Raw genomic sequence first — 57,671 nt, 5'->3', positions numbered from 1 at the left:
ATGCTTCCGCTACTTTACGTTCGGTTTCGGCGTCATCATCAGAGCAACCAATCAGGATTTGATAGCCCACTTTACGTGAGTTCTGCTCTATCAATTTTGCCAAGCGTGCGTAACTGCTGTTTTCCAGATCAGGAATAATCAAACCAAATGAACGGCTATTACCAGCACGCAGCGACGAAGCAGCATGGTCTGGACGGTAATTATACTCTTCTACTACTGCCATGACTTTCTGCTGAGTCTTTTCACTGATTCTGTATTTCTGCGCCTTGCCATTAATCACATAACTGGCTGTCGTTTTCGACACACCGGCTAGTTTGGCAATCTCATCTAGTGTCATATGGGTGACCTGTATTTTGTGCGTAGGATCATATAACCAATCTTCTGATCCTTGGATTAGTTGAATTATATGCTGAATCGATTCAGTATAAAAGCTGAAAGGATTCAGCAAAATCTGAAAAGTGACTTCAATCATCCTTTTGAATGGATTGAGCGTCATTTGTCGTTAATTGGCTTTTCGTTACTTACGAATCGCAGACAAACCAAACTAACGACACGCAGCAAAACTATTTTGATTATCAAAATCGGCTTTGCTGAATTTTTTTACACTGAATGCTGAACCGATTCAGCACAAGTAGCACAAAGAGCAAAGCAACGAGTAAAGTTCACTATCACTTGCTCTAAGCTGAATCGTAGCGATACACAAATTCTCAAGCGATACGCTAAAGAGGCACCATGCTTAAATTATCAAAATCTGACATCACTCTTGGTCAAACGGCCGATGACAAATTCAAAGCTATCCAGAACATTGCTGGCGACCTAACCGCGAAAGGCTTAGTTGACTCTGGCTACGTTGAAGGAATGCTGAACCGTGAAAACCAGAACTCTACGTTCCTAGGTAACGGCATCGCGATTCCTCACGGAACGACTGACACTCGCAACCTAGTAAAAAAGACAGGCGTAGCGGTACACCACTTCCCTGAAGGTATTGATTGGGCAGATGGCAACCGTGTTTACGTTGCAATTGGTATTGCAGCGAAATCTGACGAGCACTTGGGCATCCTTAAGCAGCTAACGAAAGTGCTAGCGGCAGACGGTGTTGAAGAGAAATTAAAGCAAGCAAAATCAGAAGACGAAATCATCGCCCTACTTAACGGCGAAGTTCAGCTTGAAGCTGACTTAGATGCTTCTTTGGTTCAACTGCTATTCCCTGCAAGCGACATGGTTCAAATGTCGGCAGTTGCGGGTGGCCTTCTTAAGAATACAGGTTGCACTGACAACGCGTTCGTTGCTGACCTAGTAACAAAAACACCGACTCACCTAGGCCAAGGCCTGTGGTTATTGGGCAGCGATAAAGGCGTAACTCGCACTGGCGTATCGTTTGTTTCAACAGCAAACCATTGTGAGTATGAAGGCACACCAGTGAAAGCATTGGTAGCATTCGCCGCTTGTAACAGCGCACACCAATCAATTCTGGCTAACCTAAGCAAGATGGTTTTCGAAGGTAAACAGCAACAACTGTTAACTGCTGACGTTGCACAAGTGATTGGTCTTCTGAAAGGTGAAGCCGTTTCTACAGCGTCTCAAGACGATGACAACTGCGCAGTATTCAAAATCAAAAACGCACACGGCCTACACGCTCGTCCAGGTGCAATGTTGGTTGCTGAAGCGAAGAAATTCGAATCAACAATCCGCGTTTCAAACCTAGATGGCGACGGAAAAGAAGTGAATGCGAAGAGCTTGATGAAAGTGATCGCTCTTGGCGTTAAACATGGCCACCAGCTTCAGTTTGTTGCTGAGGGTGATGATGCAGCACAAGCACTTGAATCGATTGGTAAAGCTATCGCTTCAGGCCTTGGCGAAGGTTAAGGAGTCGATATGTCTGATAAACAAATCAAAGCCGTTACCGTTACGCTAAACCCAGCCCTAGACCTAACAGGTGCCATCGACGCACTGAATGTCGGTTCAGTTAGCCTAGTAAACAAAGGCTCTCTGCATGCAGCAGGCAAAGGCGTAAACGTAGCAAAAGTGCTTTCAGAGCTTGGCGCTAAAGTGACCGTGACAGGTTTCCTTGGTCGCAATAACGAAGAAGCCTTCTGCCAACTGTTCGAACAAATGGGTGCAACTGACCGCTTCATCCGTGTTGATGGCGCTACTCGCATTAACGTGAAATTGGTAGAGAAGTCAGGCCAAGTTAGCGACATCAACTTCCCAGGAGTTCCTGTTGACGCTGACGCGATTAAAGCGTTTGAAGAAACCTTGTTAGAACTTGCAGAAACGCACGATTACTTCGTGATTGCAGGCAGCCTGCCACAAGGCGTATCACCAGAGCTTTGCGCTTCTTGGGTACAACGTCTGCGAGACCTAGGTAAAAAGGTCTTGTTCGACAGCAGCCGTGACGCTCTTAAAGCCGGTATCAATGCACAGCCTTGGTTGATCAAACCAAACGATGAAGAGTTGTCTCAGCTGTTCAACGCTGAACTAACCACACGTGACCAATGCCAACACGCAGGCCAAGCCCTAAGTGAAAAAGGCATCGATAACATCGTGGTATCACTTGGCGCTGGAGGCGTGATGTGGCTTAACCAAGGTGAATGGCTACATGCTCAGCCACCGCGTATGCAAGTAGTAAGCACTGTAGGCGCAGGTGACACCTTGGTTGCTGGCCTATGTTGGGGCCACATGCAACAGATGCCAAAACCAGAACTAATTAAATTCGCAACCGCCCTATCTGCTCTAGCAGTTTCACAGGTAGGCGTGGGCATCACCAGCCAACAAGAGCTGGATTCAGTACTACAAAATATCCAATTACAGTCGCTTAGTGCTCCAACTATCCAGTTAGACACAAGCAAATAGGACAAAGGGTTTATTATGAATATTACCATTATCACAGCTTGCCCTAGTGGCGTAGCAAACAGCATCATCGCAGCAGGCTTGTTAGAGCAAGCAACAAAAGCACTGGGTTGGAACGCCGCTATTGAATGCCAATCAAGCGTGTTACCTGAATCTCCAGTATCACAAGACGCTATCGACAGCAGCGACGTTGTGGTTATTTCCGCTAACACAAACGTTGATAAAACACGTTTCGCAGGCAAAAAGGTTTACCAAGCAGCTATCTCTGAGTGCACTGCAGATGCAAAAGCATTTCTAGAGAAAGCGGCAGCAGAAGCAACGGTATTAGAAGCTTCTCAAGTTGAAAGCACTGTTGAAGTGACGGGTACTTCGGCAAATGCTTCAACAGAAACAACAGGCAGCAAAAAGATCGTTGCGATTACTGCTTGTCCAACGGGTGTTGCACATACCTTTATGGCAGCTGAAGCGCTTGAAGCAGAAGGCAAACGCCTAGGTCACCAAATTAAAGTGGAAACTCGCGGATCTGTAGGTGCGAAAAACCAACTGACAGACCAAGAAATCGCAGACGCTGACCTTGTTATCATCGCAGCTGACATCGACGTACCTCTGGATCGTTTCAACGGCAAGGCGCTATACAAAACAACGACAAGTCCTGCTTTGAAGAAAACAAAGCAAGAGATGGAAAAAGCATTCGCTGAAGCGAAACCATACCAGCACACTGCTTCTTCTAATTCAGCACCCGCTGATGAGAAGAAAGGCGTGTACAAGCACCTGATGACAGGTGTATCTCACATGCTTCCTGTGGTTGTTGCGGGTGGTTTGATCATCGCTCTTTCTTTCGTATTCGGTATCGAAGCGTTTAAAGAAGAAGGCACACTAGCAGCGGCACTGATGACTATCGGTGGCGGGTCTGCATTCGCATTGATGATTCCTGTTCTTGCTGGTTTCATTGCATTCTCGATTGCCGACCGTCCGGGTCTGGCTCCAGGTCTAATCGGCGGTATGCTGGCTAGCTCAACGGGCGCTGGCTTCCTAGGTGGTATCGCGGCTGGTTTCATTGCGGGTTACTCTGCAAAACTCATTGCCGACAAGGTTCAGCTTCCACAGTCAATGGAAGCCCTCAAGCCTATCCTAATCATTCCGTTTATCGCGAGTTTATTCACTGGCCTTGTGATGGTTTACATTGTGGGTGGTCCTGTATCTGGCGTGATGAGCGCAATGACAGACTTCCTAAACAACATGGGGACATCTAACGCGATTCTTCTGGGTGTGATTCTAGGCGCAATGATGTGTTTCGACCTTGGTGGTCCTGTAAACAAAGCGGCATACACATTTGGTGTTGGTCTACTGGCTTCGCAAACTTACGCACCAATGGCGGCTATCATGGCAGCAGGTATGGTTCCAGCTCTAGGTATGGGCCTTGCGACTTTCCTAGTGAAAGACAAGTTTGAAGCAAGCGAGCGTGAAGCGGGTAAAGCATCATTCGTTCTTGGCCTATGTTTCATCTCTGAAGGTGCTATCCCATTCGCAGCGAAAGATCCAATGCGTGTTATCCCAGCATGTATGGCAGGTGGTGCACTAACGGGTGCTCTATCAATGATGTTTGGTGCACAGCTAATGGCTCCACACGGCGGCTTGTTCGTACTACTGATTCCTGGCGCTATCTCTCCAGTGCTTATGTACCTAGTGGCGATTGCAGCAGGTACAGCAGTAACAGGCTTTGGCTACGCAGCACTTAAAAAGATGAGCGGCTCTAAAGTAACGGCAGAGGCTTAATCCCCCTACTCTGTTAAGCTCCTTCTATAAAGCTGCTTATTAATAAGCAAAGGCTCCTCATTTGAGGAGCCTTTTTATTATTCGCTATCTTGCGTGGTTAAAACCGGCAACTGAAAGGAGAATGTTACTCCTTCTACATCGTCATCATCTATGTGGCGAATCATCTCCACCAAATAGCCGTTCACGTCTAACTGTAAGCCTTGTTGCTTAACCGCATTAAACAACGCTTCTAAAGCCGTGCTGTAGGCGACATCCGACACCAGATAAACATCGCTACACAAGTAGTATCCTTCTGGAATGGTCATATCGTAACGCTTTTTGGCGACTTGCCAGTTGCCGATTTCAGCGTCTATGTCGTCCCACTTGTTTCTCATTTGCTTAATCGGTGTTGTGCCCATGAGTTGTGTAGACTTCTGACCGTACATCTCAAACGCGGTATCCCAGTCAGGATCGTCTAATTTGAGCTTCTGCATTCCGCGTTCTGGATACCAAACCAATTCTGTCGGCATCGACTTAACCAATTCTTTTTCCATCGAAGACTGCACACCCGGATGCGCCAATCTCTGGATGAAATCCGCCGTCTCCTTGGGTGTCGCGTTATAACCCATTTCTCGAATGTGCTTTGCGGTCACCCCTAACTCACGCTTGAGCGCCTTGCCTAACGATTGTGACGACGAGAATCCACAATACTGAGCAATTTCAATGACGCTCCATGGCTCGTCATTGATCAACAGGCTAACAGCAATCTGTAGACGTATTCGACTTAGGTACTGACCCGGCGTTTCATTAAACAGCTCAGTAAACTGACGATGAAAATGGTATGGAGAGATCGCACTCTCGGTCGCTATCTCTTCCCAAGTACGACGCTCACCCCACTCTTCATGCATTAAGTTAAGCGCATGGCTAAAGCGTTTTTGAAGGTGCTCTGGTAAAGATTCCACCAACGCAATCTCAGGCACCAGTTTAAAGCCAGGCACTGAGTGATAGTCAGGTTTGCTCTGTTGCGTCATACGGTCTTTGTTCTCAGGCATAGAAGCTCTTGTATCTGTCGACTTGATTGAATTCGATCGCTTGGCTTCACTATCGTCTTTGTCCTTTATAAAATCAATCATGAGCGCTCCAAAGTGAGCTGTGTCTGTACCTGTGGTTCTTGTTCGACCGGTTCTTTTTCAATTAGATCTTCAACTTGAGGCGGTTTGCGGCAAAACAAACCAAGCAACACAGGTATCAAAATCAGCGTTACCGCAGTGGCGAACAGTTCACCAAACACCAACGACACCGCCGCAGGCTTTAAGTATTGTGCTTGTTCCGCAGTTTCGCTTAGTAACGGCAACAACCCACACACAGTGGTTATCGTGGTTAAGAAGATCGCTCTCAATCGGCTGGTGCCCGCAATCACCAACGCTTTCTGTAATGGGACGCCTTGGCGATATTCAGCATTAAAACGCGTGATCAACACCAACGAGTCGTTAATCACGATCCCCGTCATGGCCATCATTCCGAACATCGAAAGAATGCTGATCGGCAGGTCCATCAAATAATGACCAAAAATCGCGCCTGCGAATCCAAACGGGATGACCGCCATGATGATCATTGGCTGCCAGTAGGATTTCAAAGGCACTGCCAACAAGATGTAGATCATCAGCAGCGTCAGGATCATCGCGGATTTAAAGCCATCCGACACTTCCCCTATCTCTTCAAACTCGCCACCCGCTTTGATCGTCACACTTGGGTATTGTAGCCGCAGAGATTCAATCGTCTCTTCAAGCTGTTCTCGAGTCTTCTCTGGTGATTGCAGATCTCGGTTTTGCTTCCAATAGAGGTTGATCACTTGTTCTCGGTCACGGCGGTAAACCACTTGCGGCTCTTGCTCGTGACGGAACTCAGCGATATCGCCAATCATTACGCTGCCACCGTTCGGCAACATAATGATGGCTTGTTGTAGCTGAACTAAGGTTCTGCGCTCATCTCTTGGGTATTGCAGCAGCACCTTGGTCTCTTGTCCGTTTTCTAATAGGCGATGAACTTCCCTTTCGCCAAACGCTTCTCCGGCAAGCTGTGCCAGCTTCGCTTGAGTTAATCCAAGCTGCTGACCATATTGATTCAGCACTAAGCGAACTTGTGGTAAACCATCCTGACCATCATCGTAAACATCCGAAACACCTTTTATGGACGCTAAAGTATCTGCTAGCTGTTCACTGACGCGGGACGCCAACTCACGATCGTTGGAAGAGATCGTTAAGAATGTGCCACCAGCTGGTTCTTCTGCTGCGCTGAATTTGGCCGAGTAAGCCCCTTCAATTTGCCCAGTGCTTTCTCGCCATCGCTTCAGCAGTAAGTTACCCGGCAATAAGCTTAAAGATTCATTGGTGAGCTCGGCAGTGACTTCAATCTCCCCATAGCCATCCGACCATGCGAGTAGGTTTACCACGGGCTTTTCTTGTAATGGATAATCTTCCATTAAGCCTTTCTCAACCTGAGTCATCGCTTGCTCTACTTGCAACAAAGCTTGGCGCTGCAGTGGTAACGGCGCACCATCTTCTAGCTCAATAACAGCCGTAATGTAACGCCCAGGAATTTCAGGGAACAGCGCACTTCGAATCGCCCCATTTGACCACATGCCATAAGCCAATGAGATGACCGCCACAAACCCAAGCAAAGACGCCACTTTGTAGCCAAGTGCAAACTCCAATACTGGCTTATAGATGTTGAGATTGAACCACTGCAAACCGCCTTGAGCGGCGTTCTGAACCTTGGCAAAAATACTGGTAGAGGGCTTTTTCACAGAAAGCTGAGCCAAGTGTGACGGTAGAATAAATTTGCTTTCAATCAGTGAGAAGATCAAAGCGAAGATCACCACGGCCGAAAACCCAGCAAGTACTTTAGCTAACTCATTGTTAATCCATAGCATTGGAGAGAACGCAGCAATGGTCGTTAGCACACCAAACACGGTTGCCACCGACACAGAATGCACGCCCTGCCAAGCAGCTGTCTTTCCGTTTATATTAGAAAGGCCACTTATACTTGAGGAGCCATTTAGCTTTGAGGCACCGGAATGACTAGGATTTCCCGTCCGTTTTTCGTGTATCGCTTCCCCGACGACAACCGCATCATCGACCAACACACCAAGTACCAAGATAAAACCAAACAAAGTGATGTCGTTGATGCTGTAATTAAACCACTGCATTGCGGCGAGTGTTCCAGTGAGCGCAATCGGGATCCCCATCGCGACCCAAAAAGCGAGCCTAATCTCAAGAAATATCCCTAGCAAAATCAGCACAATTAACAAGCCTTGCCAGGCGTTTTCACTCAAACGAAACAGCTGATCTTCAATGTAAGGCGCCATATCAGCCATGGTATTCAGCTGAATATCCGAAGGCAGAATCGCTCGTTGTGCATCCAGTGTTTCGCTGATCGCCTCACTGATTTTAAGCAGGTTATCGGTTTGGCTAGTACTGACTAGTAAAGCGATGGCATTAGAGCCGTTGTTACGCACGATAGAGCCGCTGTATTGGTAGCCACGGGTTAGCTTGGCAATGTCTCCCAAGCGTATTTTTCCGTTACTACCCGAAATTACGACAAGCTGATTCAGCTTCTGTAAATCATCGGCATAACCGTCACCACGAATAACCATTCGGCCTTTGTCACTAATCAGCTCACCGCTACGAGACTCTAGTGAACGCTGCTCAACTAAACCTGCAAGATCTTCCAAGCTCAGCCCTAGCGCCTTGAGTTGGTCAGGGTCTGGCTCGATCACCAACTGAGGCGTTCGTGTTCCCCAGTTTGAAACCTTTGAAATTTGAGGGTTCTTCTTCAGCGCTTGCCCAAGTTGCTTGGCAATAGGTTGTAATTCGTCATCGGTTCTTGGCCCAGACACCACCACAAACGCAGCTAAGTTGGTAAATTCATTTCGCACCACTTGCGGTCTTTCTGCTTGCACGGGAAAGCCGTTGATGGCGTTAACTTGGTTACGAATGTCATCCAACAGCTTGTCTAAATCTGTGCTGCTGGTTTTACGTACCACGACTCTAGACACGCCAGCACTCGATTGGCTGGTGAGCTGTTTGATGCCTGCAATACCGCTAATCGACTCTTCGATTCGTTGCGTCACGCTCTCATCGATCTGTTGTGCGGTACCGCCAGGATAAGCCACGGTAATACTGATTGATGATGGTGCAATTTGTGGAAACGACTCGACACGTAACTGCCCAAATGCCAGCACACCACTGATAACGATCGCCATCATCAACAAATTGGCAGCGACTGGGTTATTAATGAACCATTTTGTAATCCAACTCATTGGTTTGATTCCTTAATCTGTACTGAATCAGATTTGCCAGCGAGCATGGCTTCAGAATGGGCTTCATTGAATTTAGGCGTGACTTGTTTACCGATTAACATTGAAGAAAGTGGATACTGCACCACGCGACGAGCCTTATCACTTCGATCATTGAAGCGAATATCAAGCTCTTTACTGTCTTGCCCTATAAGCGTTACCGACTCTTTTCGTAAGCGATCTTCTATATCTAATGTCCACACATACCCGTCTCGCGTCATTGCGCTCAGAGGCACGCTTACTACGTCATCTTGTAGACCGAGGTTAACCACAGCTTGAACTTGCTGATTAGGGAAAAGCCTAGGCTTGTGTTGGTAAGGATTTTCAACCGATAGCACTACTTGTCTTTGACGAGTCACCGAATCGACTTCCGGAGACACATAACGCACTTTCGCGGGCCATTGGTTCCCAGAACGACTCACGACACGAATACTCGGCTTAACCAAGGCAGCTTGCACTTGTTGCCAGTGCATTTCAGAGATTGGAAGCTCGATATCAATCGAATCACTGGCGGCTAACTCAAAGGTCACTTGCCCTGCCTCTACCCACTCTCTTGGGCTAATGTGGCGCTTCATGACGACCGCATCAAAGGGCGCGGTAATCACCGACTCTTCCATTAGCTTCTTCGCACTGACATAAGCTTGTTGGGCTTGTTGCAGGTTGGCTTTCGCAGCAAGCACTTGGGGTTCTCTGCGCGCAAAGGACGAACTTGTTTTTGGGTTAAGCATTTTAAGAGCAACAGTTTGTTCATGTTTAGCCTGTTTCAATTCCAACTCGGCTTGCTTTAACGAACTTAACGCTTGCGCCAAGTTCGCATCAACGGCGCTGGTATCTAACTTCGCCAACACATCGCCCTTAGTCACTAGCTGTCCCGGTTCAATGTTTTCATTCAGCCACTTAAGTTGCGCACTACTCGACGCTTTAAGTTGAATTGGCCAACGAGCAGCGGTTAAGCCAAGTACCGTTAACGTCGATTCGTGCTGCGAAGGTGTCACCTCCAATACAGAAACCGGTGCCAGTACTGCTTGCTTCTTCACAGGTTCCGCTGCCTCAGGTTCCAATTCATCGACAACAATCAAGGCAGCAAAGATAGCCGCACAACCGACTAATACAGGCAGTGACTTTTTAAACTTCATAAGGCATCTCCTTGGTAGCCTGTTGGACAGAGGTATGATTGAGTCGCTGACTGATTTCAGTAAGACGAGAAAGGGTTTGCAGCGTAATTGGTAGCATCACTGCGGTTTCAACAAACTCCAGCGAATAGGTAACGATTGAGAACACTTGTCCTGCAGTCGGCTGAATAAGCTGGCTCACCATCCACAAATTGCCTACGACTGCGCCAAACAGCACGGTAAAGATCAGTCCGTAAACAATCGCCTCGGTGTCTGAAAGCTTGATTTCACACTGTTTAAGTCGCTCAAAGTGCCAACGAAGCGCAGATAAGCGAACGCCGCTCAACAGTTGAACTTGCTGTTCAACTTGGTCGTTAAATTGGCCATTAAGCCGCGTGAAGGTTCTATGAAACAAACCATAAATGGCTAGCATCGACAGCCCTGCAAACAACATACAAAGCGCCAATGAGAAATGGAATGTAGAGAGAATCACCACAGTCGCAACAAGCTGCACCACTGCTGTCATCAGAGCAGGCAAATCGTCTTCTAAGAAATCAACCAGCTCACGTGACATGGTGAGTCGAGCGTCTTTGGATGATACAGATAAGCCACGCAGGTTTCGCTCCACGATATTCGCCAGTTTTACACGAATCGCCCCATAAACACGGGTATCGTAGAAACGACGAACAACGCTGAGAATGACCAGTACAAAGAGAAGCACTGCCAGCATCACTAAGGGCTGGAAGCTTTGGTTTAAGACACCGTCGATGGCGTAACCAATAAACAGCGGCAACAGAATAAGCATCACGTTTTCAGCCAAAACCATTAACCAAGTCGCAGCGACCTTTAATGGGTTAAGCCGAATAATCGTTAGCAGAGAGATGGGATGTTTGAATAGCATTATTGAGCCCATAAATGAATATGGCGTCAGTATTACCAATTCGGCATGGGAAAAAGTGTCCCAGATTGCTGTATTAGAATATTAGGCGCTAGACTCGCCCAATAACCAACTCGGTTACCTTTTGTTTACCTTGTCTCCTTTACTGTCCTTGATATCAAAAATGAAAAACAAGGAAAGAGCATGAAATTATTCGCTTCATTACTCACGACAGTCGGTATTACTGGCGTTGTCTGGGGGCTATTACATATTCAACCTGCGATTGCGGATGCATCAACTGAGCAACCAATAGCTCAATCATCAGTAAGCAAGTCGTCAACAAATAAGTCGTCAATAAGTACGCCATCCATAGATAAGTCAGCAGAGGTAAAACAACAGGCGACTGCAAATACAACTTACCTGCAAGGTTTGAGCAAAACTCTCCCTTTAGAGGATGTGCCTGAGCTGTGGGTCGACTTCTACCAAAACCTAGAAGCAAAGGATGAGGAGATCGCACTACAACAAAAAGTGGTCGTGATCTATCAGGACATCAGTTCCGACTTCAGCAAGGCTACTGTCACCATTGGCTTCCCGACTAAGCAATCAACATCAAATAAAAACAATCACTTAATCCAAATTCCAAACAAAGCCAAAGGTACGCTTCTACTCAGTAAAGGTGAACATACTGAACAAGAATTAGCACAAGCTTGGGAAGGGATCGCGATTTTAAAAGAGGTGGATAGAGTTATCGAGCACCACCAATTGAATCAGCATGGGTTGCCAGATTCTAGCGAGTTATACGTCTATTATAAGAATGATCAGTAAAGGATTGGGTTATGGATTTCACTATGAATAGCATTGGGAGTTTTCTCTCTCAAACCTTCTCAGAAACAAGCATCATCCTTACCGAAACTTGGGTAGATGACAATTTTGTATTGCTTGCTCTCGCTCTATTTATCTTTGAGCTTATCCGCTATGCCTTTAAGAAAAAGCTAAGTTGGAACATGTTAGGAGACAGCGCGACTAACTTTGTTACTCTGTTCTTCTTGTTGGTGACCGTTTTCTTGGTCGGTCTAGCTTATGTCGGCGCGTTCGTTTACGCCTACGAGAATTTTAGCCTGACTCAGCTGCCAATATCTGGCTGGACGATTCTGAGCTGCTTGATCTTGGCGGATCTCGCGTATTACTGGGAGCATCGATTCCTGCACAGCAACGGCCTAGCGTGGGGGACGCACTCTGTTCATCATAGCTCGCCTTACTTCAATATATCGGTCGCCTATCGCTTTGGGCCTTTGGATTGGTTCTTCCCGTTCTTTTTCCATTTGCCGTTAATTCTTCTCGGCTTTAACCCGTTCGTCGTGTTGATGTGTGAAACCTTTGTTCAGCTATACCAAACGTTATTGCACACCGAAACGGTTAAGCGATTACCTCGTCCTGTTGAAGCCGTGTTCAATACGCCCTCGCACCACAGAGTGCACCACGCGACCAACAAGCAATACCTGGATAAGAACTACGCTGGGATTTTTATCATTTGGGATCGTATGTTCGGTACGTTCGCCAAAGAAGAGGAAGAAGTCAGATATGGCGTGTTCCCTAGAATCAACTCTGTGAACCCATTTAAGGTATATTTCCACGGCTACGTTAAACTGTGCCAACAGCTATGGCACGCACCAAATTGGAACTACCGACTGCAACTTCTGATTCAGCCGCCTATCTGGGCTTGGAAACGAGAACGAGAGACAAAGTAAGGACACTTATGAGCATTAACGCCCTGTTGATTGAAGACGACAGTGACTTGGCAGAAGCCATTGCAGACTACATGGAACTCGACGGTTTCGAATTCGATTTTGCCTACAATGGTGCAGCAGGGCTTAACCTCGCCTTAAAAGGACATTATGACATCATCTTAACGGACATCAACATGCCAAAAATGGATGGGCTCGATGTGTGTCAATCACTTCGACAGCAAGGCGTTACCACTCCTATTCTCATGCTAACAGCAAGAGACACATTGCAAGATAAGGTCGCCGGTTTCGAAGTAGGTTCGGATGATTACCTAGTGAAGCCTTTTGCGATGGAAGAGCTCAAAATGAGACTAATGGCGCTGGTTCGTCGTGCTCAGGGTACGGTGACGACTTTGTCTGTAGCCGATCTTAAATTGGACTTGGATAAGCACCAAGCTATTAGAGACGGCAAGCTATTGAAGCTCTCTCCGGTATGTTGGCGAATGCTAGTGATGTTAGTTCGAAACAGCCCTAACGTGGTGAGCAAGGCCAAGCTTGAAGAGGCTTGGGATGATGAAATGCCAAGCTCTGACAGCATGAAAGCGCACCTGTTTAAGCTTCGCCAAATCGTTGATGCTCCCTTTGACAGCAAGCTGATCCATACCGTTCATGGCATTGGCGTGGTCTTACATGAGGAGCCGTCATGAAACACGCAAGCATGAATCGAGTCAGCATCAAGCGCGACATCTACCTCTACCTGTTTGGTATTGTTGTGTTACTAACAGCCATATACAGCTTGATGGTTTCACAGAGCTATCATATTGGTCTGAACGAATCAGCAAAGTATGGGTTCTTGTATGAACTGGAAGTTGCAGAGCAGCGTTACATTGAAACCGGAGCATTACCCGACTACCAAAACCCAACCTTTCAAGCCTTTCTAAGCTACTCAGAAGTGCCGACTCAATTTCAACAAGCCTTTGACTGGAACACATTTGATAACGACGCAATTTATGAACATTACGACTCTCCAGCCAGTAATGAGTCTGGGCAATACCTCTATGCCGCCAAGCATTCAATTTCCGGTACAGACAAATCGCTGTACATCATTTCTGAGTACGATGAGGCGATTTATCTGAAGCTATTCGAGCTCAACCCACCTGAATCCGTCAGTCAGATAAACAGTGCCTTTATCGCCATTGGTGTGCTTTTACTCTTAGTGTTCTTGATCATTCGCCTGCTGATACACCGAGTCACCAAACCGATTATTACCCTATCAAAATGGTCAGAATCGCTTGATGTGAATAACACACAAGGGCTGGCTCAGTTTCGATATAAAGAGATCGACCAATTAGCATCGCAGCTTGTTAAGAGTGTACAGGGTGAACGCCAAGCCAATGAACGTGAGAGCTTTTTCTTGAGAGCGGCAAGCCACGAGTTAAGAACGCCGATTGCAACCATTTCCGCGAGTGGCGATATGCTGGTTCGATTGTCTGATAACATTCCAAACAGTGGCCAGAGAGCTATCGCACGAATCCAACGTTCAGCCACCAATATGAAAACATTAGTGACGACGCTGCTTTGGATGAGCCGTAATAATGAGATAGAAACCAACTATGAACAGATTGAGCTAAGTCCCCTGCTCAATAACATCATCGAAAGCCAACGTTATCTTTTAAAAGACAAAGAAGTAGATATCCAAATCAACGTTGATCCAGAAGAACATACCCTTCCCCGCGAACTGACTGAAGTCGTGCTGACTAATTTAGTTCGAAATGCATTCCAACACGGCGGAAGTGGAGAGATTCGTATCACCCTGTCACTAGCTAAGTTTGAGGTCACCAACCGTTTAGAGGATGAAAACATAACCCACGACTCTGAACAGCAAACCTCATTTGGCATTGGCCTAGAGCTCATTGATCGCGTTTGTCAGAACCAAGGGTGGCGATTTACTCATGGCATTCACAGCAACGAGTTCAGCGTAAGAGTAATGCTAAAGTGAATTTAGATATCGATACTTGATGGTGACCAAATGTTTACCTTGGCTTGGTTATGCTAGTCGCACAATCAAGTTAGGAGTTATGTTATGGGCACTTGGATATTAGAAACACTGTTGTGGTCTGTGGTAACCGTGGCGGTTTGTGTCGCAATTTGGGGGCTTTATTTACCCAATATCTTAATCGCATTAGGTGTGTCGGTGGCGGTATCGCTGTTACTGGGAAATAGCTGGAGAAGCTAAGTATGTAAGGAAAAACATCGTTTAAAAAGTTAGTGAGTTTTGGCACACCCGACAGCAGTTACCTTAACCCAGTGCATTGATTAGGTACGCACTGTCGGGCGAAAAATTGAATTAGCTACTTAGCGTGTCTTCGAATACACCTAGCTCACGGCCAAGCCAGATCGCACGCACTGTATGATCCAGCGTTTCTTCACCACCGGTTACTGGGTGAATCAGCACCGACATATCACCACGCTCTTGCTCAAGCCATTCGACAATGCCTGACTCTTTATTCGCAAAGTGAATCTCAAACATCGGCATCTTATGCGGGCCAACCAAGCGCTGTATTAATGGGAAAGTCTCTAATACATCTTTACGCTCAGATAGAATCTTTTGACGTAGTATTTCTGCCTGCTCTGCAAATCGCAGAGGGAAATAGATATGACCGTGGTACATGGCACCATCCTTTAGAATTATGATGACGCGATTTTATACCTAAATAGCCTCCAATAGCTAAATCTAAATATAATATGCCAGTACCACCTGTTCTATAGAAATGAATGGTTTCATGCCCACGGTCTTTCGCTCTACCTTCGGTATGCTTACAAACTATATACCTTGAGTTATCAAGCTCAACGTTATCAGTTATCAGTTATCAGTTATCAGAAGAATAGCCTAGTCAGTTCGACATATATGTTCAGTTCGGTTAGTTCGCAGATGTCGAAGGAATAATGACACCGTATTAAATATTACCCCTGCAAGGAACAACGTAATGACAATGCTTGCGCCGCTCGGTAAATCATAATGAGCGGACATGGCCAACCCCGACAGAATACCAACTGTACCAATACTGACACTTGCGATAACAAAACGAAGCCCTTTTAACGCGGCAGCGCACAAGGCAGGGATAACCAATAGAGCGAACTCCAAATAGATCCCGGTTAGCTTGACAGTGATCGGCATTAAGATAGCGAATATTAGATAGAAGCCACTTCCTTGCATAAACTCAGGCTTAACGCCAATCCATGCCAGCATTAATGCAGTGACGAGCGCTAATGGCCAAACATCTTGCCAAGTAGCCCACAGTAGCTGTCCATTGAGAACACCCTGAATAAAATCAGCGCCGTGTGGATCTTGACTCACCAATAAGATAGCCAATGAAGCAGAAACGACAAATAAGCTACCAATCATAGGTTCCAGGTGTTGTTTGTAACGCTTTTCCATCAATGCAATCAGGCCACATAGTAGAAGTGACATCGTCCACGGGCCAGCCATTTCACCCAACCATGAATCGCTGAACAACTCATATCGACTCAACCAATATTGGCTCAAAGCAGCACCCAACGCAGCAACTTGTGCAACAGCGAGATCAATAAAGATGATTTGCCGTTTGAGCACTTGCTCCCCCAGTACAATGTTACCGACTAATGCAATTAATCCACACAATACGGCAGGTGCCAGCCAGCTATATTCCATCCACATCACGAGCTCTTAGGTGTTTCTGAATCGACCAATGTATCCAACAGCTCATCAATCACTTGATCGTACATCTCGTCTAAGCTCTGTCCTTCTGAAACTGAAAGTGGTAACTGAACCATAGGTTTACCGGTTTGTTGATTGAGCCAATTGGCAGGACGTTTATCTTGATGTGATGAATATACGATGGCATCAAATAAAGCAGGAGCAAGTTTCGTCAACGTCTGCAAATGCGCTGTTGTCGGCGAAATACCAGGCTTGGGTTCTAAGTCGGCAATTTGTGCCATGTCTAGCCAATCAAAAAGGTAACGATACGTGGCATGGTAACCGACCACCTTTTTACCTTGTAAAGGCTCAGCTCTCGTTTCCCACTCTGCCAATTTTTTACGCCAGTTAGCACGAAACTTCATGCCATTCCGCATATAAACAGGTGCATTATCAGGATCTATTAGCTGTAAACGTTTGGTGACTTCTCTTGAGATATAAATCATGTACTCAGCAGCAAACTGAACATGTGGATTTCCATGAGCGTGAATATCCCCCATGCTTCGATCGACATGGTCATGGGTATCAAGCATACCAACCATATCGCTCGCGTATAACATGGTTGGCGCGCTATCTTGAACCGCAGGATTACCACTGCGTACTTGCAACATTGGCAACCAGCCTACTTCTAATTCAGAGCCAGAACACATTGCCATATCAGCTTGGCGCATTTTGGCAATAAGTGACGGTCTCGCTTGCACGTAATGTGGATCCTGCATGGCTGTGGTCGCCGAGTAGATGTTAGCTTCAGGAGCATGGCTATGCATAAGCGCTTGCCACTCAGGCTCACAAACGAAAATATTCAACGCCATTGCAGGCGAAGATGCCATTATAGATGAGGATACAACGGCAACACCTGTTGCCATTGTTAGGAGTGATTTCCTAGAACGCATGAGCACCATGCGCCCCAAAGGTCATCACATATTGCAAGGTAAAGACGTTATCTGTCTCTTTGCTTTGGTTTTCGACACGAGAATATTGTGCCCTAACCGTACCAAAATGAGATGAGTCCCAAGCAACCATCGCATCTGCTTCTTTGTCATTCATTGCAGTAAAATGCATGTGATCACCGTGAGCATGACCATCGTAGCTTTCAGCTTCACCGTAACGCAGACCCGCTGACCAGCTCGGACTAAAGCGATAAACACCCGACACATAATACGCCGCTAAGTTATCTGGGGATTCTGCATCATTTTTGTACTTGTCATCCACGATGCCATCCAACAGCATGTACTCTGCCGCTAGCGTAAAGTTTTGGTATTTGTAGTTACCATTTGGAGCCCACTTCCATACAAAGTCAGCACCGTATAGGTTTGAGCCCGTTACCGCCGCACCATGGCTATGATCGTGGTCGTGGTCATGCCCGTGATCATGGTCTTCAAATTCTCGAGTTTTGCCATTTTCGTTACGTAAGTAACTCAGGCCAAACTGCCAGCTTGATGAATCCGAGAAGTCATCACCCAACTTCATGGTTGTCGTGTAAACACCCACATCAGAACCATCATCAACAGAAGACATCTTGCTACCACTTAACGCTTCAACCCCAAACTTCACATACAGGTCAGTCGGAAGAACAATGTTTGCGCGCACACCATCATCGTAATAATGAGAACCCAAGAAGGTACGGTAAGCAGCAGGACGCTCAACAAAGCTGTCGGTATGCATGTGTTGGTTATTCAGGTAACCAAAGTCAGATAGGAAACGACCACCTCGGATACTCAAGCCGTAAGGCATTGTTAAGGTTTCAATGAACGCTTCTTCAAGCAACAACTCCGTTTCATCATCATGACTTTCAATGACGGTCGTTAAAGAGCCATAGAACTTATCGTCGATATTGGCCGACATGTTTAATTCGGTATGACCAAGGCCAAACCCTTCATCACGTTCCGAATTATTACGCTGTCCGTCCTGATAGTAACCATCAAGTACAACACCAATTTGTGGGTTTGACAGCGTATCAGCAAAAACAGGGGCAGAAAGAATGCTACCAATCGCTAGAGAAACCAATTTTTTATTCACTGTATTTTTCCTTTTATAAGACTCACCAAGAATTAAATTGGTACGTTATAGCATAACAATTAATTCTTGAGAAACAAATTTTGATCATTAACGAGAAGTAAAATTGTTGTTTTAGGGGGAGCTTTAGAATCTGTATCTATAGGAAAGTAAACTCGCCACGATTGAACAACCGGAGCGATCTCTAAAAAAACGCCACACTCAATTCTAAGCGTGGCGTTTTATAGGGGTGAATCAGTTTGAGTATTGATTCCTAGAACAAATACCCGATGACTAAATCTTTTTACTGTATGGATTCAACGCGCATTTCAACCTTTTCAGAACAACCAATGCTGTCACCCTGCCCCAACTAAACAAGACTCGCTGATGTAAACGAAAAATAGTGTCGTAAAGGTTTCGTACTAATCTGCCACGTAAAAGCACTCTGTCATTCATGAGAGCACCGACTGCATAGTCATGCCCAACCGCTACCAACATGCCTCCATCGTGGAAAACAAAGGGCTGTAATGCCTTGCCTTTCGCTAAACGCTTGAACTGCTGAGCTAAGTGACCTGCGGCTTGATTCGCAGCTTGAGCTCTTGGTGGAACAAAAGAACCATCCGGTTGCGGACACTCTGCACTATCACCAATCACAAAAATATCGCTATCGTTGGTCGTTCTTAGTGTCTGCTCAACGATTAATTGATTGATTCGATTCGTTTCTAAACCGTCTAATTCACTTAGCCAATCCGCACATTTAATACCAGCAGCCCATACTTGCAGATCTGCTGAAATAACCTCTTCTTCTGAAGTGACTAATTTCGCCTCTTCTGCTCTTTGAATTCGAGTCCCAGTTCTAACGTTAATACCTTGTTTTACCAGAGCTTCATGAACTCGTTTCGACATACATTCTGGCCCAGCAGGTAACACGCGATCTGCCGCTTCAATTAAGGTAATTTCAAGGCTACCTTCCTGACGGTAACGCTGTAGCTTGGCGCTTACTTTTGCCAGCTCTGCCGCCAGCTCAACACCGGTTGCACCTGCGCCAACAATTGAAATTTTACGCTGACTGCTTGATCTCAGTAGAGGGTTGATTTCCTGCCAAGCTTTCTGTGCTTGCCCTGCTGAATCGAGGAATAAACAGTGTTCACTGACACCTTCTGTTTTAAAGTCATTGCTGATAGCACCTACAGCGATAACGAGATAGTCGTATTCGAGCTCTTGAGTCGTACCGCTAAAGTGGTTCAACTGGATGACTTTGTTAGCACGCTCTAACCCACTCATTGAAGCTTGAACGTATGTGTAGCCATTACAAGATGCATGCTGGAAGTAGCTAACAGCGTCGAGCTCTTCGTCGAATGTTCCTGCTGCAATTTCGTGCAAGCGCGGTTTCCAGTAATGATGTGACGACGGCTCAACGAGTGTCACGTCATAACGTTTGTCACGACCTAAACGCGTAACCAATTCAAGGCCAGCAGCACCTCCACCAACCACAACAATTTTTTCTTTCTGTTTCAACATTCGCTTACCCACCATGCCTAAAGGCAAAATCTTTCTGATGGAGCGCATTATATTTATAACAGAATCAATGATAATCCCAATTTAAATAAAATCACTTTTACCAATCTGTAATAATAACTTTAAATTTGAATCAATTTGCCAAGTAGCAGGATCAAAAAAGCGCCATATACAAAACGATATATGGCGCTTCTTATCTAACGATATATAGAACTAACTATATAGAGATTACGGCTTTAGTTTCAAAACTTTATCAATGTCTTCTGCAGAATGGCGCTCTGGTACTTGCTCCCACTCTTCGCCAAATGAACGGTTAACCACTCGACCTCGTTGGAAGCCTTCTCGCGCTTCTAGTTGCTTCGCCCAGCGCACAACGTTGGTGTAAGACTCAACCTGCAGAAACTCAGCTGCATCGTAGATTTTGCCTAGCACAAGGTTGCCATACCAAGGCCAAATCGCGATATCAGCAATGCTTAGCTCTTCACCCGCCACAAATGTGTTATTTGCGAGCTGTTTGTCTAACACGTCTAGCTGACGCTTAGCTTCCATCGCAAAACGGTTAATTGGGTATTCTTGCTTTTCATCTGCGTAAGCGTAGAAGTGACCAAAGCCGCCACCTAGGAATGGTGCTGAACCTTGTGCCCAGAATAACCAGTTGATAGTTTGCGTTCTTGACGCCCCTTCTTTTGGTAAAAAGTGACCAAATTTTTCTGCTAGATGCATCAAGATAGAAGCTGACTCGAAAACATTAACGTCTTCAGCTCCAGATTTATCAACAAGAGCTGGTATTTTAGAGTTTGGATTCACTCCAACAAAGCCAGAGGAGAACTGTTCAGCCTCACCGATGTTGATCAAGTACGCATCATATTCAGCTTCTTTAACACCTGCCGCTAACAACTCTTCAAGCAAGATAGTGACTTTCTGACCATTAGGTGTGCCAAGAGAATACAATTGGAAAGCATGGTCACCAACAGGAAGCTCTTTCTCAAACCGAGCGCCAGATTCAGGACTATTGATGTTTGCCCATTTGTTTCCACCATCGGTATCGTTAACCCAAACTTTTGGCGGAGTGTATTGTTCTGACATGATATTTCCTTATTAATATAGGGTCTCACAAACTGATATTAGGTCACATGTCTGTGGTTAAAACCCCTGAATACGATTTATTTTCAAACTGTTAAGCATGGCTTATTCCAGAAAGACATAACCTGCGTGAAGAGATGGATCAGGCAAAAGACAAGTGATCGCTTAAGCCCCCACTTAATGTTGGTTAGTGCGAAGCATGATTTAGCGACGACATTCCTACAGCTTCAAGAAAGCTGTGATAAAATCGGAGGATTACAATTGATAAGGATTTGGCAATGTCTTCTGATTACACAGGCTCGAGTGCAGCGTACGCTCGCCAAGAGAAAGGCTACCGTGAAAAAGCACTAAAACTCTACCCATGGGTTTGTGGTAAATGTGCGCGTGAATTTGTTTACTCAAACTTGAGAGAGCTTACTGTTCACCACGTGGATCACGACCATACAAACAACCCTGAAGACGGAAGTAACTGGGAGCTATTGTGCCTATACTGTCACGATCATGAGCATTCAAAATACACTGACCATGATCGTTACGGCGTTGATGCCAAGGCTCGTTTAGACGACCACCAATCAGCGACGCACAACCCTTTCGCCGACCTAGCGAAGTTGATGAAGAAGTAAGAGCTTCCCTCTTTGTAAAAACGAGTCGTTCGAATAATAAGAAACCCCAGCATGTCACCATACTGGGGTTTCTTTTATCTGCCGTCATAACCAAAAATAGAGTTAACGAAGACACGATCAAAAAGAGCCTTCCGAAGAAAGCTCTTTTTAGAATTCTGTATTAGTACTGCAATTAAGCTGCTGCTTCCTTGCGAGACTCTTCTACCTGCTTAGCGCGTTTTTTTAGAATCAACTTATCGCGGTATGTAAACCAAACGTAAGACACAACCACTAAGAAGAACAGGTATGACAATGAGAAAATGAACGGCGATTGAATAATATCGTTCGAAATGCCCCAAGAAACACCGATAACCGTCACTGCAATTTTCGCGAAAAAACCACACATCAATAGCATTAAAGCCAACTGTGGGAAACGCGTGCTACGGAAAGCTAACCAATAGCAACTACCTACTGCCAATGCAGCAATATAGAAGCCAAACAAGAAAGAGTGGATATGGTCAGCTGCCGCTAAACCACCAGAAATTGACATCAATAGAATTAAAAACAGTTTCATAATACTCGCCTCGCCATAAGTTGGAAACGCATCCTTTCAAATTTGGAATCTCAGTTTGCGCACTATTTTCCCACTTTTTCTCAACAACACAACCCCTCCAATCGAACAAAATGTAAGCAAAAGTGCCATTAAAAACCACTTGCAACAAATGGTTAACATTTTGTTTTTCATAAAACTCCGTTACTCCTTGTCTCATATGGACAAAGCTCCATTTTGATTTATTTTGTTACACAAAATTAACCTTAGAAAATATTTAAAATAATTCGTAACTCTGTGATATCCGCACGGAATACGTGGCCATTCAGAAATACTTATCGAAGAATCCCTTAGAAAATAAGCCCGCCACGTGAAAAAAGAACAAAATGGAAAGGTATTAAACACAATTGCAAAACCAATAAAAAACAACCCATTAACAAGTTTGAGTTTATTTACCAAAAATGGAAAAAGAGATTCCAATCACATTTTTATTGGTTATAATCCGCGCTCTTTTGCGCTGTCTGTTGATAAACGCAAACTAATTTTGAAGAAACAATCACAATAACCCGTCATTAGTTAAGTGGCTCACCACTGACCAACGACAAAACTGAGAATAAAAATGAGCAAGATTGATAAAGCATCACGTATCCTGCTAGCAGGCTTCTGTATCAACCTTTGTCTTGGCATCCTGTATGCTTGGAGTGTATTTAACAAGGCGCTAGTCACTGAAGCTGGTTGGAGTGCTGCTGAAGCATCTTCACCTTACGCTATTGCAACTATCACATTCTCTGTTTGTCTTCTTGTTGCAGGCATCCTACAAGACCGTATGGGTCCACGTAAGATTCTTATCCTAGGTACAGCACTTACTGGCCTTGGTATGATTGCTTCTGGTTTCGCTACGACTCCTATGATGCTAAACCTAACGTTTGGTGTGATGACAGGTGCTGGTATCGGCTTCGGTTACGCATGTCTTTCTCCATCAGCAATGAAATGGTTCCATTCTTCTAAGAAAGGTATGGTTAACGGTCTAATCGCTGCAGGCTTTGGTCTTGCTGCTATTTACCTAGCACCACTCACTTCTGCGCTTATCGATAGCATGGGTATCCAAACAAGCTTTATGATTCTTGGTGTTGGCGTACTTGCAATTGCAGTACCTCTAGCAGCAACCATCAGCAACCCACCAGCGGATTACACGCCAGCTGAGCCTAAAGTAAAAGAAGGCCAAGCACCTAAAGCGGTTAAGAAGACTGAAGACCTAACTTGGAAAGTAATGCTGAAGACTCCTCAGTTCTACTCTCTATGGATCATGTACGCATTTGCTGCTTCTGTTGGTCTTATGATCATCGGTAACATCACTACGATTGCTAGCGTTCAAGCGAACCTACCAAACGCAGTTTACCTAGCGTCTATCCTTGCTGTATTCAACTCGGGCGGCCGTGTTGCTGCTGGTATGCTTGCAGATAAAATCGGTGGCGTACGTACTCTACTTCTAGCGTTCATCCTTCAAGGCGCGAACATGGCTCTATTCGCTACGTTCAACTCTGAATTCACGCTAATCATTGGTACGGCTATCGCAGCTGTTGGTTACGGTACGCTTCTAGCAGTATTCCCAACACTAACTGCTGAATTCTACGGCCTGAAAAACTACGGTACTAACTACGGCGTGCTTTACACGGCATGGGGTATCGGCGGTGCTATCGGCGCAGCGGTTGTTGGTTACTCAATGACAAATGGCGAAGGTTACAGCCTAGCGTACACAATCTCTGCAGCTATGATGGCAGTGTGTATTGTTCTAGCAATCATCACTAAGCCTATCTCTGAAGCTAAAGTTTCTGAACTGAAAGCATCTCAAGCTTAATCGTCAGAAAAGATTGAATTTGTTACTGAAGAGCTTAACCTTAGGGTTAGGCTCTTTTTGTATCAAGCGACTAACCCATTGACGATAGAAACCACTCCTCAGCTCTCTCCTACTTATTATCTCGACAACTTCAATCGACTGATTGAACACGCTCAAACGCTCTACCCCGATCTTCTTAGTGACGATGAATGCCGTTGGTTGTCTGAATACAAACGTCTTTCAATTGCAAGCCAGTGTTTAATGGTTCGTTTACTTTCTCGCAAGGGCTGCTGGTTTCGAAGTGATAAACTCAGTTATGTTGAGATTCCAAATCTAAAAAGCGCCCTACAAGAGCTAAATGCATCGAGCTTCGTTACGTTAAGTCACCCAACTGAACAACATAACCTCGTCATCACTGATCTCGAAATCGGATTACACTTGCTCACTAAACCTGAGTTATTGAGCGCATTCCCCGCCCTTCAGAGCAACAGATCAGCCAAGAAAGATGAGCTATTGTTATTGCTTGATCAGCAACCTTTCGAACAATTTAAAAGCCTACTCTTTGACTGCATCTACGTTGTCGAATCTGAAGTTATTGATGTATTGCTGCTACTCTTCTTCGCCAATACTTATCAAGACCTAAGCCAATTCGTTCTTAGCGATCTTGGACTCAACACCTTCGAAAACTACCCGTTAAGCAAACAGCGCCGTTTCTTCACCTCCAGAGAACAGCTCAATCAACAGATCCAGATGCGCGATATTCAACGCCAATATTCTGAGGGTGATCGTAAAGACCCTGAGTTTCTTGAACATCTTTTACAATCGGTACCTTCTGAGTCAAAGCACAAAGGTATAGCCAGAAAACGATCGCGTTTGATCAACGATATTGCACGCGATCTAGAAAGGCTTAACCAAAACGACCAAGCTGTCTTTTGGTTCAAACAATCTGTACTTCCTCCGAGCAGAGAACGACTTGCACGCATCTATGACAAACAAGGTGAGTTAGACTTGATGTGTGACATTGTCACGCAAATGAAAGCCAATCCATCCGATGTATCTGAACTAGAGGTCGCCGCTAAGCTTGATCAGAGGTTATTACGCAGACAGGGACACAAGGTTCCACGCGCTTCAAAACCAACTTGTGAGCAGATAAAGCTGGAGTTAGATCTAAGCCAAACGAGAGTTGAGCTTGCAGTAAAGCAGCATTTTGAGAACCAAGGCTGGGATGTCTACTTTTCTGAAAACAGTTTTCTGTGTGGCTTGTTTGGTTTGGCTTTCTGGGATGTAATTTTCTCAGACGTTGAAGGCGCCTTTATCAATCGCTACCAACATCGACCACTGGATCTGTACCATCCAGATTTCGTAGACAAACGAGCAGCCCCAATCAAATCCGTGTTTCAAACCATATCCGAGTACGGGCTAAATCACTTGCTTGATATCTACGACCAAAAACACGGTATTGCTAACCCCTTTGTTCATTGGAATCATTTCCCTAAGTCGCTTATCGAACACAGTATAGCTTCGATTCCTAAGCGCCTAGTTGTCGATCTCTTTAAGGTGATATTGGGTGATTTAAAACTATTCCGAACTGGGATGCCGGATTTGATTGCGTTTAAGGGGGGCGAATTTCAATGGATTGAGGTCAAAGGCCCAGGCGACAAATTACAAGATAACCAGTGGCGCTGGATAAAGGAATTTGAGCGACTGTCAGTCCCCTTCTCTGTTTGTTACGTTAATCAGTAAGCCTACCCCAGCTGGGCTCTATGCTCGCTGCTAAGCCTACTGAATCACTCAGTCCTATAGAGATCTTGTCTACAAAATTATCAGAACATGAGCATTTTCAATCATTTTCGATATAATTAGAAAAAATGCCTAATATCTAAGTACGTATGAATTTGAAAAAGCTCTTCATTTTATCTCTTGTCAGCGTGTTCTCAGGTTGTGCCGTCTACGCGGGTTTAAACTTCGATGAGCTGTTTGGTGAACAACAAGTTCGTGATCGCCAAACCCCTATTCTTTCAGCTCAAGCGCAACACTTTCTCAACGAAGTTAAACCGATCATTGATAACCGATGTGTAGTTTGTCATGCCTGCTACGACGCACCTTGTCAACTTAAGATGTCTTCAGTGGAAGGGATAGACCGAGGTGCGAGCAAGGCACTCGTTTATCAAGGCACCCGCTTAACGGCTTCTGCCCCAACTCGCTTGTTCGAAGATGCGTTAACAACACAAGAGTGGCGTGCGGCTGATTTCCACCCCGTGCTCAACGAACGTATGCAGAATTCAACCGCTAACTTAGATGCAGGGCTTGTTTCTCGTATGTTGATACAGAAAGAAAATCACCCGCTTCCCGAGCAGACTCAGTTAGAAGGTTTTGACTTTTCAACCGACCGTGACCAGCAGTGTCCGACTATCGAAGAGTACGCTCAATACGAAAGAGATTACCCAACGTGGGGGATGCCTTATGGGATGCCTAACTTAGACAAGGCTGAATACGCGACCTTGATGAGCTGGCTAGAAAATGGCGCTTTGATGAACGAACATATTCCTCTTAGTGAGGCAGAGCAAGAGCTGGTTGATACCTATGAGAAATTCCTCAACAAGAATTCGAGAAAGAGCCAGCTGTCCGCTCGTTACATTTATGAGCACCTGTTTTTGTCTCACGTTTATTTTTCTGACTTAGGACAGCCGACACGCTTCTTCTCGATCGTTCGTTCTGCGACACCTCCTGGCGAACCAGTTAAGCGGATCACGACTCGTCGCCCTTATGACGATCCAAAGGTTCCACGCGTGTACTATCGTCTTATTCCAGAGCAAGGCACGATTGTCGACAAGACACACATGCCTTTCGCCCTCAACGAAGAGCGTCTGCAAAACTGGAACACTTGGTTTGTTGATGCCAATTACACAGTAGACAAGCTGCCAAGCTACGATGTTGATGTTGCAGCCAATCCAATGACTTCGTTTGAAGCTCTACCTGTTAACTCTCGTTTTAACTTCATGTTGGATAACGCGCAAAACACCATCATGGCGTTCATAAAAGGGCCTGTATGTCGTGGTCAGCTTGCGCTCAATGTGATTAATGACCGCTTCTGGGTTTTCTTTATTGATCCAGAGAAAGCCGATGTACCGGAAATTAACGCCTTTTACGCGAGCCAAAAGAAAAACTTAAAACTCCCAAGCGAGTTGGAAAGTAACACAGTCCCTGCGACCAACTGGGTGCGTTATTCAAAGCAGCAAGCACGATACCTAAATGCTAAGTCAGACTTCACAAACAAATGGTTTAAAAGCGGTGTGAACCTAGACACCGGCATCATTTGGGACGGAAATGGCACTAACCCGAACGCTGCACTCACCATATTCAGACACTTTGACAGCGCTTCAGTTGTGCAAGGACTCGTTGGGCCACAACCTAAAACCGCATGGATCCTTGATTACGCCCTACTCGAGCGTATTCACTATCTACTTGTTGCTGGCTTCGATGTATACGGAAACTTTGGCCACCAGCTGATGACTCGTATGTTTATGGACTTCTTGCGTCTTGAGGGTGAAAGTAACTTCTTAACCCTTCTTCCTAAGGATATTCGCCACCTTGAGCACTCAAGCTGGTACCAAAATCAGAGTGTACAATTGAGCGATTTCTTGCAGCGTAATATTGCCCCTTTCGATCAACCGACTAGCGTGGTATACAAAACGGCCGATCCTAAGCGTGAACTGCTAGATATGATCAAAGAGAAGCTGGAACCCGTTCTGGATAATCGTTTTGATATTGTCGAAACAGGCTTTAGTCAGAAGAATGAAGCACTGCTGAATCAAGTAAGTTTGATTAAGGGAGAAGGCCTACGTCATGTTCCCCAATTAGTGATGATCATGATTGAAGGCGAAAGTGGCGAAGATCAACTGTTTACCATGATTCACAACAACGCTCACAGCAACATTTCGAGCCTGTTTAATGAAGAAGGTAACCGTGATTTCGCTAATGACGACTTAACGCTCGTACGAGGCGTTGTGGGTAGCTATCCTGCCTCTTACCTGTCACTGAAAGAGAGCGAGATTCCAACTCTGGTTAAAATGCTACAAAGTTTGAACACTGAAGAGAACTACGTGGCGTTGCTTGATAAGTTTGCAGTACGACGCAGTTCTCCGGAATTCTGGCCGTTCAGTGACCGAGTCCATCGCTGGTATCAACAAGACCAACCGATTGAGTTCGGCCTATTGGATTACAATCGCTTTGAGAACCGTTAGTTCTCACACATGGCATTCAAAACAAAAAATCCTCTGCCTTGGCAGAGGACTTTTTATCTGATACTTGCTTAGAGAGCTCTAAACTCAGCCTAGAAAGCTGATTTTCAGCGAAGAACAGTGAACATCAGACATATTGCTGAAGTGCTGTGAGAGAGTCTTTAACCAGCTCTGTTAAATTTTCAGAGCTATCCCTGTATTGCGTTAATGGGTCGTTGCTAATCTCAATGTCTTTACATACATCAAACAAGGCTAACAGTCCCAAACTCCCTGCTGACCCTTTCAGCTTATGAGCGAGCGATTTTACTTCACGAGCGTTCTCCGCATCGTTGGCATCAACCAGTTCTTTTAACGTCTCAAGGCTGCTTTGTTCAAATAGCCCAACAATCTGCTTCATCTTTTCTAAGCCAAGAATAGACAAGTCACCTTTGATGACATTGGAATCAATCAATTTCATAGGGATCTCTCCTTTATCTTCTGTTTGCGAAGCCTTGATGGCTAGATCAGAGACGACACTCGCCATCTGAGATGAATACAAATCGTTACCTTTATTCTGTTGAAGCTTGTTATTTTGACTGCATATAGAATCGTTGGGATCAGGTTGTGGCAGTAACAAAGTTTTGCCATCAAGCTGAGTCACAACAAGCCTTGCAAGCGCCTCTTTCTCAAGAGGTTTTGGTAAGAAACTATCAAAGCCAGACGCCAAATAGCTTTCGACTTCCTCATTAAACACATGAGCAGATACTGCAATCATAGGCGGTGCATATTGCTCCGGAACATCTGATGAAACCACAACAATGTCTTTCAGTTGTTGGATTAACTCAACGCCATCGCAGTCAGGAAGGTTAATATCAACCAACGCAATGTCGAAGGTTTGTTCGCTGAAAATAGTCCGAGCTTCTAGGCCCGTTGTTGCGATGACGACTTCATGCCCTAAATTATGCAAAAATCCTTCCGCGACGATGCAGTTAACTGGATTGTCTTCTATCAAAAGTACCTTCGCTCGAATACAAGCTTCAATGACCGGCACTTTCGTTTCTATCTTCTCACCGGCTTCAAGTGGTAATGAGAACCAGAACTGGCTACCTTCATCTTCTTCGGAATGAACGCCAATATCCCCATTCATTGCCAACATGATGCTTTTACTGATCGCTAATCCAAGCCCTGTGCCACCGGTTTTGTTGCGGCCACTGTCGGTTTGAGTAAAGGCATCAAACAGAGAAGCTTGTTCACTCACGTCAATTCCGACACCGGTATCTGACACTTCAAACATGACACGATTTTCATCTTCGATATCTAAGCTGATAAAGATATCGACCGAGCCACTTTCAGTAAACTTAATCGCGTTACCGACCAAATTGTTCAAGATTTGGCTGATTCGAGTTACATCCCCACGCCAATAGCGTTGCACATCACTTTCGATATGGAAATCAAAATTTAGCTTCTTCTCAGCAGCGCGCCCTTCCATCAATTGATAGGTGTCTTGAACCATCTGATAAAGATCAAACGAAGCCGTGCGTATTTCTAAATGCCCGGCTTCAATCTTTGAGTAATCCAACACGTCATTCAAAATCGCGAGTAGATTCTTACCGCTGCGGTTAATGATGTCAGCATAGCCTGATTGCAGCGGGTTTAGCCCTGTATCTTTGAGCAATCTTGCAGTACCTAACACACCGTTCATCGGCGTTCGTATTTCGTGACTCATTGTCGCTAGAAACGCAGATTTCGCTCGGCTTGCTTGTTCTGCGGCGTTGCGAGCCTTAGCGTGGTTCCCCACCTCAACATTAAGCTTCTCATTGGTCTTTTGCAGTTGATAGGTTCGGTCTGTGACCAGCTCTTCTAAGTGTTCTTTGTGCTCTTCGAGTTCACGTTTTGCCTTTGCTTCACCCACCGCGACCACTTGCAATGCTTGCGCGGTATTTCTTGCGGTAATAATAGCCTCCCCCATGTGGGCGAGTTCATCACTACCTTTAACTGAAATGTCGATATTGAGTCGGCCTTGTGCAATAGACATCAACGCAGATGAGTATTCAGTAAGACGTTTAACAACCGAGATATACACCACTCGCCACACGATAAACGCGACGATAACCAAACCAATAACCGAAATCACAGACAGCGACCATTGGGCTAGGTTCAAGGTTGACGTTAGCTCATCAACCGCCTTTTTTGTGCTCAAGTTCGAGTCATCAACAAGCTGATTGACGGTGGTGTTTAGCTCCGAGAACAACTGCAAAGTGTTCTGCATTAAGAATTCCGACTTTTGCGTGTTTTCATACTGCTCTAAAGAGATATCAAACACGACCTTACGTCGTTGTAATTCATCAAGAAGTTGAGACATTTGAGCAGATCGAGTTGGGTCTTCCACCGCTTTAACACGACGCGCCATGATTCTGAGGTTCGCCTCAAACTCTGTTTGAATTTGGTGAATACGCTCAACGTTAGTTACGGTCTGAGTTTCTTCGATTTGATTGAGCATTTTAAAGGCCAACAGATGCAATTCGTGCAGGCGCTCTGACAGATCAAGGTCGACTTCAACCAGCGCATCTAGCGCTTGATAAGCCTTGTCTGTTTCTTTGGTTTCTAGCAGGTCATAGATATGTGTGACATTGGCAACCGCAATGGTGGCGGTATTCAAAACTTGTGTGCGGGTTAACTGTTCAAGTTCTTCAGCAAGCAAACGCATTTCTTCTACACGTGACGAAAGCTCCTTGGTCAACCATAGCTTGCGCTCGACGGAAACCCCTAACTCAGCCAATGTATTGATAACGCTTTGAACGTTGTTTTCAAGCTTATGCAGCAGTTTAGAGTCGAAGCTATCGACACCTAAATCTTTGATGTGTTGAAGAAGCGACTCAAGTTGGTCAAACAGTATCGTGCCCGCTTCCTTTCTTTCGGCTTCGTTTCTCGCACTAGAGAGTGTTTGCACAGACGATATAATACGATTACTCAACTCAGAAACCTGACGAGCTTCAATCATCGCGGGTAACGCTGAATCAACAACGTTTCTCTCTGTTTTTGCTACGAAACTAAATCCAGAAACACCAATCAATGCAGACAAAAGAACCAGCAATGCCATCACTAAAAATGAGGCCAGTAGCTTGCGTCCAATACTTGCTGTGGCTAACAACATAAACCCTTAACCTTAAAAACGTTCTTCTTTACCCATGCAGAATACGCTATATTTTGCAGTGTTTCTTATCTAAAACCAATAAAACGGCAATTCATGCTATCTAAACCCTTTGCTTCTAAATGTCTTCTTTCGTTACTGGCTATCATGGCTTTGTCGGCGCATGCCAGTGAGCCAATGAACTCAGAAAAACTTTCAGACTCCAAACCTAAGAAAGAGAAAATCTGCGCCATTTACCCACACCTCAAAGACTCATATTGGCTATCGGTCAATTACGGCATGGTCTCTGAGGCGGAAAAACAACAAGTTGAATTAAGAGTATTAGAAGCAGGCGGATACCCAAACATTGGCAAACAAGCCTCTCAACTTGTACTTTGTACTCAATGGGGGGCTGACGCCATTATCTTAGGTACCGTATCCCCTGATGCTTATCACGATAATCTTTCTGATTGGGTTGGCAACACACCCGTTTTTGCCACAGTAAACGAACTCACTGTGAGTAAAGAACAACAAAAAGCTCTAAAAGGGACTGTCGGTGTTGATTGGTATCAGATGGGGTTTCAAGTGGGTAAATTTCTCGCTAAGCGACATCCAAAAGGTTCTGGTAAAACACCTATTGCCCTGCTGCTTGGCCCTCAGTCTAGCGGAGGCACAAAACCTGTCGCATTGGGCTTCTATGATGCAATCAAAGCAAGTGACGTGGAGATTGAAATCAGCTACTGGGCCGATAACGATAAAGAGCTACAAAGAAACCTTGTACAGCAAGTCATTGAGCAGCCAGATATTCAATATATTGTTGGTAGCGCAGTAGCAATCGAAGCAGCGATTAGTGAATTAAGAGCCGCAGGAAAAACCAAAGAAATCGGTTTGGTCTCGAGTTATTTGAGTCACGGAACTTATCGAGGGTTGCTACGTAACAAAGTGTTGTTTGCGCCAACAGACAAGATGGTTGAACAAGGTCGATTATCCGTTAAACAGGCCGTCAGTTATTTGCGTGCTCAGCCATACGAGAAACACAGTGCACCCACTATCGAAGCGCTGACACCTGCAACGCTCAAAGATCAAATTATCGCCGACTCATTGTCACCTTCTGAGTTTCGCCCGGTATTCAGTGTGAATCCTTAGTGCTATATTGGCTTAAGAACTCAAAACAATAAGAACGAATCAATCATTTAGGGAACATTCATGCAAAAAACAACGCGTACTATGCCAACGCATAAGAATATCGCTTTGGTCGCTCATGACCATTTCAAACCTGAGCTACTAAGATGGGTCAAAGAGAACAAAGAAAAACTACAAAAGCACTTCCTTTATGCAACGGGCACGACGGGTTCTCTACTAAGTAAAGAAACAGGCTTAGCGATTAAGAGTATGATCAGTGGCCCGATGGGCGGTGACCAACAACTTGGTGCGCTTATCTCTGAAGGCAAGATCGATATGATGATTTTCTTCTGGGATCCATTGAATGCTGTACCACACGACCCAGACGTAAAAGCACTGCTTCGTATCGCAAGTGTTTGGAACATCCCAGTGGCGACCAACCGCGCTACCGCTAACTTCCTGTTTAACTCTTCACTGCTTGAAGAAGAAGTGGTCATCGAGATCCCAGACTACGAAGCGTACCTAGCTGAGCGCACTTAATTCTTGGTTATACCAATCGTAGTAAATAACTGTTCATTTTATTAGCGGATAGGAAATCAGATACAAAAAAGCCTGCTTAGTCGCAGGCTTTTTATTTGTCCGAAATTTTGGATCTCATAGAGCTAATTATTTATCGCTCCACACTGCCATCTCATTGCCACTCGGTTCAAGGAAATGAAAACGTCGTCCACCAGGGAAGCTGAATATTTCACGATTAATCTTTCCACCAGCATCAATCACATCACGCTCGGTTTGCTCAAGATTTTCGCTATAGAAAACCATCAGCGCCGCTCCACTTCCAGCATTAGACGCTAGATCCGCCAAATAAAAACCGCCCATTAAGCCTTTACCTTCAAAAGCAGAATACTCAGGTCCGTAATCTTCAAAGCGCCAAGCAAACGCTTGAATAAAAAACGTTTTGGTTGCCTCAATATCGCGAGCAGGAAATTCTATGTAATTGATAGAGCCGTGTTCCATGTCAGCATCCTCTGGTGAACTGTTTTTCAAGTTTGGTATTTTGTGACTTTTTCTAGCGTAGTTATCTTCTTGAAGACCTAACATTGTTAAGGCCTTCAACTGGCGCTATTTTTTACGAACGACCGGATAATCTGAACCGTGAAGTTCTTGTACGAAGCCCGAACCATCACCACTATGCGTAATCCAAACTTTCTCTTTCGCACGTGTCATTGCCACGTAGAACAGACGTCGCTCTTCAGCATAAGGGAAGACATCTGACGATTCCGTCAAAGCACCATCAATATGAAGTTGCTTCTTCTTCGCAGGGAATTGACCTTCGTCTACACAAAGTATAATCACAAAATCCGCTTCTTTACCCTTACTGGCGTGACAAGTCATAAATTTCAGATCGATCGAGGTGAAGATCTTTTTCCAATCTTCCAATAGTTCCGGTTTATGGTAGTGATTACGGCCCAACAACATAACGGACTTGTTTTGTTTGCCTTTAGCCTGCCTGTTCAGCTGATCGAGGATCTTCTCAACATCTTTGCTTGATGAGCTGTAAACCGCCTTCTGTTTCTGTTGCTTAAAGCTGTTCAGTTCTTTTGGCAATTGAATCGGGTTTTCTTGCACAAAGCGATTCGCAACCGCACCTAACTGATTGTTAAATCGATAAGTGGTATCTAAATGGTGGATCGTCGAACTTTCGAACCTGTCTTTAAAGCCAGTCGTTAAATCAACATCCGCTCCAGCAAATTGATAAATGGACTGCCAGTCATCACCTACGGCAAAAATAGAGGCTTGATACTCTGATTTAGATTGATTACACAAGGCTTCAACCAAGGCTAAACGGTCTGGTGAGATATCTTGATATTCATCGATCATGATGAATTTCCAAGGAGAGACAAACTTGCCCTTCTCGACATATTGAGTCGCACGGCTGATCATGGTCGAGAAGTCGATATGATTCTCTTCTTTTAACGCTTTCTGCCACGCGGTAACACAAGGCCAACACAGTGATAATTCACTATTAAGACGCGTGTAGTCTCTATGATCGATAAGCTGCTGTTGTACTTCTTTCTTTGATAGACCCGATGCATTCAACTGCTCAAGCTGTTTCTCTAGCCAACCAATCAATTTCAGATTAGAAACGTGACTTCCGAGTTCATCATCGCCAGTCAGATAAGCTATTGGCCATTTAGATAAGTGCTTTTGCCAACGTTTGAAGTTGGTTGGCGTCATCCAATGTTTTTTAAGCCAATCAATGCACCAAGCTTGGCGTTGATTGTCATCTAAGGCTAATGGAGAAATGACAACACGTTCGGTTTCAACCTGATTCAGAATCTTCAAGCCTAGCTGGTGGAAAGTATTGACTTGCACCTTCTCTGCTGACAAACCAATTTTACTGTCGAGACGCTGTTTCATTTCTTGAGCCGCTTCACGACCAAAGGCAAGCAACAGTAACTCTTCAGCTTGCGCTTGATGGCTTTGCAACAAGTACGCGACACGAGCTGTCAGAACACTGGTTTTACCCGAACCAGCACCCGCAAGAATTAAGTTATGGTCATCGTTCATCAAAACCGCATATTGCTGCGACAAATTCAATGGAGACGACTCACATTGAGCAAACAACACTTCCCAATTCTTTCTTTCAGTCTCTAGCCATTGCTGGTTTCTGTCAGCTTGTTTGATTTCAGTTTCAGACAACCACGGTTTCATTCTAGCAACACGATTTGGCATGCGCTGAGCGGCTTCCTCTAAGCTCATATTCATGCTTTCTAAGTCTGAATTGACCATGTCGACCCAGATGTTCACTTTAGAGTGAGGAAGGAAAGCTGGCAGTTGCTCAAGACGCGTCAACTCAGCCTCCCATTGCGGAACATGTTCTGCAAGCTGCTCACATTGAGTGTCGTGCCAACGTTGATAAGCGGCAACCGACGCACGAGCAAATTGACGACATTGATCCCAAGGTAAACCTTGTACTAACCAACTACGCTGTTGACCATCTTGTTGATTGGCAAAGAACTGTAACGATCCCCAGAACAATCCGCGCTTTATCGCGATCTTGCCACTCCAAATAGTAAACGGAATACGTTCTTCACTGCCTACCGAAGACAGCAGCAGACGTGGACCATCAAGTTCAACCTGATGATATTCATTTTGAATAAAAAACTGTGCAGTCTTGTTAGCGCTTAGCTGCATTGGAGCGTGCTCTTTAATTGGGAATATTGAATTTATATCATGATGCAATAAGAATTAATAATGTCTCTCATCTTATCGACGCTTTCATGACCACCTAAGGCCAATTATGGATAAGTATCAAATTCTTGTGCTTGATTTCTGTTAGGATTATGGTTTTAGTGTGTCAAGTGAGCGACTGTGGACTTTTCTGCCAAATTACGCCCTTATTGGGCGAATAAAACTATAAATTACAGCGTGTTAATTCTCATCACCCTACTCGGTGTTGTGATTCCAGCTTGGTATTACGAACAAAACACACTGATCACCCCATTAATTTTAGGTGTCATCGCGGCTGCACTGGCTGAAAGTGACGACAGTTTTACAGGTCGCCTAAAAGCACTCACCCTAACCTTTATCTGTTTTGCTATCGCAGCCTTCTCCATTGAGCTGTTATTCGATACACCTTGGCTATTTGCATTAGGTCTTTTTGCATCGACTTTTTCATTCATTATGCTTGGAGCAATTGGTCCTAAATACGCGAGTATCGCATTTGGCTCTCTACTGGTCGCTATTTACACCATGCTCGGCGCGCACGAGAGCATCAACTTATGGTTTCAACCATTATTGCTATTAACAGGTGCGGCTTGGTACTACTTCATGTCAATGATTTGGCAAATCGTATGGCCAATGCAGCCTGTGCAGCAAAACCTTGCGACCGTGTTTGATCAAATCGGCACCTATATGAACTCTAAGGCTGAGTTGTTTTATCCGGTGTCTGACCTTGTTCCACAGCCACACCGTATTATCGAAGCCAAACTGAATGCGAGTACTGTTAACGCACTCAACATGTGTAAAGCGACGCTGCTTAACCGTTCTAAACGCGGGCACATCGATGGCCCAAGCGACCGATTCTTGAATACCTATTTCATCGCACAAGACATTCATGAACGTGTGAGTTCAACCCACTACCGTTATCAAGAACTGGCCAAACACTTCGAGCGATCGGATGTGTTATTCCGTTTCAAGTATCTTTTAGAGGCTCAAGCAACCGCGTGTAAAGAAGTCGCGAGTTCACTAAAGGTTGGCGCAGAATACCAACATGGCGATAAATCTGTATTGGCGCTTGATGAATTGATGTCCTCACTCACTCACCTTCATCAGCAAAATAAACCAGAATGGAAACCGTTGCTGAACCAGTTGGATTATCTGTTCAGCAATCTGGCAACCGTTGAAAAGCAGCTATCGAATATCAGTAACCCAGACGCTGAGAAGCTAGAAGAAGATGTGTTAGATGATACCAACCCACATACCTTGACTGCTATGTGGCAAAAGATCAGAGCCAATCTGCACACTGACTCTATGCTGTTTCGCCACGCGATACGTATGGCCGTCACGCTGACGCTCGGTTACGGTATCATTCAAGGTTTTGATATCGAACGTGGCTATTGGATCTTGCTAACGACACTGTTCGTATGTCAGCCAAACTACAGTGCCACGCGACAAAAACTGACAGCCCGTGTGGTAGGCACAGTGGCTGGTTTGTTGATTGGGGTTCCGCTACTGACCTTCTTCCCATCTCAAGAGAGCCAATTGGTTTTTATTGTGATCAGTGGCGTGATGTTCTTTGCGTTCCGTATCAATAACTACGGCTTCGCAACAGGCTTTATCACCTTGTTGGTGTTGTTCTGTTTCAATCAGCTCGGCGAAGGCTATGCCGTGGTATTACCAAGGCTAGCGGATACCTTCATTGGCTGTGCGCTTGCAGTTTTGGCTGTGATTTACATTTTACCGGACTGGCAATCGAAACGACTGCACAAGGTGATGGCAGATGCCCTTGATTCAAATAAGAATTATCTGGCTCAGATCATTGGCCAGTATCGCGTAGGCAAAAAAGATACGCTCAACTACCGTATTTCTCGCCGTAGTGCGCACAATAACGATGCCAACCTGACTGTCGCTATCAGCAGCATGTTGGTTGAACCGGGTAAGTATCGAACCTCTGAAGATGAGAGCTTCCGATTCCTAACACTCAATCATGCTCTACTCAGCTATATCTCGGCGCTGGGGGCTCACAGAACACGTATTGATGATGAGGCGACACACAAACTAGTGTTAGATGCACACAGAGTAATACACGAGCATCTCGATGCTCTGAACGATCAGCTGTATTCTCATCGTGAGCAATGCGAAGTCAAGAATGCTTATGATCCTGAGCTTGATAAACGTTTAAGTGAGTGGAGAGAAGAAGACGAAAGCTCTGTCAGGATGGTCCTACAGCAATTGCACTTGATCTATCGAATGCTCCCAGAATTGCACACTTTGGCCACCAAGTTTGCCGTTAAAGTGAACATCGAAAAGCCTCTCGAAAAGGCGAATTCAGATCCAGAAGATAAAATACTGTAAAAACAGAAAGATACATAATTTGAATACATAATGATCAATAGGTGTATGTATGGTTTATTATACCAATACCTATAAGTAGGGATAGTAAACTAACTGCACGCCCCGTCAGGTAAGGGATCAGGGCATTTTTACTTTGTAGGAATTTCCTGACTTTGATTAACCAAGCGTTAACTTTGCCTGACAATTCTCGGACAAAAAACAACCAGAGCAATTTATAGTTTCCTTAGTTTCAAGAGCCCTCAAACTTCTTTTAATTTTCACTTAATGTGGTTTGATTTCTTGCATCGTTAGTCTATGCTCAATAGAGCATATGTATTTGAACTAAGGTCACATTATGAATACACAGCAATTTGAAGCATTTAAGGAGCAAATACAGCTTCTTAGCCCTCAACAATTGAAGGCACTTCAAGGTGAAATCGACGGAAACCTTGAAACAGATAAGCCAGCTCTTCTTACAGACGAAGAGTTAAACGCTCTAAACGACCTGTTTAATTAGTAGACAGCGATCACTATTTTAGCTTAAGTTCACAGTTTCACCGTAAATTACACCAGTTCACCATTGCGCTCAAAATATCGTCAACCTAGACTCATTCCATACGTCAATTAAAGGTTCTGACATGTCGATTTCAGGGATTCAATCAGGTTATGCCATTATTCAGCAGTCAACCAATATGGCTGAAGAAGCGGCAATTGAACTGAACCAATCCACTCAGCACACTCCCGAATCAAATGACTTATCCCAATCTAGCGATCTTAGCTTCAACCAAATCGAACCTGAAAAATCTCTTTCTTTAAAAGACAAAGAACCCGAACCTGTTTCATCCTCAACAGATTCCGTGATTAAACTGACACAAAGCGCAAGTTACAACCGCGTTGGCGCGAGTGTCGTTGATCGTCAAAACGAAGCCATCGGCAGTCTTCTCGACATCCATATCTGATCTATACTCACACTTAGTGCTTGTTTCCTATGTCCTGAATCCGTTTGATTCAACCACTTTTGATGCTTTTTGACTCTATAAGCACACAAACTGTAACTCATTATATCTGACGCTTGTTTCTGGTTTATTACTCGGTAGAATCAGCGCAAACTATTCTTGCAGCACAAACTTTACTTCGTACTATTTATGCCAAAACTAAATCTGCATCGCCGTGACTATGTTTCTATTTTAGGAGGCGACATCTCCGCAGACGAATTAGAAAAGAAGCTCCAGCCTCATTTTGAAAAGCCAGTAAATAAGCTGACTCCTAGCCCCTACCTGACAGAAAAGGATCTCACACGTCGTTGGACAGCTCTCGATAATGCAGATTCACAGCAAGAACTGCTCGACCCTCATACACAAAGCCAGGTCCAAGCGTATGAGAAAAACATTGAGCACTTTATTGGCACGGTTAAAGTCCCTGTCGGCATATCTGGTCCTTTAAGAGTCAATGGCTTATTTGCTACGGGTGATTACCTCGTACCACTCGCAACGACAGAAGCGGCGCTTGTCGCGTCTTATAACCGTGGTTCAAAGCTGATTACGGCTTGTGGTGGCGCAAGTGCTATGTTGCTCAATGAAGGTGTAACACGTACGCCTGGTTTCGCATTCCAAGGGTTAGTTGAAGCCGGACAGTTTGTGGCTTGGGCTGTGACTCAATATGACCAGTTCAAGATCTTGGCGGAATCAACAACATCACACGGCAAGCTTACCGACATCAACATCAACATCGAAGGCAACCATGTTTACTTGGTGTTTGAATTTCTAACCGGAGATGCCTCTGGCCAGAATATGGTGACTATCGCAACCAACGCGGTATTTGAGTACATCATTGAACATACACCAGTTAAACCCGATCACGCCTTTCTTGATGGCAACTTATCGGGCGACAAAAAAGCCAATACTCAAACCTTGCGCAGCGTTCGTGGCAAAAAGGTCACAGCCGAGGTTAATATCTCTGCTGAACTTGTCGCTAAGTACCTCCATACCACACCAGAGAAGATGGTGCAGTTCGGACAAATGACTACAGTCGGTGGCGCGCTAAGCGGTACGATTGGTATCAATGCCCATTATGCCAATGCACTGGCTGCACTCTATATCGCTTGCGGCCAAGACGCAGCGTGTGTTGCTGAGTCAGCGATTGGTATGACTCGTATGGAGCTCAACAAAGAAGGTGGTTTATACGCGAGCGTGACGCTGCCTAACTTGATGTTAGGGACAGTCGGTGGCGGTACAAGCCTACCAAGTCAAAAAGCCTGTCTCGATTTACTAGAGCTGCATGGCAACGGCAAATCACAAGCCCTCGCTGAAGTCTGTGCTGCACTATGTTTGGCGGGTGAGTTATCCATTGTAGGCGCATTCTGTGCGGGTCACTTTTCGCGAGCTCATCACAAGTTAGCGCGCTAGTTTCTGTTATAAAGCCTTAAACCGACCGTTGTCACGCATTGAGTGAGTTGTGTATGGATTACTTACATTTATCGCGAGTGAGCCTTAAACACCTCACTGCGCTTCATATTATGCTAAACACCCACAGCGTCACTCAAACCTCAGAGCAACTCTTTGTCAGCCCTTCGAGTGTGAGTAAGACATTGTCTCAGCTACGTGACATTCTCAACGACGAGCTTTTCTATCGAGACGGCACCAAGCTGATCCCGACTCCCTTTGCCCTGAAAATAGCTCCCACCGTTCACGCGATTCTTTCCAGCATGAACGGGCTACTTCACCAAAAAAGTTTTACTCCTCAAGAGTATCAAGGCAGCTTTTCACTTTCGATGCGTGAAAGTACCTTCGAAGTGTTTGCCTCGAAGATCAGCAAAATCACCACTGAACTTGCACCAAAAGCCAAACTTAATATCTATTCAAAACAGGAGCTTGGATTCGATGCTTTGCTCAGTGGTAAGGTCAATTTGATCTTGTTGCCCCATGATATATCCCAACCACCAACGGATAATAAAGAGTTGGTGTGGGAAACGATTCTTCCTGATGAAATGGTTTGTTTGATGGGCGCTCACCACCCTCTCGCTCAGCAAGAGCTAACGGTTGAAGGCTATTTAGATTACAAACACATTGGGATCTTAGATAACGAGCTGTCTAAGCCTTACTTTGAGCAAAACTTAGTGCAATGTCACAAGCCGAGAGATATGGCGATATCGGTAGCGGATTTTGGCGCAGCGGCGGTGCTGTGTCACCACACACCGTTCCTCTTCACTTGCTCTAAACAATGGACTGGGCATGCCAAACAAGCACAAGGCTTGGTAAGTAAGCCGCTCCCTTTTGATTACGGTAAAGTGGCGTATAGCTTAGTGTGGAACAAGCCAAACATGAATGACCAAGCGATCAAATGGTTGTGTGATTTGTTCTTAGAAGCTTAGGTTTTGCAAGAAAATAGCTTTTTATAAACTGCCAGGTTTTTATAAGAGACTAACTATATACCTCAGGTGTTTGCATTGGCCTTTGAACAATTAAGTAGAGCTTGTCATGAAAACTCTGCATCTGTTGTTCTGTACATTTAGGCCACTCCAAAGCTTCACCAATTACTCCATGATGTTGAAACGCATTCAGCCGAATTCGAACATCACTTGGCAAGCCCTTCAAGTAGTAACCGACCTGCTCTACCTCGATATCGAGGTCACTTTTATTAGGGATATGCAGCAACCGGACTTCATGTAACTTTCCTTTATCTGCTAAGTAGTTGATGGTTTCAAACACTCGATGGTTCCCTCTACCCACTAGCCATTGATGCGTTTCAGATTGCCATGATTTTAGGTCGATCATTGCACCATCAAGGTAAGGCAACACCTTATTCCACCCTTGTTGCGACAGTGAGCCATTACTATCAATAAAGCACGTGAGATGACCCAATTGCGGATCGCTTTTGATCGCTTGAAATAGTTCGATGATAAACGGCAATTGCATCGTCGCTTCGCCACCCGAAACGGTAATACCACTCAGGAAAAATTGATTATGCCTGACAAGTTCAAGCACCTCTGAGACCGTCATCGTGGTGATTTTAGGGCTCGACTTATGATCACAGGTATCGATGCACTGATCGCAGTTGGTACAAGCTACCGGATCCCACTTCACTTTGCCTTCAACAAGACTTAGAGCACTGCTCGGGCAGCCACTAACGCAATCTCCACAATGGTTGCAGTGGTTGATTGTGTGTGGGTTATGACAAGTGATGCAATCGAAATTGCAGCCCTGTAGGAACAGTACCAAGCGATTTCCGGGTCCATCAACACAAGAAAAGGTCAGCACACGGCTGACCTTCGCTTGTTTTTCTGTCTTATTATTTTTAACCCTAGCCATTTGAGTTGTTAGATCAGAAATTTTCATAATTCACATTGTTCGCATTCGAAACGCATCACACACACATAACACACGCACGTTAAATCTATTCGTATGTCGGTGACATCTCTAAGCTTGCCACACGTGGCTTACGCTCTAGGATACCAGTATTTTTTGCAGCTTCAGCACCAAGGAAAGTGGTATTGGTGCGTGAACCTTGCTCGTCGTATTTCGCAATATCAGACAGCTTAATCATGTAGCCAGTCACACGGACTAAGTCGTTCGATGCAACGTTGGCAGTAAACTCACGGTAACCCGCTTGGAGCGCCCCTTTGCACAAGTTAAACATCGCTTCTGGGTTTGATTTCACCGTTTCGTCGATCGTCAGAATGTCACTGATGCCTGAGGTGTAGAACTTATGGTGACCAGCCGTCGCACGTACATAAGAAACTGGATCAGGTTCTGTTCCATAAGGAATACGCACACCAGGTGTCACATCTTCGTCTAAGCTAATACCACCTTGAGCGTGCAACAAGGCTTTACCTTCTAGTCCATACTTCACTTCAGAGCTTTCAACGATCTCTGCCAGATTTTCAGAGATACGATGTCCAAGTTGGTTGGCTTGTTCATCGTGACCATAGCGCCCTGCTTTGCCTTCTTTCTCCATTAAGATGTTGACCGCTTCAGCCATGCCGTAAATGCCAAACATTGGCGCAAAACGGTCCTCTTCAATCAGGCATTCTTTGGTTAAGAAACCCTCGAAAAAGTTTGATTCTTCATGTAAGAAACGGCTGCGCGCGTTCATTAACTCAACCATGATACTGCTGTAGTTAGGCAATACTTGCTGTAAGAAGTCTACGCTATCCTCAGATTTCAGAGCCACTTGCTTCAGGTTCATACGTACTAGCGTGTTTGAACCACCCGCCAGAGGCAAAGAGTTGTAGCAACTCACAATGCCAAAACGCTTATCACCGTACGCAGCGGCGTGTGCAGGATAATTGGCAATATGCGGCTTGCTGCATTCACAAATGTTGCTCGCCGCATGACGAAGCAGATCATCAGGCGTGACGGCAGGGTCATACATAAAAGTTAAGTTAGGCGCGATCTGCTTCAATTCAGCATCCACACGTAAAATGGTGCGGCATACAATATTGTCACTTGGCCCAATATTCACGTGCATAAATGCATCTGGTAGTGTGCGATCCAGCATGATCCAGAACAGCTTCAGCTTTTGATATACCTGCTCATCCGTCAAATCGCCAACAAAAGGCATCAACACATCGTCCAACTGACCTAAGTAAACCGGAATTGAAGTCACCGATGGAACGTGATGATAAAGGATGGTGAGCATGTTCAATGCTTCGTCGAAATTAGTTGCCGCGCTAAGCTCTAAATACTTTGAGCCTTGATGTAAGTATTTAGAATAATCAGGAAGCACATAGCGCGGCTTAAATGGAGCGTGCCCTTCAAACATGTCACACAGCACACCTTGTTGTAAGGCTTGCTCTACTTCATTGCTTACCGGCATATACGGCAGGCTAGCTTCAGCTTCTAAGGCAAGATAGCTCGACTTCTGTTTTGGGGACAGGTTGGCATCTGAAATGATATTGCTAAAGCGTTGTTGTTGCAGTGAAAATGGTGAAGAAGTAGATGACGCAGATTGGTGGCTCATGATTAAACCCTTAATATTTTTATGGGCTTATTTTATATCTCATACTTACATTTCCACTAATGAAATGTATGCAAGAGTATATTTCCAAAATGGAAACAACCACAGAGAAACTGGCAGCTGTCGGTTTATCAATTATGAGGTTAGGGTGTAGCAAGATAGGACGAGTAATCAGACAATATTAGAAAGTAGCTTTAGCTATTTAGCTATTTAGCTATTTAGCTATTTAGCTATTTAGCTATTTTGTTTGAAACACAAGCGCGTAAAAATAGAAAACCCACATAACGAATCAAAAGATCGTTGATGTGGGTTTAGTCAATTAAGCGTGAGTACAGTTATATGAGCAACTATAGATACGTCAACTACAGACAAAAGAGCTATAGATGAGGAACCACTTGTTTGCGACCTACACCCATCAATACCTTCAAAGTACCTTGTGGAGTGTCAATCGAGAACGGTGTGGAGACTTCAACTACTGCAAAGCCGGCTGCACTCAATACATTCTCTGAGCGCTGTTGGCTAACACCGTAGTCTTCACTGTCACTTTCCAAGTACCAATCCCAGTGTACAAACGTGCCGTCATTTTCAAGCAGCGTGTAAATCAGACTGACTGTGTCTTGTAGGTTCGGGATAAAACCACACACCGAAGAAGCTACCACTAGGTCAAACTGGTTTCTGAATGCTGGGTGTTGGGCTGCAAGTCCGCGCGATAAGATATCAACGACAGGCTCTACATTAGACAGCTCTTTTTTATCTAACTCTTCAATCATCCTTTCTGAGATATCGAGAGCGATGATCTCTTTTGCAAAAGGAGATATTTTCTGGCTGAGTAATCCTGTACCACAACCAAAATCAAGGACACGGGTTCCGTTCAAATCAACGAGCTGCGTTAACTGGTCAAATGCGGACTGTGCGAATACAGCAGTAGCGGGATCTTTATCCCAATCCAGTGCGTACTCGTCCCATTGTTTCGCCATCATGGCCTCCATCTTTACTTCTTGTAGGTTCGGAACGCCCCCAGAATAAACCAAATTAGTCAATTCGTCATAGAGTTATCATGCAAAGATGGACTATTTCTAAGATAGTCAGCACAATATTCAGATAATATGCACTGCCACCCGCTCAATATGGAAATGAAATGAACCTTTCTCAAGTCCAAGCCTTTTGTTCAGTTGCTGATTTAGGATCAGTCTCTGAGGCTGCTCGACAGCTAGAATGCAACCGAACCAAACTGAGCATGTCGATCAAAGCCTTGGAAAAAGAGTTAGACGTCGAACTGTTTGTTCGCAGTGGCAACCACGTTGAGCTTTCTGAAGCAGGCAAAGCTATCTACAAAGATTGCGAAGGCATGTTAGTGACAGCTGCACGCATTAAGCAAACCTGCTTACATGTTTCGGGTGAATTCAACGCCGAAATTTGGATCGCACGCGATGACTCCCTACCCGATGAAATGTGGCAAAGTTTATCGCACGCCCTAAACAACAAATACCCTTCCACTTCTTTCAATTTCGTTCTCGCTTCTAGCGGCGACTTGGCTAATCTTGTCGAAACCCAGCAAGTTGATTTTGCATTTGGTGTCGATTACGAGCGTGTAGACGACCCAAGAATTATCTACAACCCACTCGGCAAGATCCGAATGATGTCGGTATGTAAGAAAGGACATGATTTAAGTGCGATGCGAAGAGTGTCGGATGAAGTACTAAGAAATTCGATGCAAGCGACGATGGTTTATCTTAATGAAAAAGATAACCCTGAGCTTGAGCCCTTCTCTCGCCGATACATAGGCTTCTCTAGCTTCGACTTTATGTTGGATACGATTCTACGAGAAGATGCATGGGGCGTAATGCCTGAGCCATTGATACGCCATTTATTACGTGAACAGGAACTGGCGGTGATCAAGCACACTTATGGCTTGACTCAAGAAGACTACTGTATGTTTACCGCGGCAGGTATGGCGGAACACCCAGGTATGAATTGGTTAGCGGATCAGATCAGCGATTACTTGTTTGATTTTTAAAGTGTCAGATAATGTTCTATCTCGATACTTGAAATCATCTAACAAATAGAAAGCTCTCCTTTAGAAGACCATCACGTGATCCACTAAATAACGTCCGTCTTCTTCAACCAGCACCATTTCTGCCACAAACTCACCTTTCGCAATGGTATACGCCTGCTTCCAAACAAAGGCGATGGAATCGGAGCGTCTGAATAGCGCAACTGGCTCACGTTCAGCAAAAAATCCGTTGCTGTGCTGATAATGATGACACACCTTTTCCAGATACTCAGACGTCACAATATCCTTCATGCGCTGCGTAAAGTCTCGGCAGTGTTGAGCATGGTCAACCTTGGTGGAGCCGTCCATCAAGTTGTCCATTATCGGGTTAGCAATCGCCCACAACTCGCTATCGTTGAGATCATCAAATTTCATCTTCATCCACTCCTTTTCAAGTTCCACTCAGCTTTACGCTCAAGGTTCAAACCCAAGTTTAAGGTATAAGGTTTCAGTGCGATTTCTGTAACCTTAACACCCTGACCCTTTACACAGCGAGCCTATGAGACCTTCAAAACCTATGTGTTTTACTAATCATAAACCATTTAACGCCAGTTTCACATTTCCTAAAAAACAGTCATCGTCAACTTTACTGACACCAAAATCTATCGTTAAGCAATTGAATAGTAATAACTTTAATATAAAACGGGTTGCCGACATATAAACGTCATCAGATAAAGTTTGTAAAGCTAGCTCAATATTAGAACAATGAAGTTATCAAAAACATCTGGAAAATATTATGTGTGACAGGAAAAGCCAAAACGAAAACCGAGTACTATTGTTCTCAGCCCTTTTAGCATCAGGCTTTGCAATTGGCGGATTGGTGTTGGGTCTTCTCGTTGGCTCTCTAGTCATAGTATTTGACGGTGTCTATTCTCTTATCAGTTTACTGTTAACTTTATTGTCACTAGCTGCTTCGAAATACATTAATCGCCCATCAGACAGGGAGTTCCCATTCGGTCGAGCTATCATTGAGCCAATCGTAATCGCGATTAAAGCAATTGTGATTCTGCTTGTGGTCGGTTATTCGCTTTACTCCGCGATTGGTGCTCTGATGACAGGCGGTCGTGAAGTCGATGCTTCTATCGCAACTCTGTTTGGTATTTTCAACGTATTAGGTTGTGGTTACGCTTGGTGGTACATCGCCAACAAGAGCAAACGTATTTCTTCAGGTTTGATTCAAGCTGAGTCTAAACAGTGGCAGATGGATACACTTTTGAGTGTGGCAGTAACGGCAGGTTTCGTTGTTGCTTGGTTGGTAGCTTACTCTCCGTTTGCAGAGTACGCGGTATATGCCGACCCAATGATGATGTTGTTAATGTCTTTCTACTTCATCAAAGTTCCGTTCGACATGTTACGAGAAGCAATGCGTGAACTGCTGATGATGTCGGCAACCAAAGATATTTGTGATGCGGTAGATAAGAATGTTGTCGCTGTGGACAAAGATGCGGATCAAGATTTGGAGTTAATGGGCGTGACTAAGATTGGCCCGGAACTAAGAATCAACGTTGATATTCATACCAACGACCAACAAGCGATTGCGGTCGATGATATTGAACGTACGCGCCGCCAACTTAAGCGACGCCTATCTAAGATGCCATATGAGCTTCAATTGAATCTCAATATCGCGAGTTAAAAGTCCAAGAGTTAAACAGTCAGTCTCTCGCTAACTTAAGACTCTGATTGAACCTCTTCAGAAGCCGACGCCTTAGCCGTCGGCTTTTCTCTGGTTACCCACCAGCAAGCCAGTGAACCAATCGTCACCATACAAACACCCTGCCAAAAACTCATGCTCAATGACAAACCTAGAATCATAGAAGACAATAAGGTCGCGAAGATGGGCGTGAAATACGACATAGTGGCGAGGAAGACCATATTGCCACCGAGTATCGCCGTGTTCCAAAGCGCGTAACCAGCCCCCATACAAGCCCCAGCAAGCACTAAATCAATCGCTGCACATGAAGTCATCACCATGCCGGTTTCATCACTCAATGCGTATTTGATCCACAGAGTGACCGCGGTAGCGATAAAGAAAAGCACAATCGCATTCTGCCCTTTAGCAACGCGTTGGGTGTAATTGCAATACACAGCCCAAATAATCGCGCCGAAGAATGCCATCGAATAGGTTTTTGGATTCGTCGCAATATTGGCCGCGATTTGATCGATAGAAAGCCCCTGATCGCCGCTGATACTCCAAGCTACACCAAAGAACGCCAAAAAGATGCTTGGATAAACTAACCAGTTGATCTTTTTATCGCTAAGCAGTACCGCAAATAACACCGTTAGTGCTGGCCATAGATAGTTGATAACGGCCATTTCTAAGGCTTGATGTCGGCTGTTTGCCATTCCTAAAGCCAGAGCCAGGAAGATCTCGTAGCAAACGAATAAGGTACCACCGATCATCAAATACGATTTAGAGAAGCGCGACAGCTTAGGTAACCCCATAACACAGACCAACAGCAGTGAGCTCACCGTATAAAGACTGGCTGCGCCACCAATTGGGCCCAGTTGTTCTGAAACACTACGAGACAATGCAATTAAGCAGCTCCAAAGTAAAATGGCAGCAATACCGTAGCAGCTATGGCGATGAGATTTCAGCACGCCTCTTCCTTCTTTTTATTGTAATTGGGTAATCAAAGTGAGCTTAAAGCAAAGATAGGCTTAAGCACCACTATCGATAAGTTGCAGTAAGTAAAAATAAGTAGCCGAGCACATAACTGTACTCGGCTATCAATCATTCACTCAAAAATCTAAAAGCAATTAGCTATTATGCCAATAGAAGTGCTTGCAGGTCAGCCAGAGACTTAACCTGATAGTGTGGGTTAATACCCGCTGGCGTTGCTTTCTCTTGGCTGTTCAACCAACAGGTCTCAATACCAAAATCCAAGCCACCTAAAATATCAGAATGTGGGTTGTCCCCGACCATCAATACGCGCTGCTTCGATGGCAATCCAATCAGCTTATGTGCATGTTCAAAAATTTCAGCGTCTGGTTTAGCAACACCGACTTCCTCAGAAATGATCACATACTCAAAGTAGTCCGTCATTCCTGTTCGTTCTAAACGGATAGATTGCAGCTCGGTGAAACCATTCGTAATGATGCCCATGTTCACTTTGCCTTTTAATGACTCCATCAACTCTTTTGCACCAGGAAGCAGAGAACAAATGTCTGCCATTGCGGTCAAAAATGCGCTGTTTAATGCTGCTGTTGTTGTCTCTAACTTTGCTGCCCAGGTTTCAAAACGCGCGTGCTTCAGTTGTGCCGCCGTAATGCGGCCATCTTGGTAATCAACCCATAACGGCAAATTAACCTCTTGATAAACTGAATAATCCTGTTCGCTAAAGTCCACGCCAAAACGGGAGAACATCAGCTTCATTCCTTGAAAAGCATCAAAGTGGAACAAGGTTTCATCTGCATCAAAGAATATCCAATCGTACTTCATTTTATGTCCTATTATTCGCGCGGTTGAGCTGTGCTTGTATTTATTTTCTCGTTGCCTCAAAGGCCAGATGTGCATTCTACTATCAATTTTGTGAGCCTGAATATAGTTCTAATAATTTATAGAAAACAAACAACAAGTCATGATGTATCGCAAATTTTGCCACATATTAAACCAATACCATACAAGAAATACCCTTAAGTACCGGGAGGTACCATGAAGCACTTCTTACCGTCATCCGTCATGCTCACCCCATTCCTTGTAAAGTATTATGATCAAGAACCAGAAGACACCTCTGATGCCTTAGATACCGATGAGCCTCAACAACCTCAAATTGAAGCTAACGATGACTCAAGTAAACCTTCGACACAAACTGAACTTGAACCGACTTTGAGTGAGTAATCTTTACTTTTCATGGTTATAGATCGCCATTCTGTTCTTAAGTCAATCAATAGTTCGCTTTCCATTGCTGACAATAAACACATAAGAAAACCATAAAAACGATTGCTATATGAGCCCTATCACAACGCATAGCCACAAAGTGGTAGTTCGGAATCAAAGTTGTTCCAGATCAATGGTCGACCAGTTGATTGCCGACAACATGTAGGAAATTAAAAAATCATAATTAACGGAGTTTTCCAATGTCTACTGCATTTTATATCCCTACAATCAACTTCATGGGTACTGGCTGTTTGAAAGATGCTGCTGATAGCATTCAGTCTCAAGGCTTCAAAAAAGGTCTGATCGTTACGGATAAGATCCTTAACCAAATTGGTGTGGTTAAACAGGTACAAGACCTACTTAGCCAACGCGGCGTAGACGCAGTTGTATTCGACGGCACTCAACCCAACCCAACCATCACGAACGTTAACGATGGTCTTGAATTACTAACTGACAACGATTGTGATTTCGTTGTTTCTCTAGGTGGCGGTTCTCCACACGATTGTGCAAAAGGTATCGCTCTAGTTGCTTCTAACGGTGGCAAGATTGCAGACTACGAAGGCGTTGATCAGTCAGAAAAACCAATGATGCCTCTAATTGCTATCAACACAACAGCAGGTACAGCTTCTGAAATGACGCGTTTCTGCATCATTACTGACGAAGCTCGTCACATTAAGATGGCTATCGTTGATAAACACACAACACCACTTATCTCAGTAAACGATCCTGAGTTGATGCTTGCTAAACCTGCATCACTAACGGCTGCAACAGGCATGGATGCGTTAACACACGCAATCGAGGCTTACGTTTCTATCGCAGCAACGCCAATCACAGACGCAGTAGCAATTAAAGCAATTGAACTTGTGCAAGCACACCTAAGAACAGCCGTAGCGCACGGCGAAGACATTGAAGCTCGTGAGCAAATGGCTTACGCACAGTTCATGGCTGGCATGGCATTCAACAACGCTTCATTGGGTTACGTTCATGCAATGGCGCACCAACTGGGTGGTTTCTACGACCTTCCACACGGTGTATGTAACGCTATCTTGCTACCACACGTTCAACGCTACAACGCGCAAGTTTGCCCAGAGCGTCTACGTGACGTTGCAAAAGCGATGGGTGTGAATATTGAAGGCATGACACCAGAGCAAGGCGCAGAAGCGGCTATCAACGCGATTGTTCAACTAGCAAACGATGTCAATATCCCAACGGGTATCGCGCAGCTTGGTGCTAAGCTAGAAGACATCCCGACTCTTTCTGACAACGCACTAAAAGACGCTTGTGGTTTCACTAACCCTAAACAAGCAACTCACGAAGAAATCTCAGCGATCTTCGAAGCAGCAATGTAATCTAGCGACAAGTTATTCGAGCTAGAAACACGCGGCTCTTGCTAAAAACAAATAGTTAAACAAACGGGCTCACCTTCTGAGCCCGTTTTCTTTTATCTGTCGATACCTTTCAGACCTTTACCCTCATCACTAATCAGTAGCGACTAATCACTAACTACTCACCACTAAAAAGTCGCATTGTTGCGATCGCTTGGTTATAGTCAATCTATTGATATATAGAATGACAAACAGGTTCCATTGAGTCGTTGGATAGTTAACACCTCATTATTAGCTTCGCTCGTTGCCCACTCCGCCCAAGCAGAGGAACCAAACGAGTGTCACAGTCAGCCGTTAGAAGACGCCCCTGTCGAAAAGGCTTACCACTACCTAAACAGTAAATTTTGCCAACCCGCATTGTGGTTTGACAGCTTTTTTGTGGATGATCGTATGACTGAAGATGCGCGAGCGGGCACCTCTGTACGTTGGTACAATGACTTTACTTACATTGAGGGAGGTGATGTTGAATACAACACCAAACTCAAAGCTCGCTTGCACTTGCCCTTTGTCAGTAAACGCTTGAAGTTAATCTATGAATCGGTTGGCGATGAAGAGTTCTTGGATTTCTTTCCGCAAGATTCAGATGAATTAGAAAGCGCACTCGGCCTACGTTACGATGCTTATGCCAAGGGTTACAGTAGCTTCAATATTAAAGCGACACTGCGTCCTCGTATTGAAGCTCGCTACCGTTTTACCTACCCTCTAACAACCGACGTCATATTCAGGCTTACTCAACGTTTGTATCAAGAAAAACACGAAACTGGGGAGATCACCGATATCGATTTTGATCTTTCTTTAAGTGATGACTTCTTAGCGCGATGGTCGAACTTTGCAGGCTATAACGACGACCTTAAAGGCTGGGACTACGGCACGGGGCTAACTTTGTATCACTATCTTTCTCAAGACCAAGCTCTGCAATACAGCGCCACTATCACAGCAACCAGCGAACCGTATAACCACTACGAATATTCACAGGTGTCGATAACCTACCGAGAAAACATTTGGAAAGAGTGGCTATTCTACGAACTGATTCCGCGCTATCAATGGGAACGAGAGCCCTATGAGAAACATACCGAAGAAGCCAACATCACTCTTCGACTTGAAGTCCTGTTCAACAATGTCTAATTAAATAATATCTAGTTAAACAGTGCCTAGCCCACTAGCGTCTAGTTGGTGTTTGTGAGATGTGGGCATAGTGATATAGGAACCGAGGCACAAAAAAAGCACATCATGTGATGTGCTTTTTCAGTTCTATCTAAGACTTAAGCTGTAGCCTTAACCTTTGTAGTTTCTTACTCGTGCCGCTTCTGCTTCACGCTTGTCGACAACTGTTTTGCCGATTGGCGCCAATGAGATAACCGCTAGCTTAAGATGCTGAATCGCAAACGGAATACCAATGATAGTAATGAAACACGCCACTGCTGACATGATGTGGCCAATCGCAAGCCAGATTCCTGCAAATAAGAACCAAATAATGTTACCAATCATACCTAGCGGGCTGGTACCGATGTCAGTTTCATTCGTCAATTCATCACGAGAAATCGCTTCTTGACCGAATGGGAAGAATGAGAAATTACCCATTACAAAACACGCTCTACCCCATGGGATACCAACGATGGTGAGGAATGCGAGCAGTCCGAAGAACCACCAAGCCAGTCCCATAAATACGCCACCAAACAGAAACCAAATGATGTTTCCTATTGTTCTCATGTTGTCTTCTCCAAATCTTTGAATGCTGTTTATTTCATATGCCGAATAAGGCAATACTTGTTCTAATAGGTTCATTATTATTGAGTCTTTATGAACCGCTTATGAATCGCCTACATTTTCTGTGATTGATACACACCACGAAACGCCAAATCCGCGTAGGGATCATCGATTTTATTTGATACCATACTCGTAGATTTTATGGGATATCACAAAGATAAATAGATCCTGCGACTGATATTATCATGGCTACATTTAATCATTACGTAATTCAGTGGTCATCAATAGCGCAGACTCGACAACTAATTTAAGGCCGAACTTATGAACAACACTGAGCAACCTAAAAAGAAAATGAAAAACTGGGTGCCAATCGTCTTCTTCGGACTTCTCAGCACGGTGCCTGTATTCATGTTTTTAGTCGATGTGTACATCAACCAATATATGTAACAAGCCCCACTATCCTATTGGCGTAAAATGAATACAGGAAGCATGCCCTGTATTCATCTCAGTTAGCCAACTTCTGCTGCAATCAATTCAACTCTTCGTTAATTAAATCAGCTCTTCGTTAATAAAATCTAGAATGTCGATCAGCTCATGATCGGGTAAATTCAATAAGTTATCACCCACATACCACTCAATTTTACATTGATTTGGTAGCTCGCTCATTGCTGGGTTTCCTATCCAAATCTTATGCTTCTTAGCAATATTGTCTCTTGCGATAATGCCGTCTTCATAACTTACGGGTAAATAAAGATGCAGCATATTTACTTGAGGCTGCTGCGGATTAATCGTGAATTGAGGGTAATCTTGTAATATCTGGTAAACCTGAATGGTGCGTTCATACAAAGCAGGCATCATCTCGAGTCGTTGATCAAACTGCATTGCTGCCGAAACCACATAAGGCGTGCGATGATAAACATTCCCACCCTGACGCTTCATCCATGCCGCTGCTTTTGCTACGAAAGCCTTATCACCTAATAGCAGCGAACCACCAAGGCCGTTTAACCCTTTATAGAGCGACACATAAGCGGTATCGAAACCTTGAGCGATCTCGCTATATGACTTTTGATAATACGCGCCGCACTCCCACAAACGAGCCCCATCCATATGCAGATGAATCGATTGTTCTTTGCAGTACTGCTTTATCGCTTCAAGCTCATCCCACTCAGGAAGCTGCCCGCCGATTTCACGCATTGGAAGTTCATAAAGCGCAGCTGCAATTTCGTCTGGCCAAGCCTTCAGGTCATCTACGTTCCAAGTTCGGAACACGTTGCCAACAGGAAGTACGTTGAAACGGTTCTGGAGCTGATACCCTTGGCGTTCATGGCGCATGATATGGCTGGATTCATGCATAGCCACTAAAGGGTTTCTTTTTTCTTGGCAAGCAATCTCTAGTGCTGTTGGTTGGTTCATGGTGCCTGTAATCACAAACACGGCGGCCTCATAGCCGAGCAAATCAGCTACTTTGTTTTCGAAACTCTCAATAAAATCGCCATCACCATAGGTATCGTGAGTCACATCATGTGTTTCGCACCATTCAGCCATTTGCGCAAAGGTTTGAGCTGGTGTTGGATCGAAGTGGCCAGAAAGCAGCAAGTTACATTGTTGACGCAAGTCCGTGCTCATAGCTTTTCCTTTGTTCATTGTTGTTCTATGTAGGGTGATTGAATTATTTACGTTGTCCGTCAACCGTGACATAAAATGCGCCTATTCGCTTTTATTATTCGCGAATAATTAGTTTTACTCAGTCATAGGCAGGATGTGCCAAAAACACAAAAACTGACGTGTGTTTTATACCCGATTTCAGATAATAAGTACGACACTCAAAAACCACCCGCATCTGAAGAGATGAGTATGGGCTAATTCGTTGTTCTTCAATCATTCTTCTATTATTGTATATCTATAATTCCAATAAACATTATTCGTTAATGGACAAAGAGGGCTATATGTCGAAAAATCGAGTCTTGGTGCTATTCGCCCACCCTTCTCAGCATCGCTCTGAAGCTAACAAACCCTTATTTGAGCAAGCCAAGCGCATTGATGGGGTAACCTGTGTCGATCTCTATGCAGAATATCCGACCTTCAAAATCAACATCGATCGTGAACAGAAACGCCTGTTAGACCATGACATCATCATTTTTCAATTCCCACTATATTGGTACTCAACACCCGCGATTCTCAAAGAGTGGCAAGACCTTGTCCTAGAATACGGATTTGCCTATGGCACTGACGGTAATGAACTGCAAGGTAAAAGCTTGTTATGCAGTATCACCGCTGGCGGCAAGAAAGATGCTTATCAAACTGATGGCTATAACCACTTCACGATACGTGAACTGCTTCACCCAATCGAACAAACGGCTTCTTTATGCGGCATGAACTACTTAGCCCCATTGGCTTTGTTTGGTTCACGAACTGCGTTGGAAGAAGGCCGAATTCAAGATCACGTAAACAGCTATAAAACGCTTTTAGAGGCTTTTGTTGCTGGCGAAGTCGACCTTAAAAAGGCAAGCAAGGCTGAAAAGCTAAACCACTACGTTGATGAAATGATGAGCAGAGGTTAGATCATGACAGGATATTTTCTACAAGCATTTATCTATTTGCTCGCGGCAGTCATCGCTGTCCCTATCGCCAAAAGGCTTGGCCTCGGTTCTGTGCTTGGTTACCTGATTGCCGGTGTAGTGATTGGTCCAATTATTGGCTTAGTTGGCGAAGAGACCACAACCATTCAACACTTTGCCGAATTCGGTGTGGTGATGATGTTGTTCTTAGTCGGGCTGGAACTTGAGCCTAAGATGCTTTGGGCAATGAGAAACCGTCTTATGGGGCTCGGCGGCTTACAAGTCGGCGGCACAACGGCCATTGTCATGGGTATTGCATTGTTCTTCGGGCAACCTTGGACGATCGCTCTCACCATTGGCTTGATCTTCGCGCTTTCATCTACCGCGATTGTTCTTCAAACGTTTAATGAGAAAGGGCTATCAAAGACAGAAGGCGGTAAGAATGCTTTCTCGGTCTTACTATTCCAAGATATCGCCGTCATTCCTATGTTGGCATTCATTCCCTTACTAGCTCTTCCTGAACTGGTTGCCTTGGCAGAAAGCGCTGCACAAACTGCAGCACATCACGATGAGTTAAGTTTGGTTGCAGGCTTACCAAGTTGGGCATATGGCCTTGTTATTACGGCTTCCATCGCAATCGTGGTTGTAGGCGGACATTACCTAAGTCGTCCACTCTTCCGCTTTGTTGCAAGCTCTGGCCTACGTGAGATCTTCACTGCAACGGCACTGATGTTGGTTATTGGTATTGCCGCGCTGATGAGCCTTGTTGGTTTGTCTCCAGCGCTTGGGACATTCTTAGCAGGCGTTGTACTTGCCAACAGCGAATTCAGACACGAACTGGAATCGAACATTGACCCATTCAAAGGGCTGTTGCTTGGTCTGTTCTTCATTACGGTAGGTGCTGGGATCGATTTTGGTGTTCTGTTTAACGACTTTGGGCTCATCATTGGTTTAACGCTGGGTGTAATGGCACTCAAAGCATTAGTACTGTTCACACTGGCGCTAATCTTTAAAATCAAAAATAGCGACCGATGGTTGTTTACGTTGAGCTTGGCGCAAGCCGGTGAGTTTGGTTTTGTACTACTGAGCTTCTCAGCCCAAAACCATGTGCTGCCCTCTGATATTGTTCAAACACTGTCGCTGGTTGTCGCCCTTTCGATGTTCTTAACTCCTGGCTTGTTCATCCTGTTTGATAAAGTAATTCTGCCTCGTTACGAACAAAAATCTAACGACCGTGAAGAAGATACCATCGAAGAGAAAGGCACGGTCATCATTGCTGGTATTGGCCGATTCGGTCAGATCGTTAACCGCTTATTGGTATCGAATGATGTCAATACTGTGGTTCTCGATCACCAAGCCAACCAAGTAGATTTATTACGCTCCATCAATATCAAATCTTACTTTGGTGATGCGACTCGTCACGACTTATTGCATACCGCAGGAATTGAAGAAGCCGCAATGCTTGTCGTCGCTATCGATAACCAAGACTCAAGCGTTGAATTAGTGAAATACGTTAAACACACCTACCCTAAAGTGAAAATCTTAGCGCGAGCATTCGACCGTGGTCACAGCTATCGCCTAAGAGAAGCCGGTGCCGATTTTGTAGAATCAGAAACGTACCACTCAGCACTCGAAATGGGGGCAGAAGCCTTGCGTTCTTTAGGTCACCACCCATTCTTCGTTGAACAGCAAAAATCAACGTATCAGCGTGTTGAAAGTCGTAAGTCTGAAAAGCTCTACCAAGCTTGGTCTGAAGCGGAAGAGAACCCACGCTACGACAACAACTACCGACAGATCTTTATTCATCTAGAAGAAGCAATGAAAGAAGATATGAAAAAAGATCGCTCAGATAAGCACTCTCGCTCAGAACGAGGTTGGACACCGCCACCGAAAGGCTATGCTGACGGCTTTGAGGAAGAAGAAAGCTAAGCGGGAATTCTAATAAACACTCTAAGTAACCATTAAAAAAGCGGCTCTCGGGCCGCTTTTTCATTGTCTAGATACGAACAGCGCGACCGATGAAGCCAAAACACCGGACCTGAATCAGATGAACCACGAGATTTATGTGATCCAGTTATAATTTTCAATCTCAAGCTACCCGTCAAAAAT

The 57,671-nt window shown here is 44.8% G+C and carries 51 protein-coding genes (1 of these 51 running past the window's edge); 28 read left to right on the top strand and 23 right to left on the bottom strand.

Features of this window, described 5'->3' with window-relative positions; genetic code table 11:
* Positions 1–337 carry the start of a catabolite repressor/activator gene (gene cra, locus IHV80_RS19940; RefSeq protein ID WP_192892019.1) on the bottom strand. It extends 668 nt beyond the left edge of the window, so the window shows 337 of its 1,005 coding nt (coding positions 1–337); its start codon is at positions 335–337; its stop codon lies beyond the left edge, outside the window.
* Positions 338–732: 395 nt separating this feature from the next.
* On the opposite strand from cra, the gene fruB reads away from it, so the two are divergent.
* Genes fruB through fruA form a run of 3 tightly spaced genes read left to right on the top strand, consistent with a single transcriptional unit; the run spans position 733 to position 4,626 of the window.
* Entirely contained in the window at positions 733–1,866 is a 1,134-nt protein-coding gene (gene fruB / locus IHV80_RS19935) for a fused PTS fructose transporter subunit IIA/HPr protein (RefSeq protein WP_192892018.1), read from the top strand.
* 9 nt (positions 1,867–1,875) lie between these two features.
* Positions 1,876–2,853, top strand: coding sequence for a 1-phosphofructokinase (gene pfkB / locus IHV80_RS19930; RefSeq protein WP_192892017.1), 978 nt, complete (start codon positions 1,876–1,878; stop codon positions 2,851–2,853).
* A gap of 15 nt (positions 2,854–2,868) precedes the next feature.
* Positions 2,869–4,626 (top strand): PTS fructose transporter subunit IIBC, encoded by a 1,758-nt coding sequence (gene fruA / locus IHV80_RS19925; RefSeq protein WP_192892016.1) that lies wholly within the window; start codon positions 2,869–2,871, stop codon positions 4,624–4,626.
* Between the two features lie 77 nt (positions 4,627–4,703).
* Here the strand turns inward: fruA and IHV80_RS19920 are convergent, their stop codons facing one another.
* The 4 genes from IHV80_RS19920 to IHV80_RS19905 are packed head-to-tail and all read right to left on the bottom strand — an operon-like array spanning position 4,704 to position 10,975.
* The gene (locus IHV80_RS19920; protein ID WP_192892015.1) at positions 4,704–5,738 is read right to left on the bottom strand and encodes a helix-turn-helix transcriptional regulator; all 1,035 of its coding nucleotides are present in this window, start codon (positions 5,736–5,738) and stop codon (positions 4,704–4,706) included.
* On the bottom strand, positions 5,735–8,926 hold the full coding sequence (locus IHV80_RS19915; RefSeq protein ID WP_192892014.1) for an efflux RND transporter permease subunit: 3,192 nt from the start codon (positions 8,924–8,926) through the stop codon (positions 5,735–5,737). Before IHV80_RS19915 ends, IHV80_RS19920 begins: the two co-directional genes overlap by 4 nt.
* The gene (locus IHV80_RS19910) at positions 8,923–10,098 is read right to left on the bottom strand and encodes an efflux RND transporter periplasmic adaptor subunit (RefSeq protein ID WP_192892013.1); all 1,176 of its coding nucleotides are present in this window, start codon (positions 10,096–10,098) and stop codon (positions 8,923–8,925) included. Before IHV80_RS19910 ends, IHV80_RS19915 begins: the two co-directional genes overlap by 4 nt.
* On the bottom strand, positions 10,088–10,975 hold the full coding sequence (locus IHV80_RS19905; protein ID WP_192892012.1) for an ABC transporter six-transmembrane domain-containing protein: 888 nt from the start codon (positions 10,973–10,975) through the stop codon (positions 10,088–10,090). Before IHV80_RS19905 ends, IHV80_RS19910 begins: the two co-directional genes overlap by 11 nt.
* A 180-nt stretch (positions 10,976–11,155) precedes the next feature.
* On the opposite strand from IHV80_RS19905, the gene IHV80_RS19900 reads away from it, so the two are divergent.
* The 5 genes from IHV80_RS19900 (at position 11,156) to IHV80_RS19880 (ending at position 14,911) form a co-directional block, all read left to right on the top strand.
* Positions 11,156–11,776, top strand: a complete 621-nt coding sequence (locus IHV80_RS19900) for a hypothetical protein (protein ID WP_192892011.1) — start codon at positions 11,156–11,158, stop codon at positions 11,774–11,776.
* Positions 11,777–11,787: 11 nt separating this feature from the next.
* Entirely contained in the window at positions 11,788–12,699 is a 912-nt protein-coding gene (locus tag IHV80_RS19895; RefSeq protein WP_192892010.1) for a sterol desaturase family protein, read from the top strand.
* Between the two features lie 8 nt (positions 12,700–12,707).
* Positions 12,708–13,382, top strand: a complete 675-nt coding sequence (locus IHV80_RS19890; protein WP_192892009.1) for a response regulator transcription factor — start codon at positions 12,708–12,710, stop codon at positions 13,380–13,382.
* Positions 13,379–14,674: a sensor histidine kinase gene (locus IHV80_RS19885; RefSeq protein WP_192892008.1), complete on the top strand. Its 1,296-nt coding sequence runs from the start codon at positions 13,379–13,381 to the stop codon at positions 14,672–14,674. Before IHV80_RS19890 ends, IHV80_RS19885 begins: the two co-directional genes overlap by 4 nt.
* An 84-nt stretch (positions 14,675–14,758) precedes the next feature.
* The gene (locus IHV80_RS19880; RefSeq protein WP_192892007.1) at positions 14,759–14,911 is read left to right on the top strand and encodes a hypothetical protein; all 153 of its coding nucleotides are present in this window, start codon (positions 14,759–14,761) and stop codon (positions 14,909–14,911) included.
* Between the two features lie 111 nt (positions 14,912–15,022).
* Here IHV80_RS19880 and IHV80_RS19875 read toward each other — a convergent pair whose 3' ends face one another.
* The 6 genes from IHV80_RS19875 to yghU form a co-directional block, all read right to left on the bottom strand.
* Positions 15,023–15,346 (bottom strand): DOPA 4,5-dioxygenase family protein, encoded by a 324-nt coding sequence (locus IHV80_RS19875; protein WP_192892006.1) that lies wholly within the window; start codon positions 15,344–15,346, stop codon positions 15,023–15,025.
* 219 nt (positions 15,347–15,565) lie between these two features.
* Positions 15,566–16,372 carry a metal ABC transporter permease gene (locus IHV80_RS19870; RefSeq protein ID WP_192892005.1) on the bottom strand — a complete coding sequence of 269 codons (807 nt, stop codon included), beginning with the start codon at positions 16,370–16,372 and terminating at the stop codon, positions 15,566–15,568.
* A complete protein-coding gene (locus IHV80_RS19865) occupies positions 16,372–17,277 on the bottom strand; it encodes a metal ABC transporter solute-binding protein, Zn/Mn family (RefSeq protein ID WP_192892183.1) in 906 nt (301 codons plus the stop codon). The genes IHV80_RS19870 and IHV80_RS19865 overlap by 1 nt, the downstream gene beginning before the upstream one ends.
* A gap of 16 nt (positions 17,278–17,293) precedes the next feature.
* Complete coding sequence (locus IHV80_RS19860; protein ID WP_192892004.1) at positions 17,294–18,430, bottom strand: hypothetical protein; 1,137 nt, start codon at positions 18,428–18,430, stop codon at positions 17,294–17,296.
* 270 nt (positions 18,431–18,700) lie between these two features.
* Entirely contained in the window at positions 18,701–19,927 is a 1,227-nt protein-coding gene (locus IHV80_RS19855; protein WP_192892003.1) for an NAD(P)/FAD-dependent oxidoreductase, read from the bottom strand.
* A 225-nt stretch (positions 19,928–20,152) separates the two neighbouring features.
* On the bottom strand, positions 20,153–21,010 hold the full coding sequence (gene yghU / locus IHV80_RS19850) for a glutathione-dependent disulfide-bond oxidoreductase (RefSeq protein ID WP_192892002.1): 858 nt from the start codon (positions 21,008–21,010) through the stop codon (positions 20,153–20,155).
* 275 nt (positions 21,011–21,285) lie between these two features.
* On the opposite strand from yghU, the gene IHV80_RS19845 reads away from it, so the two are divergent.
* Positions 21,286–21,630, top strand: a complete 345-nt coding sequence (locus IHV80_RS19845; protein WP_004730279.1) for a YajD family HNH nuclease — start codon at positions 21,286–21,288, stop codon at positions 21,628–21,630.
* A gap of 172 nt (positions 21,631–21,802) precedes the next feature.
* Here the strand turns inward: IHV80_RS19845 and IHV80_RS19840 are convergent, their stop codons facing one another.
* Complete coding sequence (locus IHV80_RS19840; protein ID WP_192892001.1) at positions 21,803–22,183, bottom strand: NADH:ubiquinone oxidoreductase; 381 nt, start codon at positions 22,181–22,183, stop codon at positions 21,803–21,805.
* 346 nt (positions 22,184–22,529) lie between these two features.
* On the opposite strand from IHV80_RS19840, the gene IHV80_RS19835 reads away from it, so the two are divergent.
* The 4 genes from IHV80_RS19835 (at position 22,530) to IHV80_RS19820 (ending at position 28,240) form a co-directional block, all read left to right on the top strand.
* Positions 22,530–22,724 (top strand): hypothetical protein, encoded by a 195-nt coding sequence (locus tag IHV80_RS19835; RefSeq protein ID WP_192892000.1) that lies wholly within the window; start codon positions 22,530–22,532, stop codon positions 22,722–22,724.
* Between the two features lie 54 nt (positions 22,725–22,778).
* Positions 22,779–24,017 carry an L-lactate MFS transporter gene (locus IHV80_RS19830; protein ID WP_192891999.1) on the top strand — a complete coding sequence of 413 codons (1,239 nt, stop codon included), beginning with the start codon at positions 22,779–22,781 and terminating at the stop codon, positions 24,015–24,017.
* A gap of 57 nt (positions 24,018–24,074) precedes the next feature.
* Positions 24,075–25,739, top strand: coding sequence for a VRR-NUC domain-containing protein (locus IHV80_RS19825; protein ID WP_192891998.1), 1,665 nt, complete (start codon positions 24,075–24,077; stop codon positions 25,737–25,739).
* 146 nt (positions 25,740–25,885) lie between these two features.
* The gene (locus IHV80_RS19820) at positions 25,886–28,240 is read left to right on the top strand and encodes a fatty acid cis/trans isomerase (protein ID WP_192891997.1); all 2,355 of its coding nucleotides are present in this window, start codon (positions 25,886–25,888) and stop codon (positions 28,238–28,240) included.
* Between the two features lie 124 nt (positions 28,241–28,364).
* On the opposite strand, the gene torS is transcribed toward IHV80_RS19820, so the two are convergent.
* Positions 28,365–31,370: a TMAO reductase system sensor histidine kinase/response regulator TorS gene (gene torS, locus IHV80_RS19815; protein WP_192891996.1), complete on the bottom strand. Its 3,006-nt coding sequence runs from the start codon at positions 31,368–31,370 to the stop codon at positions 28,365–28,367.
* 93 nt (positions 31,371–31,463) lie between these two features.
* On the opposite strand from torS, the gene torT reads away from it, so the two are divergent.
* Both torT and IHV80_RS19805 read left to right on the top strand, forming a co-directional pair.
* Positions 31,464–32,492: a TMAO reductase system periplasmic protein TorT gene (torT, locus tag IHV80_RS19810; protein WP_192891995.1), complete on the top strand. Its 1,029-nt coding sequence runs from the start codon at positions 31,464–31,466 to the stop codon at positions 32,490–32,492.
* A 60-nt stretch (positions 32,493–32,552) separates the two neighbouring features.
* Positions 32,553–33,008 (top strand): methylglyoxal synthase, encoded by a 456-nt coding sequence (locus IHV80_RS19805; protein WP_017105060.1) that lies wholly within the window; start codon positions 32,553–32,555, stop codon positions 33,006–33,008.
* Positions 33,009–33,134: 126 nt separating this feature from the next.
* On the opposite strand, the gene IHV80_RS19800 is transcribed toward IHV80_RS19805, so the two are convergent.
* Positions 33,135–33,485 (bottom strand): VOC family protein, encoded by a 351-nt coding sequence (locus IHV80_RS19800; protein WP_192892182.1) that lies wholly within the window; start codon positions 33,483–33,485, stop codon positions 33,135–33,137.
* Between the two features lie 105 nt (positions 33,486–33,590).
* Positions 33,591–35,666 carry a DNA helicase IV gene (gene helD, locus IHV80_RS19795; RefSeq protein ID WP_192891994.1) on the bottom strand — a complete coding sequence of 692 codons (2,076 nt, stop codon included), beginning with the start codon at positions 35,664–35,666 and terminating at the stop codon, positions 33,591–33,593.
* Between the two features lie 177 nt (positions 35,667–35,843).
* Between helD and yccS the strand changes: the two genes are divergently transcribed.
* The 5 genes from yccS to IHV80_RS19770 all read left to right on the top strand — a co-directional run bounded on the left by yccS (position 35,844) and on the right by IHV80_RS19770 (position 41,397).
* A complete protein-coding gene (yccS, locus tag IHV80_RS19790; protein WP_192891993.1) occupies positions 35,844–38,048 on the top strand; it encodes a YccS family putative transporter in 2,205 nt (734 codons plus the stop codon).
* A gap of 334 nt (positions 38,049–38,382) precedes the next feature.
* A complete protein-coding gene (locus IHV80_RS19785) occupies positions 38,383–38,544 on the top strand; it encodes a hypothetical protein (protein ID WP_192891992.1) in 162 nt (53 codons plus the stop codon).
* A gap of 121 nt (positions 38,545–38,665) precedes the next feature.
* Complete coding sequence (locus tag IHV80_RS19780) at positions 38,666–38,986, top strand: hypothetical protein (protein ID WP_192891991.1); 321 nt, start codon at positions 38,666–38,668, stop codon at positions 38,984–38,986.
* Positions 38,987–39,172: 186 nt separating this feature from the next.
* Entirely contained in the window at positions 39,173–40,432 is a 1,260-nt protein-coding gene (locus IHV80_RS19775) for a hydroxymethylglutaryl-CoA reductase (RefSeq protein WP_192891990.1), read from the top strand.
* Positions 40,433–40,485: 53 nt separating this feature from the next.
* A complete protein-coding gene (locus IHV80_RS19770; RefSeq protein WP_192891989.1) occupies positions 40,486–41,397 on the top strand; it encodes a LysR family transcriptional regulator in 912 nt (303 codons plus the stop codon).
* Between the two features lie 49 nt (positions 41,398–41,446).
* On the opposite strand, the gene IHV80_RS19765 is transcribed toward IHV80_RS19770, so the two are convergent.
* The 3 genes from IHV80_RS19765 to IHV80_RS19755 all read right to left on the bottom strand — a co-directional run bounded on the left by IHV80_RS19765 (position 41,447) and on the right by IHV80_RS19755 (position 44,959).
* Positions 41,447–42,361, bottom strand: coding sequence for a YjjW family glycine radical enzyme activase (locus IHV80_RS19765; RefSeq protein ID WP_192891988.1), 915 nt, complete (start codon positions 42,359–42,361; stop codon positions 41,447–41,449).
* Between the two features lie 58 nt (positions 42,362–42,419).
* Positions 42,420–43,985, bottom strand: a complete 1,566-nt coding sequence (locus IHV80_RS19760; RefSeq protein WP_192891987.1) for a YjjI family glycine radical enzyme — start codon at positions 43,983–43,985, stop codon at positions 42,420–42,422.
* Positions 43,986–44,359: 374 nt separating this feature from the next.
* The gene (locus tag IHV80_RS19755; RefSeq protein ID WP_192892181.1) at positions 44,360–44,959 is read right to left on the bottom strand and encodes a class I SAM-dependent DNA methyltransferase; all 600 of its coding nucleotides are present in this window, start codon (positions 44,957–44,959) and stop codon (positions 44,360–44,362) included.
* Positions 44,960–45,120: 161 nt separating this feature from the next.
* On the opposite strand from IHV80_RS19755, the gene IHV80_RS19750 reads away from it, so the two are divergent.
* Positions 45,121–45,999, top strand: coding sequence for a LysR family transcriptional regulator (locus IHV80_RS19750; protein WP_009845583.1), 879 nt, complete (start codon positions 45,121–45,123; stop codon positions 45,997–45,999).
* Between the two features lie 60 nt (positions 46,000–46,059).
* Here the strand turns inward: IHV80_RS19750 and IHV80_RS19745 are convergent, their stop codons facing one another.
* On the bottom strand, positions 46,060–46,410 hold the full coding sequence (locus IHV80_RS19745) for a hypothetical protein (protein WP_192892180.1): 351 nt from the start codon (positions 46,408–46,410) through the stop codon (positions 46,060–46,062).
* 361 nt (positions 46,411–46,771) lie between these two features.
* Between IHV80_RS19745 and IHV80_RS19740 the strand changes: the two genes are divergently transcribed.
* Positions 46,772–47,668, top strand: coding sequence for a cation diffusion facilitator family transporter (locus IHV80_RS19740; protein ID WP_192891986.1), 897 nt, complete (start codon positions 46,772–46,774; stop codon positions 47,666–47,668).
* A gap of 35 nt (positions 47,669–47,703) precedes the next feature.
* Here IHV80_RS19740 and yddG read toward each other — a convergent pair whose 3' ends face one another.
* On the bottom strand, positions 47,704–48,633 hold the full coding sequence (gene yddG, locus IHV80_RS19735) for an aromatic amino acid DMT transporter YddG (protein WP_192891985.1): 930 nt from the start codon (positions 48,631–48,633) through the stop codon (positions 47,704–47,706).
* A gap of 166 nt (positions 48,634–48,799) precedes the next feature.
* On the bottom strand, positions 48,800–49,474 hold the full coding sequence (yjjG, locus tag IHV80_RS19730) for a pyrimidine 5'-nucleotidase (RefSeq protein ID WP_192891984.1): 675 nt from the start codon (positions 49,472–49,474) through the stop codon (positions 48,800–48,802).
* A gap of 213 nt (positions 49,475–49,687) precedes the next feature.
* Between yjjG and IHV80_RS19725 the strand changes: the two genes are divergently transcribed.
* The 3 genes from IHV80_RS19725 to IHV80_RS19715 all read left to right on the top strand — a co-directional run bounded on the left by IHV80_RS19725 (position 49,688) and on the right by IHV80_RS19715 (position 52,422).
* Positions 49,688–49,873, top strand: coding sequence for a hypothetical protein (locus tag IHV80_RS19725; protein ID WP_192891983.1), 186 nt, complete (start codon positions 49,688–49,690; stop codon positions 49,871–49,873).
* Between the two features lie 239 nt (positions 49,874–50,112).
* Positions 50,113–51,261 carry an L-threonine dehydrogenase gene (yiaY, locus tag IHV80_RS19720; RefSeq protein WP_192891982.1) on the top strand — a complete coding sequence of 383 codons (1,149 nt, stop codon included), beginning with the start codon at positions 50,113–50,115 and terminating at the stop codon, positions 51,259–51,261.
* Between the two features lie 237 nt (positions 51,262–51,498).
* On the top strand, positions 51,499–52,422 hold the full coding sequence (locus tag IHV80_RS19715; RefSeq protein WP_192891981.1) for a hypothetical protein: 924 nt from the start codon (positions 51,499–51,501) through the stop codon (positions 52,420–52,422).
* Positions 52,423–52,572: 150 nt separating this feature from the next.
* Here the strand turns inward: IHV80_RS19715 and IHV80_RS19710 are convergent, their stop codons facing one another.
* Positions 52,573–53,007 carry a YccF domain-containing protein gene (locus IHV80_RS19710; RefSeq protein ID WP_017075771.1) on the bottom strand — a complete coding sequence of 145 codons (435 nt, stop codon included), beginning with the start codon at positions 53,005–53,007 and terminating at the stop codon, positions 52,573–52,575.
* A gap of 318 nt (positions 53,008–53,325) precedes the next feature.
* Between IHV80_RS19710 and IHV80_RS25355 the strand changes: the two genes are divergently transcribed.
* The gene (locus IHV80_RS25355; protein ID WP_017060906.1) at positions 53,326–53,451 is read left to right on the top strand and encodes a hypothetical protein; all 126 of its coding nucleotides are present in this window, start codon (positions 53,326–53,328) and stop codon (positions 53,449–53,451) included.
* A gap of 102 nt (positions 53,452–53,553) precedes the next feature.
* Here IHV80_RS25355 and IHV80_RS19705 read toward each other — a convergent pair whose 3' ends face one another.
* The gene (locus IHV80_RS19705; protein ID WP_192891980.1) at positions 53,554–54,630 is read right to left on the bottom strand and encodes a threonine aldolase family protein; all 1,077 of its coding nucleotides are present in this window, start codon (positions 54,628–54,630) and stop codon (positions 53,554–53,556) included.
* 320 nt (positions 54,631–54,950) lie between these two features.
* On the opposite strand from IHV80_RS19705, the gene IHV80_RS19700 reads away from it, so the two are divergent.
* Complete coding sequence (locus IHV80_RS19700; protein WP_192891979.1) at positions 54,951–55,565, top strand: NAD(P)H-dependent oxidoreductase; 615 nt, start codon at positions 54,951–54,953, stop codon at positions 55,563–55,565.
* Between the two features lie 3 nt (positions 55,566–55,568).
* Positions 55,569–57,491: a monovalent cation:proton antiporter-2 (CPA2) family protein gene (locus tag IHV80_RS19695; RefSeq protein ID WP_192891978.1), complete on the top strand. Its 1,923-nt coding sequence runs from the start codon at positions 55,569–55,571 to the stop codon at positions 57,489–57,491.
* Positions 57,492–57,671 lie beyond the last annotated feature (180 nt).

The sequence above is a fragment of the Vibrio bathopelagicus genome (assembly GCF_014879975.1).
Lineage (GTDB): Bacteria > Pseudomonadota > Gammaproteobacteria > Enterobacterales > Vibrionaceae > Vibrio > Vibrio bathopelagicus.
This window is presented reverse-complemented; position numbering and strand designations above follow the sequence as displayed.

What these genes read in the sequence shown, in the direction of transcription:
- IHV80_RS19740 (WP_192891986.1), top strand. Translation starts at nt 46,772, where the DNA reads ATGTGTGACAGGAAAAGCCAAAACGAAAACCGAGTACTATTGTTCTCA.
- IHV80_RS19760 (WP_192891987.1), bottom strand. Translation starts at nt 43,985, where the DNA reads ATGAGCCACCAATCTGCGTCATCTACTTCTTCACCATTTTCACTGCAA.
- IHV80_RS19845 (WP_004730279.1), top strand. Translation starts at nt 21,286, where the DNA reads ATGTCTTCTGATTACACAGGCTCGAGTGCAGCGTACGCTCGCCAAGAG.
- IHV80_RS19765 (WP_192891988.1), bottom strand. Translation starts at nt 42,361, where the DNA reads ATGAAAATTTCTGATCTAACAACTCAAATGGCTAGGGTTAAAAATAAT.
- IHV80_RS19885 (WP_192892008.1), top strand. Translation starts at nt 13,379, where the DNA reads ATGAAACACGCAAGCATGAATCGAGTCAGCATCAAGCGCGACATCTAC.
- IHV80_RS19710 (WP_017075771.1), bottom strand. Translation starts at nt 53,007, where the DNA reads ATGAGAACAATAGGAAACATCATTTGGTTTCTGTTTGGTGGCGTATTT.
- helD (WP_192891994.1), bottom strand. Translation starts at nt 35,666, where the DNA reads ATGCAGCTAAGCGCTAACAAGACTGCACAGTTTTTTATTCAAAATGAA.
- IHV80_RS19920 (WP_192892015.1), bottom strand. Translation starts at nt 5,738, where the DNA reads ATGATTGATTTTATAAAGGACAAAGACGATAGTGAAGCCAAGCGATCG.
- IHV80_RS19870 (WP_192892005.1), bottom strand. Translation starts at nt 16,372, where the DNA reads ATGTGGATGGAATATAGCTGGCTGGCACCTGCCGTATTGTGTGGATTA.
- IHV80_RS19890 (WP_192892009.1), top strand. Translation starts at nt 12,708, where the DNA reads ATGAGCATTAACGCCCTGTTGATTGAAGACGACAGTGACTTGGCAGAA.
- IHV80_RS19780 (WP_192891991.1), top strand. Translation starts at nt 38,666, where the DNA reads ATGTCGATTTCAGGGATTCAATCAGGTTATGCCATTATTCAGCAGTCA.
- IHV80_RS19855 (WP_192892003.1), bottom strand. Translation starts at nt 19,927, where the DNA reads ATGTTGAAACAGAAAGAAAAAATTGTTGTGGTTGGTGGAGGTGCTGCT.
- IHV80_RS19805 (WP_017105060.1), top strand. Translation starts at nt 32,553, where the DNA reads ATGCAAAAAACAACGCGTACTATGCCAACGCATAAGAATATCGCTTTG.
- IHV80_RS19725 (WP_192891983.1), top strand. Translation starts at nt 49,688, where the DNA reads ATGAAGCACTTCTTACCGTCATCCGTCATGCTCACCCCATTCCTTGTA.
- IHV80_RS19705 (WP_192891980.1), bottom strand. Translation starts at nt 54,630, where the DNA reads ATGAGCACGGACTTGCGTCAACAATGTAACTTGCTGCTTTCTGGCCAC.
- IHV80_RS19785 (WP_192891992.1), top strand. Translation starts at nt 38,383, where the DNA reads ATGAATACACAGCAATTTGAAGCATTTAAGGAGCAAATACAGCTTCTT.
- IHV80_RS19695 (WP_192891978.1), top strand. Translation starts at nt 55,569, where the DNA reads ATGACAGGATATTTTCTACAAGCATTTATCTATTTGCTCGCGGCAGTC.
- IHV80_RS19770 (WP_192891989.1), top strand. Translation starts at nt 40,486, where the DNA reads ATGGATTACTTACATTTATCGCGAGTGAGCCTTAAACACCTCACTGCG.
- IHV80_RS19820 (WP_192891997.1), top strand. Translation starts at nt 25,886, where the DNA reads ATGAATTTGAAAAAGCTCTTCATTTTATCTCTTGTCAGCGTGTTCTCA.
- IHV80_RS19775 (WP_192891990.1), top strand. Translation starts at nt 39,173, where the DNA reads ATGCCAAAACTAAATCTGCATCGCCGTGACTATGTTTCTATTTTAGGA.
- IHV80_RS19700 (WP_192891979.1), top strand. Translation starts at nt 54,951, where the DNA reads ATGTCGAAAAATCGAGTCTTGGTGCTATTCGCCCACCCTTCTCAGCAT.
- pfkB (WP_192892017.1), top strand. Translation starts at nt 1,876, where the DNA reads ATGTCTGATAAACAAATCAAAGCCGTTACCGTTACGCTAAACCCAGCC.
- IHV80_RS19905 (WP_192892012.1), bottom strand. Translation starts at nt 10,975, where the DNA reads ATGCTATTCAAACATCCCATCTCTCTGCTAACGATTATTCGGCTTAAC.
- yghU (WP_192892002.1), bottom strand. Translation starts at nt 21,010, where the DNA reads ATGTCAGAACAATACACTCCGCCAAAAGTTTGGGTTAACGATACCGAT.
- IHV80_RS19800 (WP_192892182.1), bottom strand. Translation starts at nt 33,485, where the DNA reads ATGGAACACGGCTCTATCAATTACATAGAATTTCCTGCTCGCGATATT.
- IHV80_RS19910 (WP_192892013.1), bottom strand. Translation starts at nt 10,098, where the DNA reads ATGAAGTTTAAAAAGTCACTGCCTGTATTAGTCGGTTGTGCGGCTATC.
- fruA (WP_192892016.1), top strand. Translation starts at nt 2,869, where the DNA reads ATGAATATTACCATTATCACAGCTTGCCCTAGTGGCGTAGCAAACAGC.
- IHV80_RS19750 (WP_009845583.1), top strand. Translation starts at nt 45,121, where the DNA reads ATGAACCTTTCTCAAGTCCAAGCCTTTTGTTCAGTTGCTGATTTAGGA.
- IHV80_RS19755 (WP_192892181.1), bottom strand. Translation starts at nt 44,959, where the DNA reads ATGGCGAAACAATGGGACGAGTACGCACTGGATTGGGATAAAGATCCC.
- IHV80_RS19745 (WP_192892180.1), bottom strand. Translation starts at nt 46,410, where the DNA reads ATGAAATTTGATGATCTCAACGATAGCGAGTTGTGGGCGATTGCTAAC.
- torT (WP_192891995.1), top strand. Translation starts at nt 31,464, where the DNA reads ATGCTATCTAAACCCTTTGCTTCTAAATGTCTTCTTTCGTTACTGGCT.
- IHV80_RS19915 (WP_192892014.1), bottom strand. Translation starts at nt 8,926, where the DNA reads ATGAGTTGGATTACAAAATGGTTCATTAATAACCCAGTCGCTGCCAAT.
- yjjG (WP_192891984.1), bottom strand. Translation starts at nt 49,474, where the DNA reads ATGAAGTACGATTGGATATTCTTTGATGCAGATGAAACCTTGTTCCAC.
- IHV80_RS19840 (WP_192892001.1), bottom strand. Translation starts at nt 22,183, where the DNA reads ATGAAACTGTTTTTAATTCTATTGATGTCAATTTCTGGTGGTTTAGCG.
- IHV80_RS19875 (WP_192892006.1), bottom strand. Translation starts at nt 15,346, where the DNA reads ATGTACCACGGTCATATCTATTTCCCTCTGCGATTTGCAGAGCAGGCA.
- IHV80_RS19880 (WP_192892007.1), top strand. Translation starts at nt 14,759, where the DNA reads ATGGGCACTTGGATATTAGAAACACTGTTGTGGTCTGTGGTAACCGTG.
- IHV80_RS19895 (WP_192892010.1), top strand. Translation starts at nt 11,788, where the DNA reads ATGGATTTCACTATGAATAGCATTGGGAGTTTTCTCTCTCAAACCTTC.
- fruB (WP_192892018.1), top strand. Translation starts at nt 733, where the DNA reads ATGCTTAAATTATCAAAATCTGACATCACTCTTGGTCAAACGGCCGAT.
- IHV80_RS19830 (WP_192891999.1), top strand. Translation starts at nt 22,779, where the DNA reads ATGAGCAAGATTGATAAAGCATCACGTATCCTGCTAGCAGGCTTCTGT.
- IHV80_RS25355 (WP_017060906.1), top strand. Translation starts at nt 53,326, where the DNA reads ATGAACAACACTGAGCAACCTAAAAAGAAAATGAAAAACTGGGTGCCA.
- yiaY (WP_192891982.1), top strand. Translation starts at nt 50,113, where the DNA reads ATGTCTACTGCATTTTATATCCCTACAATCAACTTCATGGGTACTGGC.
- IHV80_RS19865 (WP_192892183.1), bottom strand. Translation starts at nt 17,277, where the DNA reads ATGGCAACAGGTGTTGCCGTTGTATCCTCATCTATAATGGCATCTTCG.
- IHV80_RS19900 (WP_192892011.1), top strand. Translation starts at nt 11,156, where the DNA reads ATGAAATTATTCGCTTCATTACTCACGACAGTCGGTATTACTGGCGTT.
- torS (WP_192891996.1), bottom strand. Translation starts at nt 31,370, where the DNA reads ATGTTGTTAGCCACAGCAAGTATTGGACGCAAGCTACTGGCCTCATTT.